Here is a 55,994-nt window from a genome sequence, read left to right on the forward strand (position 1 = left end):
ATGGTCATCAAATGTCATTACATCCTTGCTTCAACCAGAAACAAAAAACATTCTGGCATCACAAAAACAAACAAACACGCTATTGAGTTCTCAAAGAACAGACGCCCTCCGCAGCTGTCAAAGCCGTTTTCGCTTTGTTCACCGCGGCGCGATCGGTTATTCACTTTAGACTTACACCTCCGTGCTTTGCAAATCGCTTCTCCGTGATCTGCGCCACACGCTTCTTCTCTCTGGACCTGCCGTGAACGACGGTCATCGTGAAGATTCAGTGTCAGCTGTCCTCGACTGCCGTTCCAGTGGTAGCGAGGCATCCAGCGGTTCGTATGCGACCGGGATAACCTGCTCTCTTCGGTGTTTCCGTCGAGCAACAGGTACTAACCTACACAGGGTCTCCAGAGCTTTGCAACTCGAGGGCGCTGTGTTCTGGCTCACCGCTGATTTCAAGCCGCAGAACCGGCCTCGGCGCCCCCGTGGCGGCTCCGTCGGCGGGTGCCGAGGAACAGCACCACGGCACCCGCTCCGATGACAATCCACCCGGAGACCCCCAGCGGGTTCGCGATGATCGGTTTCGACCACGTCCCGCCGGCAGCAACAAGGATGCTGATCCCGGCCGCGGCGTTGAAGCCGCCATGACCGATCGCAGTCGGCCAGGTCGAACCGGATGTCTCCCGCAGCCACACGAATACTGCGCCCACGCAGATGCAGCCGATCATCATGACCGGGATCGAGATCGGCGAACGCGTCTCGAAATTGTGCCCGAGCAGCAGCACGGGTGCATGCCAGGCGCCCCAGATCGCTCCAGAGACGACGGTCATCGCAACGGTCCCCAGACCTCGGCGGCGAAGAGCTGCCGTAAGGTATCCGCGCCATCCCAGCTCCTCACCCAGACCGAGCACCCCGTTGGGGACGACGGCAGCGACAACAACCTGCACGATCTGCAGCAGGACGAAGAGCACCAACGGCATCGCCAGGCCCGTCGCCTCGAGCTGCTCGCGAACCGCTGTCATCTGCCAGTCCGGCTCGAAACCGCCGAGCAGCATCGCCACAAGGCCGGCGAGAATCGTGAGGACGAAGACGATGCCGATCGCCAGCATGCTGAACAGCAGCACCCGGAGGGCGGGGTGGAGACGGCCGATGCGTCCGGCAGGGCTGCCATCGGGCGCGCGCAGGGGCCCGGCGCCCAGCGCCGCGAACGCCTGCCGGAAGGGCACCTTCTCGACCACACGCATGACGACAAGCGCGCTGATCGCAGGCGTGAACATCATGAGCGACATGAGCAGGGCCGGCACGATGGCAGCGATGACCGCCTCACCGGTGGGCGGGTTGTCGGCATCGGCGTTCACGAGCTGACTGGCAGGGCTGTCGGTGCCGAAGAACAGCTCATAGTTGAGCCACAGCGGGAGCACGGCAAACCAGGCGAGACCATATGCCAGAAGGCAGAAGATGATGATGGCGCGCCAGGAGCCGAAAGCCGGGTCTGCCGACGAGGCCCGGGGCGGGGATGCAGGCTGGGGAGCCGTCACTGAATCTCCTGTTCTCAATTGCTTTGTCCCTCAGCACACTATCGCTGTCTCACCGGGTTCGGGATCCAGCGCATCAAGGTCCCGGACATGGTCTTCCCGCAGATACTCGTCCTGATTGAGGTTCTTTCACTCCGGACGGGCGATCACCACCGTCGCCGTCTTCGCATCCATCGTCGCCTCGCTCAACCAGGTCAGGGAGGACGACTCCCCCGGGATCACGAAGACGATCGACGCACGCGCCGAGAGCATCTCGCTGGCGCAGAAGGGGTTCATCAAACTCGAGGATGCGCTCTTCTGCCGCGGAGACGTGCCGTTGCACCCCGGTGCCAAGCGCTGCTACGAAGAACCGTTGCATCCGGGTGCCAAGCGCTGCTACGAAGAGCAGGGCGTCGACACCGGCGAGTGAGCCGATGTGAATGCCGAACAGGGCCGGAGTGCAGATTCGCATCCCAGCCCTGTTCGTCGGGTGGGGACTGTCAGTGGGTGACGGACAGTGCGCCGAGTGTCTTCTTGCCACGGCGCAGCAGCACGACACCGCGGTCGCCAGCATCAAGGACGTCATCGGTAGTGATCGTCTGTTCGCCGTCGGTGACCTTGACGTTGTTGACGTAGGCGCCGCCGTCCTTGATGGCCCGGCGTGCCTCGCCCTTGGACTTGACGATGCCCGAGGCGGCGAAGGCGTCAGCGACCGGCATCCCGGCCGAGACCTCAGCGGCTGGGACCTGCGTGCCGGGCAGCTCGGCAGTCGCCGAGCCCAGGGTTCCCGGGTCGAGAGCTGCCAGTTCGCCGGAACCGAAGAGCGCCTCGGCGGCGGCGAAGACCTGCCGGGTCGTCTGCTCGCCATGGACGAGAGTCGTGACGTCCTCGGCCAGGGCCCGCTGGGCGACCCGCTTGTGCGGGGCGGCTGCGAAGTCCTCACCGATCTGGTCGATCTCCTCAAGCGAGCGGAACGAGAATACCTTGAGGAACTTCATGACATCGCGGTCATCGGCGTTGAGCCAGAACTGGCTGAACGCGTACGGGCTGGTCAGCTCTGGGTCGAGCCACACGGTGCCCGATTCGGTCTTGCCGAACTTCGTGCCATCGGCCTTCGTCATGAGCGGGGTGGCCATCGCGTGGACGCTGACCCGCTCGACGCGGCGGATGAGGTCAGCACCAGCGGTGAGGTTGCCCCACTGGTCGGAGCCGCCGTGCTGGAGCGTGATGCCGTAGCGGCGGTAGAGCTCGAGGAAGTCGTTGCCCTGCAGGATCTGGTAGGCGAACTCGGTGAACGAGATGCCGTGCTCGCTCTGCAGGCGGGCGGCGACCGTCTCCTTGGCCAGCATCCGGTTGACCGAGAAGTGCTTGCCGATGTCGCGCAGGAAGTCGATGGTCGAGATCTCACCGGTCCAGTCGAGGTTGTTGACCAGCTGGGCGGCATGCGGGCCCTCGACGTCGAGGAAGCGCTCGATCTGTGCGCGGATCTTCTCCACCCAGCCTTCGACGACATCGCGTTCGTTCAGCGTCCGCTCCCCCGACATCCGAGGGTCGCCGATGAGGCCGGTGGCGCCGCCGACGAGTGCGTACGGGTTGTGGCCGGCCAGCTGCAGCCGGCGGGCGAAGAGCAGCTGAACGAGGTTGCCCATGTGCAGGCTGGGTGCGGTCGGGTCGAAACCGATATAGAAGCTGATCGGACCTGCGCCGAGCGCCTGCTGCAGCGCCTCTTCATCGGTGGACAGCGCCACCAGTTCGCGGGTCTTCAGCTCACGGAAGATATCAGTCACGATTCACCTTTTCTCATCGGGCCTGCGCGGCGCCGAAATCCGTTGCAGTCACCGCGCTGGTGCCGGGCCGATTCTTCCCGGCAGCACCACAGTGCATATCTTACTCAGACACGCAGGTGCGCCGGGGCGGGGTCCGTATCCCGTCAGGGGAACTGGGCTCAGCAGCTCTGCCTTGACCGCGGTCTCCTCGAACTCCGCTGCCGGGTCGGAAAGCGCGGTGATCGCACCGCCGACTCCGCAGCTGAAGCTCTCGATGGTGATGACGAGGGTGCGGATGACCATCGACAGGTCGAGTGCACCAGACAGTGAGAAGTAGTCGAACGCACCGGAGTGGATGCCGCGCGGGCCGGCCTCGAGATCGTCGATGATCTCCATCGCCCTCGCCTTCGGCGCCCCGGTCATCGCTCCCCGGGAAGCAGGCACACAGGAAGTCCACCGCGCTGGCATCGTCGGCCGGCTGGTATGAGTGCCTCGTAGACGGCCCGGTCGTGGCGCACCCTCAGCTCCCGGGTGACGGGCGGGCTGTTCGACAGCAGCGCCGCGTCCGAGGCGGTGAGGTGTGGGCGGTGCTGGCGCCGCATTCGGCTTTGCGCTCGTGGCCGCGGCTGCCGGTCCAGCCGAGGGCGAACCCGCGCCCGCCGTCCCGCCCAGGGCGGGCGGGGCGGCGGGCGATCGGCGAACCCGGCCTCAGTTCAGCGGGTTGAGGAATCCGCGAAGTCGCGCAGACGGCTGAGTTCCGCCTCGGCGTTGGCCAGCTGCTGGGCGACAGCACTGCGGGCGGTGCCGCCCTTGGCTGACCGCGCGTCGATCGAGCCGAGCGTGGTGAGCACCTCGCGCATCTCGGGTGTGAAGTGCGCGGAGATCTCCGCATAGTCCTCATCGGAGAGATCCCACAGCTCGACACCGCGCGACTCGGCCTTCGCGACGGCTGCGCCGGAGAGCTCGTGGGCGACTCGGAAGGGCACGCCCTGGCGGACGAGCCATTCGGCGACATCGGTGGCCAGCGCGAAGCCGCGCGGGGCCAGATGCGCCATCCGCTCGGTGTCGAACGTCAGCGTCTGCACCATCCCCGCGAAAGCCGGCAGCACGAGGGCCAAGGTGTCGACGGCGTCGAAGACCGGCTCCTTGTCCTCCTGCAGATCGCGGTTGTAGGCCAGCGGCATCGCCTTGAGGGTGGCGAGCAGACCGGTGAGGTCGCCGATGAGGCGGCCGGCCTTGCCGCGGGCGAGCTCGGCGACATCGGGGTTCTTCTTCTGCGGCATGATCGACGAACCGGTCGAGAACGCATCATCGAGGGTGATGAAGGAGAACTCGGCAGTCGCCCAGGCGATGATCTCCTCACTCAGCCGCGACAGGTCGATGCCGGTCATCGCCGAGACGAACGTGAACTCTGCGAACACGTCGCGGCTGGCGGTGCCGTCGATGGAGTTCTCCGCCGAATCGGAGAACCCCAGTTCAGCCGCGACTGCCTGCGGGTCGAGGCCGAGGGAGGACCCGGCGAGCGCACCGGAGCCGTAGGCCGAGGCGTCGGCCCGGGAATCGAGATCGACCAGCCGATCGACATCGCGCATGAGCGGCCAGGCGTGGGCGAGCAGATGGTGGGCCAGCAGCACCGGCTGGGCATGCTGCAGATGCGTTCGGCCCGGCATCGGCGCCTCCGGGTGGGCCTTCGCCTGGGTGATGAGCGCCTCAACGACATCGAGGACGAGACCGGCGATGATGCGGGCGGAGTCGCGGATGTACATCCGGCCCATCGTCGCGATCTGATCGTTGCGCGACCGCCCGGCACGCAGCTTGCCGCCGAGTTCCGGCCCAGCGATCTCCAGCAGGCCGCGTTCGAGTGCCGAATGGACGTCCTCATCGGAGTCGGCTGCGGTGAACTCACCGGAGGTCACGCGGCGCTCGAGCTCATCGAGGGCTTCGATCATGCCCTCGAGCTCGCTCTCATCGAGCAGTCCGGCGCGGTTGAGCACCCTCGCGTGGGCCCGGGAACCGGCCAGATCGTAGGCGGCCAGCCGCCAGTCGAAGTGCGTCGACTTCGACAGCAGCACCACGGCGTCTGAGGGCCCTGAGGCGAACCGGCCGCCCCACAGAGCCAGCCGCCTCGGCGCCTCGGACCCGGGGGCGGCATCCGACCCGGACGCCGACCCGACACCGGTTGCGTGCTCTGGTGAGGTTCCTGGTGCCGGGCTCACAGCCGGCTTCCCTTGTCGAACTTGTGGTCGCGGGCTGCGGCCTGCTTCGAGGACAGTCCGTAGATGTCGATGAAGCCGCGGGCCGAGGACTGGTCGAAGGTGTCGCCTTCGTCGTAGGTGGCCAGGCCGAAGTCGTACAGCGAGGACTCCGAGCGGCGTCCGGTGACGGTGGCGCGGCCGCCGTGGAGCTCCATCCGGATCTCACCGCTGACGTACTCCTGGGTGTCGTCGATGAACGCATCGAGCGAGCCTTTGAGCTCGGAGAACCACTGGCCATCGTAGACGACCTCGGTCCAGCGCTGGTCGACCATCCGCTTGAACCGGGCCTGCTCGCGCTCGAGCGTGATGTTCTCCAGTTCCTTATGTGCGGCGATGAGCGTCATCGCACCGGGGGCTTCGTAGATCTCGCGGCTCTTGATGCCCACCAGGCGGTCTTCGACGATGTCGATGCGGCCGATACCCTGGGCACCGGCCCGCTGATTGAGCTCCTCGATGGCCTGCAGCGGGGTGACGTCGCGGCCGTCGATTGCGACCGGGATGCCCTTGTCGAAGGTGATGGTGACCTCGTCGGCCGGCGGCGGGAAGGTCGGGTCGTCGGTGTAGTCGTAGACGTCCTTGGTGGGGCCATTCCAGATGTCTTCGAGGAACCCGGTCTCCACCGCCCGGCCCCACACGTTCTGGTCGATGGAGAACGGATTGGACTTCGTCGTCACGATCGGCAGCTCGTTGCGTTCGGCGTATTCGATGGCCTTCTCACGAGTGAGTGCGAGATCGCGGACCGGGGCGATGCACTTCATGTCCGGGGCCAGCGAGGTGATCCCGACTTCGAAGCGGACTTGGTCGTTGCCCTTGCCGGTGCAGCCGTGGGCGACGGTGGAGGCGCCGAACTTGCGGGCTGCGGTCACGAGGTGCTTGACGATGACCGGACGTGAGAGTGCTGAGACGTTCGGGTAGGCGTCCATGTACAGCGTGTTGGCTTTGAGCCCGGGCATGCAGTATTCGTTGGCGAACTCGTCGCGGGCGTCGGCGACATAGGCTTCGACCGCACCGCAGTCGAGCGCGCGCTGGCGGATCGTCTCGAGGTCTTCGCCGCCCTGGCCGACGTCGACGGCCATCGCCACCACCTCGGCGCCGGTGGCCTCGTGGATCCAGCCGATCGCCACGGAGGTGTCGAGGCCTCCCGAGTAGGCGAGCACAATGCGTTCAGTCATATGAAGCTCCTTTTCAGCAATGTCATATCTGATTCAAGACTATGGGGTGGGGCGGGCCGACGCCCGCGGTGGTGCACTGGCGGCAGTCGGCTCAAGTGTCGCCGGCCAGTTCGTGCAGCTTCTCCGCTAGCGCCTCGCCGGTAGTCGCTTCAGCGGCGATGACGAGCACGGTGTCGTCCCCGGCGATCGTGCCGAGCACCTCGGGGATGACGGATCGGTCGAGCGCCGAGGCCAGGTACTGGGCGGCCCCAGGCGGGGTGCGCAGCACGACGAGCTGCCCGGAGCTGGTGGCGGTCACGAGCAGCTCTTCGAGCAGTCGCTGCAGCTTCGCGTCGAGCAGGTCAGCGGCCTGCGCGGACTGCAGGCTGCGGTCCCCGCCCTCACCGGGCACGGCGTAGACGGAGCCCTTCCCGGTGCGCACTTTGACCGCGCCGAGGTCGACGAGGTCGCGTGACAGGGTCGCCTGGGTCACAGAGAACCCGCGGCCGGTCAGCAGCCCTGCGAGCTCGGTCTGCGAGTGGATCGTGTGGGTGCGGATGAGTTCGATGATGAGCTGCTGTCGGGCGGCCTTAGTCGTCGGCGTCAGCTGTTCGCTCATGCCTGCGCCTCCAGCCAGGCCATGAGACCCATCTGGGCGTGCAGCCGGTTCTCGGCCTCATCGAAGACGACCGACTGGGGGCCGTCGATGACCTCGGCGGTGATCTCCTGTCCCCGGTAGGCCGGCAGGCAGTGCATGACCAGCGCGCCGTCGGCGGCGCCGTCGAGCAGGGCGGCGTTGACCTGGTAGGGCAGGAACGGCGAGTCGGCGCCGTCGCGGCCTTCGGCGTCGTGGCCCATCGACACCCACGTGTCGGTCACCAGCACATCGGCGCCGGCTGCGGCCGCCGCGGCGTCGGCGGTGATCTCGATCGACCCGCCGGTCTCGGCGGCCAGGGCCTGCGCGCGCTGAACGATCGCGGTGGCCGGCTGGTGGCTGGCAGGGGCTGCGATGCGCACGTGCATGCCGGCATTCGCGCCGGCGAGCAGGTAGGAGTTGGCCATATTGTTCGCCCCGTCACCGAAGTACGACAGCGTCGTGCCGGCCAGCCCCCCGGGTGCCGCGGTCGGTCGGTGCTCGCGGATGGTGAGCAGGTCGGCCAGCAGCTGGCACGGGTGGTAGTCATCGGACAGGGCGTTGATGACCGGCACGGACGCATGGGCGGCCATCTCCTCCAGACCGGCCTGTGCGTAGGTGCGCCAGACGATCATCGAGACCATCCGCGACATAACCTGTGCGGTGTCGGCGATCGACTCCTTGTGCCCGAGCTGCGCCTCGCCGGGGTTGATGATGAGCGGGCTGCCGCCCAGCGCGGCGATGCCTGCGGCGAAGGACACGCGGGTGCGGGTGGAGGTCTTGTCGAAGATGACGGCCACGGTCTGCCGGGCCGTGCCCGAGGCGGCGGTTCCCGGGCCTGCGAAGGGCACCCGGGTGCCGGGATCGGTCTTGAGTTCGGCTGCCAGGTCGAGGACTTCGAGCAGTTCGCCGGGGCTGAGGTCGGTGTCGGTGAGGAAGTGTCGGGTCATGACTGTGCCTTCACGGTGTCGGCGATGAGTGCTGGCAGCGCTTCGATGAAACTGTGCAGCTGTGTGGGGGTGATGATGAGCGGGGGCGCCAGGCGGATTCGGTCGGGGGTGACCGGGTTGATGATGAAGCCGGCCTCCTGTGCGGCGGCCGCCAGTGCAGAGGCGACCGGCAGTACGCCGGCGTCTGTGTGCTGCGGGTCGGTGATGGCGAACGAGCGCAGCAGCCCTGCCCCGCGCACGGCGGTCACGCCGGGGACGGCTGAGAGCTGCTCGGCCAGCTGGTCGCCGGTCGCGCGGACATGGGCGAGCAGTCCGTCTGTCTCGATGGTGTCGAGTACGGCGACTGCGGCCGCGGCGCTGACGGGATTGCCGCCGAAGGTGGTGCCGTGCTGGCCTGCCGACAGCAGCGCGCTGACGTTCTGGCCGATGGTGATGAGTGCGCCGATCGGGATGCCGCCGGCCAGTCCTTTGGCCACGGTGATGGCATCGGGCATGATGTCCTCGCCGATCTCCGGGTGCTGGAAGGCGAACCAGTGGCCGGTGCGGCCGATGCCGGTCTGGACTTCGTCGAGGATCATGAGCGCACCGGCTGCCCTCGTCGCCTCGCGCACGGCTCTCAGGTAGCCGGGCGGGTGCAGCCGCACGCCGCGCTCTCCCTGGATCGGTTCGATGATGACGGCGGCGACCGTGTCGTCCACAGCGCTTCTCAGCGCGTCGACGTCGCCGAAGGGCACATGGGTGGCCTCGGGCATGAGCGGGGCGAACGGCGCACGGTAGGCTTCCTTGGCCGTCAGCGACAGGGCGCCGATGGTACGGCCGTGGAAGGCGCCGTCGACGGCGATGATGCGTGAACGCCCCGGGGTGCCGGGATCAGGGGCATCCACCCGGCGGGCGAGTTTGATGGCGGCCTCATTGGCTTCGGTGCCGGAGTTGGCGAAGAACACCTGGGAGCCTGCTGGCGCGCCGGCGATCTCCAGCAGCTTCAACGCCAGGTTCAGCTGCGGGTCGGTGGTGAAGAAGTTCGAGACGTGGTCGATCGTCGACAGCTGACCGGCCACCGCCTCGGTGATGGCCCGGTGGCCGTGGCCAAGCGTGTTGACGGCGATGCCGCCGAGCAGGTCGAGGTAGTCCCTGCCAGCGTCGTCGGTGACGGTGCAGCCGTCGGCGGCCACGAGCTTCGCCTTCGGGGCGCCGAAGACCGGCAGCATCGTCTGGGCGTAGTCATCCTGCCAGCTCATGCCTGTCCTCCCTTCGTGTGGTCGTCCTGGACCATCGTGCCGATGCCTTCGGTGGTGAAGACCTCCAGAAGCAGCGAGTGGGCCATCCGGCCGTCGATGATGTGGGCCTGGCGCACGCCAGCTTCGACTGCCTCGAGAGCGGCGGTCATCTTCGGGATCATCCCGGAGTCCAGGCGCGGCAGCAGCTCGCGCAGCTGCGCCGGTGTGATCGCTGAGAGCAGTGAGTCCTTATCCGGCCAGTCGGCGTAGAGGCCGGGCACGTCAGTGAGCATGACGAGCTTGTCGGCCCCGATCTGCCGGGCGATTGCGGCTGCTGCGAGGTCGGCGTTGATGTTCAGCGGCTTGTTGACAGCTCCGCCTGCCTCGGCGGCGATCGAGCAGATGACCGGGATGCGGCCGGCGGCCAGCAGCTCGTTGATGAGCTCGGTGTTGACCGAGACGATCTCGCCGACCCGGCCGAGGTCGATCTCCTCACCGTCGACGGTGGCGGTTATGCGCTTGGCCAGCAGCAGGTCCCCATCCTCTCCGGAGAGACCGACGGCGGCGTCGCCGTTCTGGTTGATGCGGGCGACGACTTCGCGGTTGACCTGCCCGGAGAGCACCATCCGCACGACCTCTGCGGCCTCTTCGCTGGTGACCCGCTGGCCGGCGCGGAACTCGCTGTCGATGCCGAGGCGATCGAGCATCCGGGAGATGTGCGGTCCGCCGCCGTGGACGACGATCGGGCGGAGACCTGCGAAGCGCAGGAAGGCGATGTCGTCGGCGAAGGACTGCTGCAGCTCCGGGGAGACCATTGCGTTGCCGCCGTACTTGATGACGATGGTCGCGCCTTTGAAGGTCTTGATCCAGGGCAGCGCCTCGGTCAGGGTCTCGGCTTTGGCCTGGGCTTGGACGAGCCGGTGGGCAGGCGATGTCTCAGTCATGATGAGTAGGCGCTGTTCTCTTCGACGTAGTCATGGGTCAGATCCGAGGTCCACACGCTGGCTTCGAAGTTCCCGGCGTGCAGGTCGACCTTGACGACGACGCGGCGGTCGAAGAGCACCTCGGTGGGGTCGGCGGCCGGGGCGGAGCCGATGCAGACAGGCACGCCGTTGAAGGTGACGTCGATGGCTTGCGGGTCGAACTCGGCGTCGGTGGTCCCGACCTGGGCGACGACGCGGCCCCAGTTGGGGTCTTCGCCGAAGACGGCGGCTTTGAACAGGTTCGAGCGGGCAACCGCGCGGGATACCTCGACGGCCTGCTGCTCGGAGACGGCGCCGCGGGTGGTGATGGTGATGTCGTGGCCGGCGCCCTCGGCGTCGGTGTGCAGCTGGGCGGTGAGCTCGGCGCACACCTCGGTGAGCAGGCGGGTGAATTCGACGAGGTCGGCCTGGTGCTCGGAGGCCCCGGAGCTCATAACGATGACGGTGTCGTTGGTCGACATGCAGCCGTCGGTGTCGAGCCGGTCGAAGGTCTTCTGCGTCGCTGCCCGCAGGGCGATGTCGAGGTCGGCCGATTCGACGACGGCATCGGTGGTGATGACGACGAGCATCGTCGCCAGACCCGGTGCGAGCATGCCCGCACCTTTGGCCATGCCGCCGATGCGGTAAGCGGTGCCCTCGCGGGTGGCGGTCTTGGCCACGGTGTCGGTCGTCATGATCGCCTCGGCGGCAGCGGCACCTGCCTCCGGGGTCTCATTCGCAGCGTCGAGTGCAGCGGCGAGGCTGTCGAGGATCGGCTCGCGGAACTCCGGTCCCCCGACGCCGATGAGGCCGGTCGAGCAGACGAGGACGTCACTCGGGTCAGCGTCGAGGAGTTCGGCGGTGCGGGTGGCGGTGAGTTCGGTGGTCTCGTAGCCGTAGTCGCCGGTGTAGCAGTTCGCACCACCGGAATTCAGCACAACCGCCCGGGCGGTGCCGTCTGCTGAGGCCTGCTGGCTCCACAGCACTGGGTTGGCCTTGCAGCGGTTGGCGGTGTAGACGGCAGCAACCGCATCGGCTGGCCCGTCATTGACCACGACAGCGAGGTCGGCTTTTCCGCTGGGCTTGAGTCCGGCGGTGGTGCCTGCGGCGCGGAAGCCGCGCGGGTAGGTGACGCTCATGATGCGACTCCATTCGGCTGGCGAGTCGGTGGTGGCGGCCGCCGCCGCCATAATATGCATAACAATACATTACCTGCGAACTTTATTCATATCAGGCGGTGTCATTGTGAGGGAGATCACGGCCGACGGGTCGCCTGACCGCGTCTCAGGGGGCCAGTCCCCCGGTCGGCAGACCGGTTTCCTCCGGCAGGCCAAGGGCGAGGTGGGCTGACTGCAGCGCCTGGCCGGCGGTGCCGCGCACGAGGTTGTCAAGGGCGACGGCGACGACGATCCGGCCGGCGCGCTCGTCGATGCCGAACTGCAGGTGGGCGGTGTTCGACCCGGTGGTGGCCGACAGCTGCGGCCAGAACCCATCGACGAGCACCTGCACAAAGGGCTCATCGGCATATGCGGCGGCATACACCTCGGCGACAGCCTCGCGCGTCAGCTGGGCGCCACCGGCCGGGACGGCTGAGAGGGTGGCGAGGATGCCGCGACTGACGGGGATGAGCGTCGGGGTGAATGAGATGCGCACCGGACCACCGGCAGCATCGGCGCCGATGGCGAGGTTGAGGTTCTGTTCGATCTCAGGCACGTGCCGGTGGGCGCCGGCCACCCCGTAAGGCGAGGCGTTGCCGAGGATCTCAGCTGCCGTCAGGTGGGGTTTGAGTGCCTTGCCGGCCCCGGAGACGCCGTTGGCCAGCACCGCGCTCAGCCCGGTCGGCTCGATGATTCCGGCCTGCAGCAGCGGGCTAAGGCCGAGCGTCACGGCGGTGACATTGCAGCCGGGGACTGCGATGCGGCGGGCGCTGCGCAGCTGTTCGCGCTGCTTGGTGCCGTCAGCCAGCAGCATCTCCGGCAGGCCGTAGGTCCAGGTGCCCGGATGCGGGCTGCCGTAGAAATCCTCCCAGGCAGCCGGGCTGATGAGGCGGTGGTCGGCAGCCAGGTCGATGATGAGGGTCTCAGGTGAGGTCTCGGCGAGTTCGGCGGCGATCTCGCCGGAGGCGCCGTGCGGCAAGGCGAGGACGACGACATCGTGACCGGCGAGCACCTCAGCAGTCGAGGGCTTGACGATCATGTCGCCGTAGGCGAGCAGATGGGGCTGGTGGACCACCAGCCGGTCACCGGCACTCGAGTGGCCGCAAACCGTTGTAACGTGAAGTTCCGGGTGACTGCTCAGCAGCCTGAGGACCTCACCGCCAGCATAGCCGGTGGCGCCTGAGACTGCGACTGACATTCGCGACATATGCATAATCATACCGCATCATCGAACTTTATTCAGGAGGGGTTGTGGCCTACGTTGTTCAGGCGATCGAAGCCGGCGGACCGGAGGTGCTGCGCTACACCGAAATCGACGACCCGCAGGCGGGACCCGGCGAGCTCCTCGTCGAGGTCGCCGCTGCCGGCATCAACTTCATCGACACCTACCGGCGCAGCGGCCTGTATCCGATGGAGTTCCCGCACGTCGTCGGCAGCGAAGGCGCCGGTCGCGTCATCGCGGTTGCCGATGATGTCACCGGTTTCTCAGTCGGCGACCGAGTAGCCTGGCACAACGCGCCAGGCTCCTACGCCTCCCGCGTGGCCGTCCCGGCTGACGGAGTGCTGCGCGTGCCCGAGGGGGTGTCCGATGAGATCGCTGCCGCGATTCCGCTCCAGGGTCTGACCGCCCAGTATCTGGCAACCGGTTCCCACCGCCTCGAACCGGGCCAGACCGCACTCATCCACGCTGGTGCCGGCGGGGTCGGCCTGCTGCTCACCCAGCTGGCCAAGCACCTCGGCGCCCGCGTCATCACGACGGTCTCGACTGAGGAGAAGGCCGAGCTGTCCCGCAGTGCTGGTGCCGATGAGGTGTTCCTCTACGGACCCGGGGTCGACATCGCCGCCACGGTCCGCGAACTCACCGACGGCGCGGGCGTCGATGTCGCCTACGACGGCGTCGGCAGGGACACCTTCGATGCCTCCCTGGCCTCGCTCAAGGTACGCGGTTCCCTCGTGCTCTTCGGCGCAGCCTCCGGGCCGGTCGAACCCTTTGATATCCAACGGCTCAACTCCTCCGGCGGGCAGTTCCTCTCCCGCCCTTCACTGCAGTGGTTCGTCCGCAGCCCCGAGGAGCTGGCCGAGCGTTCGGGCATGCTCTTCGACGGGCTCTCAACCGGCTGGCTCGATTTCCGCGTCGGCCACGAGTTCCCGCTCGCGGAGGCTGCCGAGGCGCATCGAGCTCTCGAGGGACGCAAGACAACCGGCAAGGTCATCCTCAAGCCCTGATCCGGGCACTGCTCTTCCCCGCGGCGGGATCTTATGAGGTGCCCTCGGGAAGGGCGTCGATCATCGTCTCGGCGTCGCCGGCTCATGTCGCGATATCGTGCGCTGTCCCGATACGTTCAACCCGTCAATCGGCTGGTGAACCTGGCCTCGAACCGGGGTCGCGCTACTTGAATCGCCGGGTCGCCAGCGCAGGTGCCAGCACCACGGCTGCCAGGACGAACCCACCGAGCAGCACCCAGGCACCGAAGTAGGTGAACAGCTTGAGATCCGGAGCCAGCGGAGGTCCGAAGTCAGCTGACATCATGACGACTCCCCCGAGGATGAGTGCGGTGGCGATGATGACCTGGACCAGCTGATCGACCGTCGTGCGCACGAGGTTCTTGAGGAGGTCGATGTTGAGGCCGCTGGTGCCGATGTCGAGGGTGCCGTCCTCCAAGTGCTGGGCGATTCGGCTGATCTGGGCCGGCAGCGAGGCGAGCATCGGAGCGTTGGCGGTGACGTAGAGGTCAGCGTGGCCGAGGCTGTCCCGGAAGCTCACTGCCCCGCGCATGAGCGTGTCGCTGTGAGCGCGCACGAGGTCGAGCAGGTCGACCGTCGGGTCGAGCTTCTTGAGGCTGCCCTCCAGTGTGGAGATCGCCCGGAATGCATCGGCGACAGCAGTGGGCAGTTCGAAGCCGTTGTCGACGACGAAGGACAGGAGCTCGGAGAACATCGCCGATGAGCTTCCGGAACCGCCGTCGAACTGCAGCATGATCTGGCCGATCTCGCGCTGCAGCAGGCGGATGTCAACACCGACAGGTGCCCCGAACAGGTCGAGGATCGCGGTGGTGGCGGCCTGGGAGTTCTGCCGTTCGAAGGCCATGAGCAGCAGGGCGATGTCGCGGCGGTCGCGCATGTCGAGGCGGCCGACATTGCCGAAGTCGATGAGCCCGAGGCGCCCGGCCGGGTCGATGAGGATGTTGCCGGCATGCAGGTCGGCGTGGAAGACCCCTTTGTGCAGCACCTGGCGGGCGACGGTCATGAAGAGCTGGTCGGCTGCCTCGCGGCGGGCGATCATCGACAGCTTCTCCACCAGATCCCCTGCCTTCGACAGCGGGATCCCATTGACGCGTTCGAGGACGATGACGCGTTCGCTGCTGAGTTCGGGGTGCACGCGGGGGACGTCGACGAGCGGCTGCCCGTCGGGCCCGTGGGGCCAGCCGTTGCCGTGGTGCTGGGCGGCCTCGCGCAGCAGCTGGGTGTTGCGCACCTCGGTGCCGTAGTCGAGCTCTTCATTGAGCGATTCGATGAAGCCGTGCGCGATCGAGCGCACGCCGATCTTCTTCGCCCACCCTGTCCGGTTGTGCGCCTGGTCGGCCAGCGCGCGGATGATGTCGGAATCGGCGCGGACTTGTTTGCGCAGGTGCGGACGCTGGACTTTGACGACGACTGGGGTCCCGTCCGGCAGCTTCGCGGCGTGGACCTGAGCTACCGAAGCGGCAGCCAGCGGAGTCTCGTCGAAGGTGGAGAACACCTCATCGACGGGTCTGCCGAAGGAGCGCTCGAGCACCGGACGGATCTGGTCAAAGTCGACCGGCGGCACATCGGACTGCAGCTTGGAGAACTCCTCGACGAACTCGACGGGCACAACGTCGGAGCGGGTGGCGACGAACTGGCCGAGCTTGACGAAGGTGACCCCTGCCGCGGCGAACGCCTCAGCGGTGGTGCGTGCGATCTCGCGCATCGAGACCTTCAGGGTCGGGATCCGCGGGCGCAGGTAGCGGACGAGTCCGTAACGCAGCAGGATGCGCTGGATCTGGGAGACGCGGCTGACCCGCCGGTAGAGCACGGGCAGGCGCACGATCTGACGCATGACCGAGGAGAAGGTGCCGGTCGGCAGCACGAGTTCGATCGCCAGCAGCAGGAACATCTGGATGACGATGAGCCAGGCGAAGATGAGCAGGAAGACCATGACGGCCGGGAAGCTCATCTCGATCCACGGGATCTGCCCGCCCTGGGAGATGCCGAGCAGCTCGTAGCCCTGCAGGGTGATAGGCCACAGCGACATGCCCATGACGAGCGAGACGATCGTGTTGCGCAGCGTCCCGGTGCCGACGGTGATCGTCCGGCGCACGAGCACGCCGACGATGACCGCATTGAGCAGACCGAGGAGGATCGAGTAGAGCACGTTCATGTTCGTCTGCCTTCCTCGCGTCTGCCCAGCCTCAGCTGATGTCCATCTCCGTGATCAGCTTACGGGCTTGTGAGCAGGCTGCGGGAATCTGCTGGCTGAGCGTTTCTGCAGTGTCGTGACCAGCCCGGATGTAGCGGCCGGTCCACCCGTCGAGCTCACCGGAGGCTGCCGCAAGAGCGAGCGCGGCGAGCTCAGCAGGCGAGGTCCAGTCCTCGTCCGTGCGCCAGTCGTGCATCGGCATCGAGGCGGTCATGTCCGAGCGGATGACGCCGGGGGCCAGTTCGAAGATCTTCAGCCCGCGCTCGTCGCCGAAGTGGACGACGGAGTCGGCGATCCGGAACAGCGCGGCCTTCGATGCTGAGTACGCGCCGTAGGCCGGGGTGCCCTGCGCGCCGGATCCGGAGTTGAGGTCGATGATGCGGCCCGGCTGCCCGGTCGCCTCGGCCGTGGCGATGAGGACCGGGGCGAAGGCGTTGATCATGAGCAGCGGGCCGATGACATTGGTGCCGATCACCCCGACAAGGGAGGCCGGGTCGGCTTCCCACAGCGGGCCCTCGCTCGATTCGACCCGTCCGGCGTTGTTGATGAGCACCCCGAGACGCGCTCCGGTGGCCTGGACATGTGCCTCGATGTCACCGCGCAACGCGGCAACGGATCCCGGCTGGGAGACATCGACGCCGAATCCGGTGACCGTGCCCGAGGTCTCGGCGGCGATCTCAGCGGCAGCCGCCTGGGCGCGGTCGGCGTCGGTGGCGGTGATCGCCACCGGGTAGCCGGCTTCAGCGAACCCGGTCGCCAGGATCCGGCCGATGCCGCGTGATCCCCCGGTGATGAGGGTCAGCGGGCGGGTGGTCTCAACATCAGTCATCTCAGCTCCTCACCTCGGCGCCGAAGCGCTCGGCGGCCACAGCGGTGGCGGCCTCGCGCAGCGCGGAGGCCTCGTCGGCGGTCATCGTGCGGTCCGGAGCGCGGAAGGTCAGCCGGAAGGCCAGCGACTTCTTGCCCTCGGGCACCTGGTCGCCTGCGTAGAGGTCGAAGATCTCGACGTTCTCCAGTTCGGATCCCGCTTCTTCGCGCAGAGCGTCGGCCACCGCCGAGGCGGGGGTCGACTCGTCGACGAGGAGGGCGACGTCCTGCCGAGAGACCGGGTAGGTCGAGAGCACCCCGGCCCAGGCGCGGGTGTCGGACTGGGTCAGCAGCGCATCGAGGCTGACCTCGAAGGCGACCGTGCGGGCGGGCAGGTCGAGGGTCTCGCAGACCTTCGGGTGCAGCTCGCCGGCGTGGCCGAAGTGGGTGCCATCGGCGAAGTCGAAGCGTGCGCAGCGTCCCGGATGGTACGGGGCGATCTGGTCAGCCGTCACGGTGAGCTCGAGTCCGCACGAGGCGGCGATCCGGTGCACCGTGTCGATGACATCGGCAGCATCGGCCTTCCGGCCGGCGCCGAGCACACCCGGTGCCTCGGCATAGCCAGCCATGATCCCGGCGAAGTGGTACGGCTGGGCCGGCACCGAGGCGAAGATCGCCTCAAGCTCGTCCTCGCTCGGGTGGTAACCCGGGGCATAAGACTCAACTGCTGAGAGCTCGGTCGTCTCCGGCTGGGTCACGAGCCCGGCTTCGAAGATCGCGAGGTCCTTGAAACCGCGGCCGAGGTTGCGGGCAGCGGCATCGACAAGGGTGGCGAGCAAGTGGGTGCGCATGAGCGGCTGGTCCTCGGCCATCGGGTTGGCCAGCCGGATGTTGGCACGGCGCGCATCGCCTTCCGGGATCCGCAGGGCGTCACTGCGGGCATCCGAGGTGAACGGGTAGGTCAGCACCTCGGAGTAGCCCAGTGCGGTCAGCAGGTTGGAGATCCGCCGGCGTGCCGCCTGGGCGGCGTTGAGGCCCTTGCCGCCGGGGGCCACCGGCAGCACCGACGGGATCCGGTCGTAACCGCCGGCCCGGGCGATCTCCTCGACGAGGTCGACATCGTCGGTCAGGTCGGCCCGCCAGGTCGGGACGGTGACCTCCAGGACCTCGGCCTCAGGGTCGGTGACCTGGCAGCCGACGGCGCCGAGCAACCGCACGATGTCCGCGCGGCTGTCCTCGGTGCCCAGCCGCCGGTTGGGCAGATCGGCTGCAAGCCGGACGGTGCGGGCCTGCGGGGCGTCCCCGGCGATGGTGACGGCCGGTTCGAGGATGCCGCCGCCGAGTTCGACAAGCAGGTCTGCGCAGCGTTTGGCTGCGACCGGCCCGAGGGCGGGGTCGACGCCGCGTTCGAAGCGGCGGGCGGCCTCGCTCGGCAGCCGGTGCCGACGGGCGGTGCGAGCGATCGAGATCGGGTCGAAGTGGGCGGCCTCGATGAGGATATTGCGGGTCTCGGGGCCGACTTCGAGCTCGGCCCCGCCCATGACGCCGGCCAGGCCGATGATCCGGCTCTCGCCTGCCACGCCGCCCTCATCGGTGATGAGGAGATCCTCGGCATCGAGGGTACGGGTGACATCGTCGAGGGTGGTGAGCTTCTCCCCTGCCTTCGCGCGGCGGACGATGATCTTCTCACCGAGAGCGTCGCGGTCGTAGGCGTGCAGCGGCTGGCCGAGTTCGAGCATGACGTAGTTGGTGACGTCGACACTCAGGCTGATCGGGCGCATGCCGGCTTCGGTGAGCCGGCGCTGCATCCAGTACGGGGTCTGGGCGCTCGGGTCGATACCGGTGACCTGCAGGGCGGTGAACCGGTCGCAGCCGGGCACGCCGTGGATCGGTGCGTCATCAGCCAGTTCGACCGGGTATCCGTCATCGGTGGGCTCCGGTGCCGGCTGGTCGGCTGGATCGTTGAAGTCCTGGCCTTTGAGCATCGCGAATTCGCGGGCGATGCCGCGCATCGACAGTTGGTAGCCGCGGTCGGGGGTGACGTTGACGTCGAGGGTGACTCGGTCGAGGCCGAGCAGTTCCAGTGCGTCGTCACCGGGTTCGCCGGTCAGCCCGAGCCGGGTGAGGACGATGATGCCCTCGTGGTCCTCGCCGAGGCCGAGCTCCTTCGATGAGCAGATCATGCCGTCGGAGATGTGTCCGTAGGTCTTGCGGGCGCTGATGGCGAAACCGCCGGGCAGCACCGCGCCGGGCAGGGCTGCGGCGATGAGGTCGCCGGCTTCGAAGTTGTGGGCACCGCAGATGATGCCGCGCGGTTCGTCCTCGCCGACGTCGACCTGGCACCAGTTGACGGTCTTGCCGTTGGAGTGGGTCTCCTTCTCCAGTTCGAGCACCCGGCCGACGACGAGCGGGCCGGTGACCTCGGGGGCGATGAAGTCCTCTTCCTCCAGGCCGATACCGGCCAGTTCGGCCGCGAGCACCCGCGGGTTGTCGACGACGGAGAAGTCGACGTAGTCGGCTAGCCATTCGAGTGGGACGAGCATCAGGCATTCACTCCAAACCGTGCTGAGAACCGCAGGTCGCCTTCGACCATGTCGTGCATATCGTTGATGCCCTCCTGGAGCATGAGCGTGCGCTCGATGCCCATGCCGAAGGCAAAGCCCTGGTAGACGTCGGGATCGATGCCGGCTGAGCGCAGCACATTCGGGTGGACCATGCCGCAGCCGCCCCATTCGATCCAGCCGGGCCCGCCGACCTTATTGGGGAACCAGAAGTCCATCTCCGCGCTCGGCTCGGTGAACGGGAAGAAGCTCGGCCGCAGGCGGGTGCGCGATTCGGGTCCGAACATCGCGCGGGCGAATTCGTCGAGGGTGCCCTTGAGGTGGGCCATCGTGAGGTTCTTGTCGATCGCGATGCCCTCGACCTGGTGGAACACCGGGGTGTGGGTGGCGTCGAGCTCATCAGTGCGGAAGGTCTTGCCCGGGCACACGACGTACAGCGGGGCGCCGCGTTCGAGCAGCGAGCGCGACTGCACCGGAGAAGTGTGGGTGCGCAGCACGAGGCCGGCCTCGGCGGGCTCGACGAAGAAGGTATCCTGCATCTGGCGGGCCGGGTGGTCGGGGCCGAAGTTCAGGGAGTCGAAGTTCAGCCACTCGGACTCGACCTCGGGGCCTTCGGCGACCTCCCAACCGTGGCCGATGAAGTGGTCGGCGATGCGCTCCTGGATGAGCTGCAGCGGGTGGCGGGCACCCCCTCGGCGGCGGGCCGAGGGCAGGGTGACGTCGATCGCCTCGGCGACGAGCACCTCGGCGTCGCGCTGCTCCTCGAGCGCGGCCAAGCGTGCGTCGTGAGCCTTCTTCACCTGTCCGCGGGACTGGCCGACGAGCTTGCCGGCAGCTGCCTTCTCGGACTTGTCGAGCGTGCCGATCTTCCGGTTCGCCAGCGCCAGCGGCGCTTTGTCGCCCATGTGGGCCAGGCGGGCGGTCTTGAGCTCATCGAGGTTCGAGGCGGCATCGAACGCCGTCAGCGCGGCCTCAACGGCGGCGGCGACGGCGGACTCATCGCGCGGATCGACTGGCGCAGACATCTGCCTTCTTTCTGTTAGCGGACTCTCCATCGCATCCCGCGCATCCTGGCGCAGGAGCAGACCACGAGCCAGTCTAACGAACCGGGCACCAGTGCGTGACCGCATCCCGCAGCTGTTGGCGGCCGTGTGCGCCGGCCTAGTGTCGAGGCATGGACTCCGCCGATCCGCAGCCAGCGGCCGCCTCACCTGAGTGGTTCGACGACAACCGCCGCAACTGGGATGACCGGGCCGCCGTGCACGTGGCATCCGGCTACGGCATCCAGGACCTCATCGACGCCCCTCAGGCCATCCCCGACACGCTGGCACCGGGCCTGCCGCACCTCGGCGACCTCACCGGCGCCTCGCTCATCCACCTGCAGTGCCACCTCGGCACCGACACTATCGGGCTCAAACGGCAGGGCGCCGGCCGGGTCGTCGGCGTCGACCTCTCCGGTGAGTCGCTGCACCGGGCCAGGCAGTTGGTCACCGAGTGCAGGGCCGACATCGAGTACGTCGAGCCGAATGTCTACGCTGCCCGGGCTGCCTTCGACGGCGAGTTCGATGTCGTCTTCTCCACCCTCGGGGTGCTGTGCGGCTGCCCGATGTCACCGCCTGGGCACAGGTCGTGACCTCGCTGCTGGCTTCCGGCGGCCGGTTCCTCATCCGCGATGACCACCCGTTCTTCATGATGATCGGCGAGGACGTCAGCGACGGGCTGCGCGTCGAGCAGCTGTACTTCCAGCAGGTGCAGCCGATGACGTGAGAGGACGATTCCAGCTGTGTCGACGCACCGGACGCCGAGCCGATCCGGAACACCCGCAATCATCAGTGGAACCATTCGCTCGGTGAGATCCTCACCGCGCCGCTGCAGGCCGGTCTCGTCATCGATACCGTCGAGAAGAGGCGGCACTCGGCGTGGGCGCGGTGGCCGGAGCTCATGATCGAGGGCGAGCACGGCTACCGGCTGCGGGAGAACCCCGGGCGGCTGCCGCTGCAGTTCCGCATCACCGCCCACAAGCCCTGAGGCGGTCTGCGCCGGTTCTCACCTGGTGACAGGCGCATGACGGCTGCCGTCTGCGGTCTTAGAGTGAGCCCATGTCGTCATCGCTGCCGAATCATCGCGCCCTCATGACGGGGCTGACGATGGGAACGTGGCTCAATCCGATGAACTCGACGATGATCACCGTCGCGCTTATCGCGATCGCCCGGGACTTCGGGGTCGGGTTCGCTCAGGTCAGCTGGGTGGTGACGGTCTTCTACCTCGTCTCCTGCACCGCCCAGCCGGTGCTCGGCCGGTGTGCCGACAGGTTCGGGCCCAAGAAGATCTTCGTTGCCGGGATGATCATCGTGCTCATCGCCACTGTGTGGTCGATGCTCGCGAGCGGGATCGTCTCCCTGTCGATCGCCCGCGGTCTGCTGGCCGTCGGCACTGCGTGCGCCTACCCCTCGGCAGTGACGCTGCTCGGTGCCTGGATCCCACCGGGTCCGGAGTCCGTGCGGGCACTCGGCCGGATCCAGGTTGTCAACATCCTCGGCATGGCGCTCGGCCCGGTCGCCGGTGGTCTGCTGCTGGCGGCCTTCGGGTGGCATGCCCAGTTCTGGCTCAATGTGCCCCCGGCGCTGCTGGCCCTCATCCTCGTCGCCCGCGCAGCCCCGGCTGATGTGCTCACCGCCGGGCAGCTCGATGACAGCCGGCCCGGCACCGCCCCGCCTGCCGGTCAGAAGGCGGCGACCGCCTCGGGAGCAGATCGCAAGCGAGCGGACCTGGCGCTGTTCATCGACGTGCCCGGCATCATCGGGCTCACGGTGGCGATGAGTGCGCTCATCCTGGCACTGCTCGATTCGCTGCCTGGGCTCAGGCTGCTGCTCATCGCGGTCTCGGTCGTCACCGGGGCGGCATTCGCGTGGTGGGAGCTGCGGGCCCCGCATCCGGTGCTCGACCTGCGCGAGCTCAAGGCGAACACCTCGCTGCTGCTCGTGCTCGCGCAGTTCGCGACGTTCAACGTCATCTTCTATCTGTGGCTGTTCGGGTTCCCGCAGTTCTACGAGATCGCCCGCGGCTACCCGGTCGCTCAGGTCGGGATGCTCATGGCGGTGCTGGCGATCGTGTCCGCGCTCTCGGTCATGCCGGCCACCCGGCTCATCACCCGGCTGGGACTGCGACCGTTCGTGTTCGGCGGCTGCGCGCTGATGTTCTCGGCACTGGCGCTCATGTGGCTGGTGGGCACCGATGGGCACCCGATGTTCGATGTGCTTATCCTCGCTGCGGCCGGGATGCCCTATGGGCTCATTCCGCTCGGCCTCAATCAGGGCATGTTCGCTTCAGCGCGGCGCGGCTCGGCCGGAGTGGCTGCCGGGCTGTTCCAGCTCACCCGCTACCTCGGTGCGGTCATCGCGATGGTCATCATGGCGCTCATCGTCGGTGAGCAGTTCGAGCCGGCCCGCTGGCAGCCGCTCATCGCCGCGATGGCCGTCACCGGGGTCATCGCGCTCGGTCTTGTCGCGCTGTGGCGGCCACCGAACCTGCGCCGGTAGGCGGTCACCCGGGCGGTGCGGGGAGCGGTCGCCGGAAATGCCCCGGATTCGACGTCGGAGGCGTAGGCGCGGGCGGCCTCGAGCAGAGCGGAGCGCAGGTCGGCGCACTGTCTCACGAGGCGCGGCATCTGCCCGCCGCGCAGTCCGGCCATGTCCTGCCACACGAGCACCTGCGTATCGCAGTCGGCTCCGGCGCCGATCCCGATCGTGGGGATCGACAACGCCTCGGTGATCGCGGCAGCGGCCTCGCCGGCGACCATTTCGAGGACGACGGCGAAGGCGTCGGCGGCCCCGATCGCATGTGCGGTGTCAGGGAGTTCCTGGGCGGCATCGCCGCGGCCCTGCACGCGGTAGCCGCCGAGCTGATGCTCAGCCTGCGGGGTGAAGCCGATGTGGGCCATAACGGGGATGCCGTCGGCAGCGAGCTTCTCGATCTGGGGCGCCATCTCAGTGCTGCCTTCGAGCTTGACGGCATGCGCACCGGCTTTCGTTCATGAAGCGGGCAGACGTGGCTTAGCACTGCTCGGGTGATTCCTGGTAGGAGCCGAAACGCAGGTCGGCGACGAGCGCGCGCAGCGCGCTGCCGGCCACGGCCCGCACGAGGGGGATGAGCTCATCGACGGTGACCGGCAGCGTGGTCTCGTAGCCGTAGACGCTGTTGGCCGCCGAGGTCGCAGCCGGCGAGCAGGACGGGGATGCCGGCTTCATCGAAGATCCCGGCGCTCAGCTGATCATAGGAGGCCAGCATCGCCCACTTGGAGCCCTGCTGCTTGTACTCCTGCAGGTGGCGGATGCGCACGCTTCCGGCCGGCTGGGGGCTGGATGGGGTCTGCGACTGAGCGGAGCCGTCACGTGTGCGGACGCACGCCCGCACCGGCAGGCGGCTTCCTCCATCTGAGCTCGTAGCGCCACAGCGGCAGCCGGCGGAACTCTGCACCCGGCAGCAGCCGGGCTGCTGTGTGGCGCACCTGGGCGTATGAGTGCAGCGGCGGCCAACAGGTGGGTGCACGGTCCGTCTGCCAGCCGTGGCGGATCACCTGGAAGCGGTGCACGACGGCACCGGCGGCGTGGACGAGGTGATCGCTCGGCCGGGTCGGCCGGGCCAGGCCGATGACGATGAGCGTCCCGCCGTCAGCGGTGAGACGGGCGAGCCGTCTGAGCGCAGCGGTGAGGTCGGGCAGATGGTGCAGGACGGCCACGCTGATGACGGCGTCGAAAGCGGTGCCGAAGTCGTAGGTGAGCACATCACCGGTGATCCATGTCAATCCCGGCACGCGCGGGGTCTCAGCGAGGTCGGCGGCACAGTCGATGGCGGTGACGTCATATCCGGCGACGGCCAGTGTCCGTGCGAGCTGTCCGGTTCCCGCGCCGGCGTCGAGCACCGTCTGCGCCTCTGACGGCAGGGAGGCGAGGATCCGCCGGTGGTAGTGGACGTTGTGGTTCCAGCTGCCTGCTCCCATGCCGGCTCACATCAGCTGGCTGCGAGCGGATTCGTAGATGCAGATGCTTGCGGCTGTGGCGAGGTTGAGGCTCTCAGCCCGGCCGTAGAGCGGAATCGCGACTGCGGCATCGCACAGCGCGCGGTCGGATTCGGGCAGGCCGTGGGCTTCGCTGCCGAACACCCACAGGGTCGGGCGGCTGAGGTCGAGGCCGGTGTCCCACGGCACGTGGAGGTCATGGGCCGGCGGATGGGCATCGGCGGCGAGCACCTGCTGACCGCGGGCGCGGGCGAGCTCGGTGACCTCGGACAGGCCGACGCCGGTGACGATCGGCAGGTGGAAGATCGATCCGGCCGTCGACCGGACGACCTTCGGGTTGAAGGCATCGACGCTGTTGGAGGTGATGATGATCCCGTCAGCGCCGGCGGCATCGGCGACCCGGATGACGGTGCCGGCATTGCCGGGGTCACGGACCTGAGAGAGGACAACGAGCAGCTTCGACTCCCCGGTCACCACCGATGACAGCTCTGCGGTGCGCTGTTCGCATACGAGCACCACCCCCTGGCTGGCGACGGTGTCGGAGATGACCGGCGGCAGGTCATCGGCGATCTGGCGCAGCCGCACCCTCCGCTGGCCAGCCAGTTCGATGAGATCCGGGTTGCGGTCAGCGGACTCGGCGGTCATGAAAGCGTCGACGACCGGCGCATCCCCGGCCAGCGCCTCGCGGACGGCCTGGGGTCCTTCGACGAGGAAGCGGCCGGTCTTATTCCGCCACTGGCGTTTGAGGAGCTTGCCAGCCTCTTTGATCCGCTTGGACTGCGCGGAGGTGAGCACGGGGCCGGTGAGGCCGGGATGGACAGGCAGATCGGCAGGCTGCGAGGAGCCGGGGTGCGTGGGAGCCATGCTTCCACCCTACCTGCAGACAGCACTCAGCCCCGGGGGATTCCCGGGGCTGAGTGGGCGCGGTCTGTCACCGCTGCGGCCGTCGCCCGGCCGCTGAGTTCAGCTGCGTCAGGCTGCCGAGGTCTTGGCGGCGTTGACGTCGGAGGGCAGGGCCTCCGTGGCGACCTTGACGAGCGAGGCGAAGGTCGCTGCGTCGTTGACCGCGAGCTCGGCGAGCATGCGGCGGTCGACCTCGACTCCAGCAGCCTTGAGGCCCTGGATGAAGCGGTTGTAGGTCATGCCGTTGGCGCGGGCACCAGCGTTGATGCGCTGGATCCAGAGGCGACGGAAGTCGCCCTTGCGGGCCCGGCGGTCACGGTAGCTGTAGACCAGCGAGTGGATGACCTGTTCTTTGGCCTTGCGGTACAGGCGCGAGCGCTGACCGCGGTAGCCGGATGCACGGTCGAGAATGACCTTGCGCTTCTTCTTGGCGTTGATCGCCCTTTTCACACGTGCCACGTGTACTCCTTATGAAATCGGTGCGCGCACAGCGGTGCGCCCGAGCAGCGAGCCCGGTGTCGTCAGGCCTTGCCCAGAAGCTTGCGAGCCTTGGCTGCATCGCCGCCGGTCATGACCTGGTCGACGGACAGGCGGCGCTTGCGCCGCGAGGACTTGTGCTCGGCCAGGTGGCGATTGTTCACGCGCTCGCGCATGACCTTGCCGCTGCCGGTGATGCGCATGCGCTTCTTGGCACCGCTGTGGGTCTTCTGCTTCGGCATAGTGCCGTCTCCTTTATCGTTCTCCAGCGCAGCCGGGCCCGAGGTGGGGGCTGGCGCTGCACGGTGTGCTTCCCGGCCGTGGGGCTGAGAGGCACCAAACTTACGCGTCGGCCTCGGCGTCGCGCCTCTCTGCCTTGGCCTGTGCTTCGCGCTCGCGGCGGGACTTCACCTCGGCGCTGGCCCCCTTTGCTCCACGGGACGCCTTGCGGGATTCCGCCTTGGCATCTGCCTTGGAGCGCACGGGCGCGATGACCATCACCATGTTGCGGCCGTCCACCCGGGGGGCGGATTCGACTGTGCCGAGGTCGGAAACATCCTCAGCCAGCCGGTTGAGCAGTTTGATGCCCATCTCGGGGCGGGACTGCTCACGTCCGCGGAACATGATCATGACCTTGACCTTGTCGCCGCCGTTGAGGAAGCGGGAGACATGGCCCTTCTTGGTCTCATAGTCGTGCTCATCGATCTTCAGTCGGAACCGGATCTCCTTGAGAGCCGTGTTGGCCTGGTTCTTCCGGGCCTCGCGTGCCTTCTGCGCCGATTCGTACTTGAACTTGCCGTAGTCCATGAGCTTGACCACAGGCGGCTTGGCCTGGGGTGCAACCTCCACAAGGTCGAGATCGGCTTCGCGGGCGAGGTCGAGCGCCTTGCGGATGGCGACGATTCCGACCTGTTCCCCGTTGGGTCCGACGAGACGGACCTCGGGGACCCGAATCCGATCATTGATACGCGGCTCGCTGATGTGCTCGCTCCTTCTTCAGCAGATGATGATCACGACCGCTGAACGGGAAAAGGCCCCTTTCAGCGCATGCGAAAGGAGCCCAGACGAACGAACTGCGGATACAACGCCGCATCGGCCAGCACAGTGCCAGCCGTCATTCGAACCCGATCACCAATGATGATCCAGGTGGGAGCTGAGCTCCACTTTGCACGAAGTTCAGTGTACTACCCGTTGCGGCGAAGTGCACATCGGGCTGTGGATGCAGCGTGTCAGACGAGCGGCTTACGCGCGTGGGCGTGCTGTTCTGTGGGAGGGCTCATGTTGGTCGGCCGGTGCCCGTGTGGGAAGCTGGTGGGCATGACCGACGCATCTTCGCATTTCAAGTTCCAGCCCGAGTCTGCCCATGAGCAGGCTGCCCGCGACATCGCCGAGGTGCCAGCACTGGAGATCATCTCCTCTGCCGCACTGCACCTCATGAGTGCTGCGGCGATCAAGTGCGGGCTGAGCGAGGACACCGAGACCCAGAAAGCCGCCGACCTCATCGACCTCGATGAGGCCCGCAAGCTCATCACCTCGCTGGCCGGCCTCGTCACCGCCGCCGCCCCGGAGATCGGCAACCACCACGCCCGCCCGCTGCGCGACGGGCTGCGCAGCCTGCAGCTGGCCTTCCGTGAGGCCTCGGCGATCCCCGACGCTCCCGGCCAGGGACCCGGCGAGAAGTTCACTGGCCCGGTCTCCTGAAACCGCGGGGCCCTGGGGCCTCCAGAGGTCTCAGCCGAACATCTCTGAGACCCGCAGCACTCCCCCGGAGTCCTCGAATTCCTGCCTGACTGCTTCGGCGAGCGCATCGTCGAACAGGAAGTCGAGCGCGACTCCCGCGAGCCCATAGGCGCCGTCGACCACCCCGGTCTCGGCCGCCTCGGATGCGGCAGCCTCGGCGAACCCGCGGGTGTGCAGGGCGGTCTTTGCATCGGCGATCCGCAGCATCGGGTGGATGCCGGGGACGAGATAGCTGACGTTGCCGAAATCCGTTGACGCCGCCAGGCTGTCGCTGACGACCCCGCGCGGCAGGGGGGCCCGGCCGCGCTCCTGCTGGCGGATCGACCAGCGGCCGGTGAGCGCCTGATTGGCCCGCACCGGCATGCTCGGCGGGTGCTTGTCCCACCGCACCTCGACCCCGCAGCCGGTCATGAGCGCCGCCCCGCGGGCGATGTCCTCGACCCGCTGGGAGAGATCCATCAGGGTCTCAGGCTCCGCAGAGCGGACATAGATGCTCACACGCGCCGATTCGGTGATGATCGACGGCCGGTCCCCTCCCTCGGGGATCGCGGCGTGCACCCGGTCGATGGGCAGCATCTGCTGACGCAGGAGCCCGATCCCCTGGTACAGCAGCGAGGCGGCGTCAAGGGCGTTGCGGCCCATGAAGGGCTGGGCGGAGGCGTGGGCGGCGACACCGGTGAACTCGACATCGAGGAGGCGCCGGCCGATCCACAGCACGTCAGCGGCGTCGTACCCGGCCGGATGCAGCATGATCGCGGCGTCGAGATCCTCGAAGGCCCCTGCCTGGGCCATGTACTCCTTGCCGGTGTGGCCCTCCTCGGCCGGGGTGCCGAGCAGCACGACCTGGCCGGGAAGCTCGTCCTCACGCCCGGCATAGGCACGCGCGATGGCGAGGAACGCTCCGGCACCGGTGGCGGCGATGACGTTGTGCCCGCAGGCGTGGCCGATATCGGGCAGGGCATCGTATTCGGCGCAGATGCCGATCGTGCGCCGGCCGCTCGGCCCGAAGCGGGCGCACAGGGCGGTGTCGAGGCCGTAGGCACCGCGCTCGACCTTGATGCCGGCGGCCTCGACCTGGTCGGCGATGCGGCCAGCGGAGCGGTGCTCCTCGAAGGCGAGCTCCGCATAGCTGTAGATGTCACCGGCCAGGCTCAGCAGCTGCGGGGCGAGCGCGTCGACGGCCGCACGCACGTCAGCACTCGCCTCGGCCGGGGCGCCGGTGAAGGCGCTGCCCGGCGGGTCGGCGGCAGCGGCGCGGGCGGCCATATCGGCTTTGAGCACGTTGAGGTAGGTGGGGTCGGGGACCGTTGGCTGGTTGCCGGGTGCGGGGTGTGGGTCGGACATGGGCGGTGCTTCTCCTCTTCGTGTCGCCGGGGTTGCCAGCGGCAGCGGGTCGCGCAGGCTGTCTTCCCAGGCTCCCGAGCTGGTGGTGCGGCGGGGACGTCCCCGGCACCACCGCCTCGGAAGCGAGGATCAGAGCTGGATCGGGTTGCCCGGTCCCAGCGGCAGGTCGAGGAAGAACCACAGGGCCAGCATGCCGAGCCAGGCGAGCCAGAACGGGATGACGAAGGGCAGCATGCGCGACATCAGGGTGCCGATGCCGGCGTCGGGCTGGTAGCGGCGCATGAGTCCCAGCAGCACGATCATGTACGGGTTGAGCGGGGTGATGATCTGGGTGGCGGAGTCGCCGACGCGGAAGGCCGCCTGGGTGAAGGCCGGCTCGTAGCCGATGAGGGCGAACATCGGGACGAAGACGGCGGCCATGAGCGTCCACAGCGAGGACCCGGAGATGATGAGCAGGTTGAGGCAGGAGGCGAGCGCGACGAAGCCGATGATCGCCACGAAGCCGGTCAGCTCCATCGCTTCGAGTGCCGCAGCTCCCTTGACGGCGGTCCAGGAGCCGATGCCGGTCCAGTTGAACAGGGCGATGAACTGCCCGAGGATGAACGCCAGCACGAGGAAGGACATCATGTCCCCCAGCGCCTGGCCCATCATCGTGACGATGTCGTTCATCTTCGTGATCGTCTTCGAAACGATGCCGTAGACGACGCCGTTGGTGAAGAAGACGATGAACACGATGAACACGATCGAGTCGAGCAGCGGTGAGGTCGGCAGGAAGCCGCCCTCTTCGTTGCGCCACGGCGAGGCCGGGGTGAGGAAGGCGAAGAGCAGCAGGGCTGCCAGCAGCACGGTGGCGATGCCTGAGGCGATGAGCGCCTTCTTCTCGGTGGCGTCGAGGTAAGGCGAGAGCTCGTCGTCGCGGGAGTGGACGCTGCCGTCCTCGTCGATCTCGGTCTCCTCGCGCGGGGTCTTGGTGCGCTCGAGCTGGGGTTCGAGGATCTTGTCGATGATGAAGCCGGCGATGAGCGAGAGCACGATGGCTGAGCAGACGTTGAAGAAGTAGTTCGAGACCGGGTTGACCGCCGCGTAGTCCTGGCCGGGCAGGGACTCCATCACCGCGGTGGTGATGCCGGCGAACAGCGCGTCGAGTGAGGTCGGGAAGATGGAGGTCGAGTAGCCGGCGCCGGTGGCGGCGAAGCCTCCGAGCAGGCCGGCGACGGGGTGACGGCCGGCGGCTTTGAAGACGAGGGCGGCCAGCGGGGGGATGATGATGAAGGCCGAGTCGCCCATGACGGAGAAGCTCACGCCGACGAAGGCGACAGCGTAGGGCAGCATCCAGCGCGGGGCGGAGCCGAAGGTGATGCGCACGAGCGCGGCGAGCATGCCGGTCTTCTCGGCCACGCCGACGGCCAGCAGCAGGGGCAGCACGGTGGCCAGCGGCGGGAAGCCGACGTAGTTGGCGCCGAGGTTGGCGGTGAACCACGCCATGCCCTCACCGGTGAACAGACCCTTGATCACGACTTCCTCGTCGCTGCCGGGCAGGGAGACCTTGACGCCGGAGAGTGCCATGAAGGTCGAAATGATGCCGGTGATGACGAAGAGGCCGAGGAACAGGGTGAAGGGTTCGGGCAGTTTGTTGCCGATGCGCTCGACGGTGTCGAGGAAGCGCTGGCCGATGCCCGGCTTCTCTGGCGCCTGGGCGGATGTCGACATGGGGACTCCTGGGGTGAGCACGTGCGTGGCGAGATGCGTTCTCAGACACACTAAACGAGTTCATCTGCGAAGATATGCCCGAGGCTGCATATTCCGGGCCTGCCGGCCGAAACCACCCGGTGTGTCTCACACCGTGAGAGGAACCCGGGAAGCCGGGGGATGTCTTGATCGCACATGCGGAGATCGGAGAACCATTTCTTGAGTCATTCCAAAAAACTGCTAGACTGAGGGCATGTCTTCACTGACACCTGCTGAGACGATCCGGGCGGCTGGCCTGCGGGTGACCGCGCCGCGCCAGGCGGTCTTCGAAGTGCTCGCCGAACGGACTGATCATCCTGACGTCGAACAGATCACGACGAACACCCGGGCGCGCATCGGAAAGGTCTCCCACCAGACCGTCTACGATGTGCTCTCAGCTTTCGAGCGCGCCGATCTGGTGCGCTGCATCGATCCTGCTGGGTCGGTCGCTGCCCGCTATGAGCTGCAGCGTCACGACAACCACCATCACCTCGTGTGCCGGTCGTGCCATCACATCCAGGATGTGCCGTGCCGTACCGAAGGTGTGCCGTGCATGCACCCTGCTGAGGACTTCGGCTTCTCTGTGGAGCTGGCCGAGGTCGTCTACTGGGGGCTGTGCGATCGGTGCCAGGCAGCTGCTGCGGGAGCTGATCAGCCTGCAGCGAAGGCCTCCGTCGAGCAGTCGGCTGGCTAGAACAAGCAACCACTCCACCGCAACCCCATGTGCGTCGGCGTGCACACGCGCCAGGCGCTTCACTTCAGGAGGACGTGTGACTGAGAAATTCACGACCAATGACTTCGGCATCCCAGTCGGCAGCGATGAGCACTCGCTGACCGTCGGCCCGAACGGCCCGATCCTGCTGCAGGATCACTACCTCATCGAGAAGCTCGCCCACTTCAATCGCGAGCGCGTCCCGGAACGCGTTGTGCACGCTAAGGGCGGCGGTGCCTTCGGTACATTCACCGTGACCAATGACGTGTCGAAGTACACCCGCGCCGCTGTGTTCCAGCCGGGCACTGAGACCGAGGTGCTCACCCGCTTCTCGACCGTCGCCGGTGAGCAGGGCTCGCCTGACACCTGGCGCGATCCCCGCGGTTTCGCCGTGAAGTTCTACACCACCGAGGGCAACCTCGACATCGTGGGAAACAACACCCCGATCTTCTTCATCCGCGATGCCATCCAGTTCCCGGACTTCATCCACTCGCAGAAGCGGATGAGCGATTCGGGTCTGCGCGATCACAACATGCAGTGGGACTTCTGGACCCAGGTTCCGGCCTCGGCCCACCAGGTCACCTACCTCATGGGCGATCGCGGAATCCCGCGGTCGTGGCGCGAGCAGAACGGCTACGGCTCCCACACCTTCCAGTGGATCAACGCCGAAGGCGAGCGCTACTGGGTGAAGTACCACTTCAAGTCCAACCAGAAGGACGAGTTCATCGAGAAGTACGGCCACGAGGGCTTCTCGGCCGAAGAGGCCGATGAGATGGCCGGCATCGATGCCGACTTCCACCGTCGCGACCTGTTCGAGGCCATCAAGGCCGCCAACTTCCCGTCGTGGCGCCTGATGGTCCAGATCATGCCGTACGAGGATGCCAAGACCTACCGCATCAACCCGTTCGACGTCACCAAGATCTGGCCGCACTCGGACTACCCGCTGACCGAGGTCGGCGTGATGGAGCTCAACCGCAACCCGGAGGACTTCTTCTCCGAGATCGAGCAGGCTGCCTTCGCACCGTCGAACCTGGTCCCCGGCACCGGCCTGAGCCCGGACAAGATGCTCATGGGACGCATCTTCGCTTACGCCGATATCCACCGCTACCGCATCGGTGCGAACTACGCACAGCTGCCGGTCAACCGTCCGAAGGCTGCTGTCAAGCACAGCTACTCGAAGGACGGCAGCATGTCCTACGAGAACTACCCGAAGGACCAGCCGGTCTACGCACCGAACTCCTACGGCGGCCCGCACGCCGACGCCTCCCGCACGACTGAGAACAACCTTCTCGATGTCGACGGCGACGTCATGCGCTCGGCCCCGACGCTGCGCGAGGATGATGACGACTTCTCGCAGGCAGGCGCCCTCGTGCGCGAGGTGATGGACGATGCCGCTCGCGACCGTATGGTCGGCAGCATCTCCGGTCACCTGCTCAACGGAGTGAGCGAAGAGGTTCTCGTGCGTGCCTTCCAGTACTGGAAGAACGTCGACGCTGATCTCGGTGCCCGTGTCGAGAACGTCGTGCGCGCCGCCCAGAAGAAGAACGGCGGCACCGACGGCACCATCAACAAGCCGAGCTGATCGGCTCACCGTGCAGGCGGCTGACTGTCTGCGGTGAATGACGGCGGGGCCGGTGTCCAGGAGAGATCCTGGCGCCGGCCCCGCTCCGTGCCTCCCGGCAACCGCCTCAGCCGGCTGGGGTTGACGATCCGATGCTGCTGTCGATGTGCCGGATGAGCATGTCGAGGGCCACGAGGTTGTGCCCGCCTTCGGGCACGATGAGGTCGGCACGGCGCTTGGCTGGCTCGACATAGAGTTCGTGCATCGGCTTGACCGTCTTGAGGTACTGCTGTTCGACCGATTCGAGGGTGCGGCCGCGTTCGATGACATCGCGTTTGATCCGGCGCAGGATCCGCACATCGGCATCGGTGTCGACGAACAGCTTGATGTCGAGCAGGTCAGCCAGCTCCGGTTCGGAGAAGATGAGGATGCCTTCGACGATGAGGACCGGTGCCGGTTCGATGCGGATGGTCTCTGAGGAGCGGTTGTGGTCGGCGAAGTTGTAGACAGGGCAGTCGATGGCCTGCCCGCTGATGAGAGTGCGCAGCTGCTCGATCATGAGAGCGGTGTCGAACGCGTCGGGAGAGTCGAAGTTCAGCGCGGCCCGCTCGTCATAGCTGAGCCCGTCATGCTGCTTGTAGTAGTTGTCGTGATAGACGACGGAGGTCTGTCCGGCGAAGCGCTCAATGAGCGCGCGTGTCAGCGTCGTCTTTCCGCTGCCGGTTCCGCCGGCAATACCGATGGTGAATGATCGGCTCACGATTCTTCTCCCCTGGCCCGTCTGATGATCCGTCCCAGCCTATAGGCTGCTGGGTGTGAGCGCTTGTGTGCCGGCCAGCTCAGTTCCGGCTGGGTTCGGCTTCGGCAAGTGTGATCGCCAGCGAGTCGACGAGGCTGACGAACTCCTCGTGTGCGCTCAGCTTCTGCTGGAAGGCCGCCAGCTCCGCCTGCTCGGGCCGACGGCTGACTTTGAGAACGAGACGGATCTCCGGGCCGGAGACATGGACGCTGCCGCTGCCGGGCTGCACGCCGATAGCCGAGATGAAGTCGCTGCCGACGGCTGCCGCTCCTGCGGCTTTGGCCACTCGCTGATCGGCCCACGCCGGGTGCCAGTCGTGTCGTTGGACGAAGGACCACAGGGCGGTTCGGCGCAGCAGGAAGGCGTGCGGGCTGCCGGGGTCGATGACCACGAGCTGGGAGCCCTCTTCGATCGCGGCGACACACAGCCGTTCGCTTTCGATCGGCACTGGGCGGGCTTCATCGGCCCACCGGGTCAGGGTGGGGATGTCGGTGAATGCCGGGGTGCACTCCCGGCCGTCTTCGGCAGCCAGGCGCACCATCGCCATCTCCGACTTGTTGTCGTGGACGAGCCCGCGCTCGTCGACGGTGTGCTCGACAGCTGCCGGCACGACGGGTGCGTAGATGCGCACCTGCGCGAGGGCCGCAAGGATATCGCGGTGGCGCTGCGGATCCAATGGCGCGGCTGCCACCGCCTGGAGCGCGCTCAGCAGGCCTTCATCGGCTTCCCCGGTGTCACCCGAGAAGGGATTGGGCTTGAGGTCGCGTCCCTCCCATGGGATGCCAGCTGAGTCGGCGCCGCCGGCTGCGATGTGCGGTGGGAGCGGACGGCTGCCCGGCTGCGGATCGGTCATCAGCGTCCTGCGGCTTCGAGAGCTTCCTGGAGGGTGAATTTGCCGGCGTAGAGGGCCTTGCCGACGATGGCGGAATCCACGCCGAGGGGTACGAGTTCGCGGATAGCGCGTAGGTCATCGAGGCTGGAGACGCCTCCGGAGGCGACGATCGGCTTGTCGGTGCGCGAGGCAATGTCGCGCAGCAGTTCGGTGTTCGGTCCCTGCAGCGTTCCGTCCTTATTGACGTCGGTGACGACGTAGCGGCTGCATCCGGCTTCCTCGAGCTGGGCGAGAATCTCGTAGAGGTCGCCGCCCTCCTTGGTCCAGCCGCGGGCGGCCAGGGTCGTGCCGCGCACGTCAAGGCCGATGGCGATCCGGTCGCCGTAGGCCGCGATGACCTCGGCCGTCCAGCTGGGGTTCTCCAGTGCTGCGGTCCCGATGTTGACGCGTTCGGCGCCGGTGTCGAGGGCACGCTCGAGCGTTTCGGTGTCGCGGATGCCGCCGGAGAGCTCGACCTTGATCGAGACGGCCTTGGTCACCTGCTTGAGCAGCGGGTAGTTGGTGCCGCGGCCGAACGCGGCATCGAGGTCGACGAGGTGGATCCATTCGGCTCCGCCGTCCTCGAACTGCTGGGCGACTTCGACGGGGTTGCCGTAGCCGGTTTCGGTGCCGGCTTCTCCCTTGACCAGGCGCACGGCGGTGCCGTTGGAGACGTCGACTGCCGGCAGCAGTGTCAGTGCGGGTTCGCTTGCGAGCTGTGACATGACCTCTTCTTTCATTTCTGCGCTGCGCTCAGCGCCTGAATCCAGTTGGCCAGCAGGGTCGCGCCTGCGTGACCGGATTTCTCCGGGTGGAACTGTGTGGCCCAGGTGGTGCCGTCTTCGACGGCGGCGATGAACGGGCGGTCCAGCGTGCACGTGGCGACGGCGGCGTCGGCCGGGGCTTCGGTGGCTGCGTAGGTGTGGACGAAGTAGAACCGCTCGCCGGCGGTGCCGGCGAACATCCGGCTGCCTGGGGCCGCAGAGACTGTGTTCCAGCCCATGTGCGGAAGCACGGGGGCGTCGAGGCGGGTGACGTTGCCCTCCCACAGCCCGATGCCTGCGGTGGTGAGCCCGTGTTCGGTACCCGAGGTGTAGAGCACCTGCATGCCGACGCAGATCCCGAGCATCGGGCGCTGTTCGCGGTGCCGGGTGCGGATGACCTCGACGGCACCGGCGGATTCGAGTGCGTCCATGACAGCGGCGAAGGCACCGACACCGGGGACGAGCAGCCCGTCGGCGGTCGCGGCACGGTCGAGGTCGGCGGTGAGCTGCGCGGTGGCTCCAGCGCGTTCGACGGCGCGCAGGGCGGAATGGACGTTGCCTGCGCCGTAGTCGAGGACGACGATGTCGGCGCTCATGTCCGTGCGGCTCCGAGCACTCGGCTGATGCGCTGGATTGAGATGCCGAGGGTGATGACGGCGATGACGACGCCGGCCCAGGCGACCATGCTGCCAGTGAAGACGCCGATGAAGCTGGCGACGATGCCGACGAGGGCGAGGAAGGCGACCACCATCCACAGCAGCGCTGTGCGGGCGAGCGCCTCACGGGCCGGGGTCATCGTGGCTTTGCTGGCTTCGAGCTTGGACATCTTCGAGGTGTCGAGATGGCCGTCGATGTCGCGCGGTGCGATGGTCTCCAACAGCAGCTTCTCGACCTCGGCTGGAAGGTTCGTCAGCGCAAGTCCTGCTGGCACGTCGGCTTCGCGGATTCCGCTGCGGAAGTGCCCGGCGTCGATCTGCTCGTCGTTGCGGGCGAGCATGAGGACTTCGTGCTTGCCGGAGAGCTTCGAGATCGTCGCAGCCACGTCATTGCCCTCAGCGATGCTCGTATCGTCGAGCACGATGGCTGAGAAGCTGCCGACCGGCACGACATCACAGCGGATGTCGGACAGGGTGCATGCGGCGGCAAGCTGTTCGGCACGACCGAACGGGGTGACGATGACGGTGCGGCTCACAGGGCTCCCTTCGTGCTCGGCACGGCGGTGGTGCGGGGGTCGTCTTCGAGGGCGGTTCGCAGCGCGCGCGCGAAGGCCTTGAACTGGGCCTCGGCGATGTGGTGCGGGTCCCGGCCGGCCAGCAGCCGCAGGTGGGCGGTGATACCGGCGTGGACTGACAGCGATTCGAGGGCATGTCCGACCAACGAGCCGGTGAAGTGCCCGCCGATGAGGTGATACTGCTGACCTTCCGGCTCGCCGGTGTGGACGAAGTAGGGGCGGCCGGAGATGTCGACGATGCAGTGCGCCAGAGCTTCGTCCAGCGGCACGGCGGCATCGCCGTAGCGGCGGATGCCGGCTTTGACCCCCAGTGCCTCGCGCATGGCGTCGCCGATGACGATGGCGGTGTCCTCGACGGTGTGGTGGACGTCGATGTGGGTGTCGCCGGAGGCGTTGACGGTCAGGTCGCACAGCGAGTGCTTGGCCAGCGCGGTGAGCATGTGGTCGAAGAACGGCACGGTCGTCGAGATGTCAGCCTGGCCGGAGCCGTCGAGGTTGATGGTGACCTCGACATTCGATTCGCTTGTGCGGCGGGTGGAGGTGGCGGTGCGGCCTGTCATAGGTTCTCCAGAGTCTCAGGGTGGGCGGCGACGATGGCGCTGATGGCTTCGATGAAGGCGGTGGTCTCCTCGGTGGTGCCGGCGTTGACGCGCAGGTGTCCGGGAATGCCGATATCGCGGATGAGCACGCCGGCGTCGAGCAGGCGCTGCCACAGCAGTCTAGTGTCCGACACGCCGCCGAAGAGCACGAAGTTCGCATCGGTCTCTGCGACGTCGAAGCCGAGTTGCGTCAGGGCGGTGACCATGCGGTCGCGCTCGGTGATGAGCGCTTCGACGTTGTCGAGCAGCACCGGGGTGTGCTCCAGTGCGGCGCAGGCTGCGGCCTGGGTCAGCGCCGAGAGGTGGTACGGCAGACGCACGAGGCGCAGCGCGTCGGTCACGGCCGGGTGCGCGATGGCGTAACCGAGGCGCACACCGGCGAAGGCGAAAGCCTTGCTCATCGTGCGTGAGACGACCAGGCGCGGGTGGTCGCGCAGCAGGTGCACGGCGGTGGTGTATCCGGGCCGGGCGAATTCTGCGTAGGCTTCGTCGACGATGACGATGCCGGTGCTGGCGTGCAAGACCGCTTCGATGACCTCGGCGGGCAGTCCCGCGCCGGTGGGATTGTTCGGCGTGCACAGGAACACGACATCGGGCTGGCGTTCGCGCACGGCAGCAGCCGCAGTCTCGGCGCTGAGGCTGAAGTCCTCGCCCCGGTCGACGGCGATCCAGCGGGCCCCGGTCGACTGGGTGATGAGCGGGTGCATCGAGTAGCTGGGCACGAAGCCGAGTGCGGTGCGTCCGGGACCGCCGAACGCCTGCAGGATGTGGGACAGGACCTCGTTCGAGCCGTTGGCTGCCCACAGCCAGTCGGCAGTGAGGAAGTCAGCTGGTGTCGATCCGTCAGCCGACTGGCGGGAGGAGAATTCCTGCACGTAGGTCAGGAGCAGCTCACGCAGGCGAGTGAATTCCCGGTCGGGGTAACGGTTGAGGCCGCGCAGCTGCGCATCAACGGCACGGCGCACTGCATCGACGACCATCGGCGGCACCGGATGGGAGTTCTCGTTGACGTTGAGAGCGACGTCGACGGCCAGTTGCGGCGCCCCGTAGGGCTGTTTGCCGCGCAGGTCGTCTCTGAGCGGAAGATCACTGAGCGTTAGCACCGCACCAGTCTATCGAGCGGGGACTTCGAGTTCCTGCCCGGGGTGGACGACTGAGGTCTCCAGACCATTCATCTCGATGATCGCCTGCATCGTATCGCGCGGGTCGCCGCTGCCGGTTGCCTCAGTGGCGATGGTCCACAGTGACTGCCCCTGTTCGACGACGACGGTTTCGGCCGGGACGACCGGCTCGGCGCTTCCGATGGCCTGCTGAGGACGCACCATGAGCACCAGCAGTGCTGCGGCACCGGTGATGACGGCTGCCATCGCGATGGTGCGCAGCAGACGCAGACCCTGCTTGCCCCGCGGGGTCAGCCGCCACGTGCGGTGCGGTGCACCGGCGCGGCTCCATGCGTTCATCGCTGCTGTACTCATGGTGTCCTCCTCAGATCCTGTCTTCCCTAGCAGGCTGTTGCGCTGAGTCTCCGGCCTGCCGGCTTCCCTCCGTCGGACCGGGGACTCGAACACATGTACTATTTAAGGACATATTCGAAGAAATGTCCAGTCCCTGCGAACATCTGTGCGAAAATGGATTCGAACGGAGGTTCGCGAGTCTTAGGGAAAGACTGTCACCAGGCACTGACATCGCTCGCTGACCAGGAACGACGCTCGACTGCACACGGGGGAAGCAATGGCCGAACAGAAGAAGAGAGGGCGGGGACGTCCCCGCAACGAGGACGTCATCTCCGAGATCGAGGAGTTCCGGGCCCGTCGGGGAATCGACGCCGAGGACTCGCTCAACATGGTCGGTGCCGACGACCGGCGTCTGACTCCCCGTCAGAAGATCGTCCTACAGACCATCGAGCAGGCGGTCATGGACAACGGCTACCCGCCGAGCATGCGCGAGATCGGCAAGGCCGCCGGGCTGGCCTCACTCTCCAGCGTGGCGCACCAGCTCGCCCAGCTCGAGCGCCTCGGCTATCTGCGCCGGGATCCGCGCCGGCCGCGCGCCATCGAGATCGTCAATCCCGCCGATGAGGCTGCCAAGGCAGTCGAGGAGGCGTTCATCGAATCGTCGAATCTGGCCCAGGTGCCGGTGCTCGGCCGGATCGCAGCCGGTGGGCCGGTGCTGGCCGAGGAGTCGGTCGAGGACGTCTTCTCGCTGCCGCGTCAGGTGGTCGGCAGCGGTGAGCTGTTCCTGCTCAATGTCGTCGGCGACTCGATGATCGAAGCGGCGATCTGCGACGGCGACTGGGTTGTGGTGCGCAAGCAGCCGACGGCCGAGAACGGTGAGATCGTCGCGGCCCTCCTTGACGATGAGGCGACCGTCAAGCGGCTGCAGCGCCGTGACGGTGTGCAGTGGTTGCTGCCGGAGAACAAGGACTACGACCCCATCGACGGCACCTATGCCACGATCATGGGCATCGTCGTCGCGGTCATCCGCCGCGTCTGAGCACGCCTGGAACACAGCTCTGCGGCGCCTGGTCTTGGGACCAGGCGCTGCAGCTGTCTGCGCAGCGTCCGTTCGCTGTGCGGATCAGTCTTCGTCTGTGTGCAGCGTCAGTTCGCCGTCCGCGTCAGTCTTCGCCGCTGGACGCCAGCCGGGTGAGCGCATCGCGCACAAGAGCCGGATTGTCAGTCCGCCACATCGGCGGCAGCGAGGCGAGGAGGAACCCGGCGTAGCCGGCAGTGCGCAGCCGGGAGTCGAGCACGGCGACGACGCCCTGGTCCTGCACAGAGCGGATGAGCCGCCCGGCCCCTTGGGCCAGGCGCAGTGCGGCATGGGTGGCGCTGACGGTCATGAACCCGTTCGCGCCGCGCTGGGCTGCGGCCTGGGTGCGGGCGAGCGCGAGAGGATCGTCGGGGCGTGGGAAGGGAATCCGGTCGATGACCACGAGCCGGCAGGTCCGCCCAGGCACGTCGACGCCCTGCCACAGCGACATGGTGCCGAACAGGCAGGTGTCGGGTTCGGCGGCGAACCGGCTGACGAGTGCTGAAAGGGTGTCCTCGCCCTGCAGCAGAATCGGCATCGGCAGGTGCTCGCGCAGCACCGTGGCCGCCTGTTCGGCAGCGCTCTTCGACGAGAACAGCCCGAGGGTGCCCCCACCGGAGGCTGTTACGAGTTCGCGCAGCTCCTCCAGGGTCTCCTCGCTCAGCCCTCCCCTGCCCGGCTTGGGCAGGTGGCCTGCCACGTAGAGGATCCCCTGTTTGTCGTAGGCGAACGGGGAGCCGACGTCGATCGCATCGTAGGCCGGCGCCTCGGGCCCGGCGAGACCGAGCGAGGCGGCGACCGGTTCGAACTTCCCGCCCAGGGCCAGCGTCGCCGAGGTGGCGATGACGGTGGCTTCGGCGAAGAGCCCGTTGCGCATGGTGCCGGCGACGCTGAGCGGGGCGACGACGAGCGAGGTGGTGATGTTCTCGCGGAAGGTGCTGCGGCTGACCCAGGAGACGTCGTTGCTGTCCGGTTCGGCCATTCTTTCGGCGAGGTCGAAGACCTCCTGGACGCGGGCGCGGGCCATCTGCCGGCCGGCGTCAGCCTCCTTGGCTTCGTCTCCGTTGGTATCCGACAGCAGCCGGCTGGCGGCATCCCGGATCTGGCGCACCGCCGCGGCGAGGTCCTCGGGCCAGCGCACGATGAGCCCCTCGCTGGCGTGTTCGAGTGCGCGTTCGAGCGCGCTGGCGGCGGTCGTGAGGTTCTCGATGCTCGATTCCTGCGCCGAGGTGTGCTTGCGTGTCGAGGAGGCCGCCGCGTTGAGCATCGTGACGGTCAGCGATCCGGTCAGAGCGTTCGTCACCCGGTCGCGCAGCTCGTGGGCTTCGTCGACGATGACAGCGCCGTGTTCGGGCAGGACGTTGGCCTCGCCGAAGGAGTCGATGGCCAGCAGCGCATGGTTGGTCACCACGACATCGGCTTCGGCTGCCCGGATCTTTGCGCGTTCGGCAAAGCATTCCTCGAACATCGGGCATCTGCTGCCCAGGCAGTCGAAGGAATTGACCGATACCTGCGCCCAGGCGCGGTCGGAGACACCGGGGGTGAGGTCGTCGCGGTCGCCGGTGTCGGTGATGCGCTCCCAGGAGCGGATGCGCTGGATCTCCTCACCGAGGGCAGTGATGCTCGAGCCGCCGCGGTGGGCGGCACCGTCTGCGCCGAGGTCGAAGAGGGTGGTGTCGCCGTCGTCGGGGTAGCCGCCGTCGAGCTTGTGTTTGCACAGATAGTTGCGCCGCCCCTTGAGCACGGCTGCGCGCGGCCGTGCGTCGAGTTCGCCCTTGATCGCCTTGACCATGCGCGGCAGGTCGCGGTCGATGATCTGGGCCTGCAGCGCCAGGGTGGCGGTGGAGACGATGACGCGCTCACCGGTGCGCACGGCGTATTCGACGGCCGGGACGAGGTAGGCCAGGGACTTTCCGGTGCCGGTTCCGGCCTGGACGAGGAGGTGGGAGCCGTTGTCGAGCGCGGCCCCGACCGCCTCGGCCATGTCCTGCTGTCCCCGGCGCGGTGATCCGCCCAGTGCCGAGACCGCAGTCTCCAGCAGCGGCGGAATCCGGCTCATGCGCGGCGGCCGGAGGAAGCTCCCGCCCCGGCTTCGGACTCACCTGCGGTGTTCGTGTCCGCTGGGAGGTGCTCCTGGCCTGCGAACATGTCCGGTTTGCGGAACTCCTCCAGGGCTGCGAGCAGGTCGGCGTCGACCTTCGCCTGCACGGCGGTTCCTTCCGGCAGGTGCTTCTCGACGAGCACGGTGCCCTCGTCATGGATGCGGGAGACGAGGTCGCCGCGGTCATAGGGCAGCAGCACCGTCACCTCGTGGTCGGGTGTCGGCAGCAGCCCGGCCAGCCGCTCGCGCAGCTCATCGATGCCGTCACCGGTCGCTGCGGAGACGGCGACGGCCTCCGGGTAGCGGGCGAGCAGGCCGGTGAGCACATCCGGGTCGGCGAGATCGGACTTGTTGAACACGATGAGCTCGGCGATGTCATCGGTGTCGGCCTCGGCGAGCACCTCGCGCACGGCTGCCAGCTGCCCGTGCGGGTCGGGGTGAGCGGCGTCGACGACGTGCATGAGCACGTCAGCGAACGTCGCCTCCTCCAGTGTGGAGCGGAAGGCCTCGACGAGCTGATGCGGCAGGTTGCGCACGAACCCGACGGTGTCGGTGAACGTGAAGGCGCGGCCGTCTTCGGTCGTCGCCTGCCGCACAGTGGGATCCAGGGTCGCGAAGAGCTCGTTGCGGACCATGACATCGGCGTCGGTGAGCCGGTTGAGCAGAGAGGACTTCCCGGCATTGGTGTAGCCGACGATCGCCACAGCGGGCACCTGGTGGCGCTGCCGGTTGGCCCGCTTGGTTTCCCGTGCCGGGGTCATATCTGCGATCTGGCGGCGTAGCTTGGCCATCCGGGTGCGGATGCGGCGGCGGTCGAGTTCGATCTTCGTCTCACCAGGGCCGCGCGAGCCGATGCCCTCACCGCCGGCGACTCGGCCGCCGGCCTGCCGGGACATCGACTCACCCCAGCCGCGCAGCCGCGGCAGCAGGTATTCGAGCTGGGCGAGTTCGACCTGGGCTTTGCCCTCACGGCTCTTGGCGTGCTGGGCGAAGATGTCGAGGATGAGTGCGACCCGATCGATGACCTTGACCTTGATGACGTCCTCCAGGCCGCGGCGCTGGCTGGGTGCCAGCTCGGTGTCGACGATGACGGTGTCAGCGCCGACAGCGGCGACGATGTCAGCCAGCTCCTGCGCCTTGCCGCGGCCCAGGTACGTGCCGGGGTCCGGGTGGTCGCGGCGCTGCAGCACACCGTCGAGCACGGTCGAGCCGGCCGTCTCGGCAAGGGAGGCGAGCTCACGCAGCGATTCCTCTGCCTCGGCAGCGGTCCCGCGCGTCCAGATGCCGGCCAGCACGACCTTCTCCAGACGCAGCTGCCGGTATTCGACCTCGGTGACGTCTTCGAGTTCGGTTGAGAGTCCGGAGACCCGGCGCAGCGCCTCGCGCTCGAGCGCATCGAACTGGCTGTCGTCCTGGTGGACGCGGTCCTCGTCGGTGAGTGCGGAGCCGCCGCGGGAGAGGATCCGGTCGATCATCGCGTCGTCGCGGCTGCGTTCGGTCTCAGCTGGCTGGCCGGCTTCCGCTACCGGCTGGCCGGCTTCGGCGGTCGGGGCGGTCTCGTCCGCGGGGTGACGGCGATGGGTATCGCTTGGCATCGTCCTCATTTCTTCTCTGGCGGTCTTCTATTGTCCCACATGACACCGACATCTGCGCCCTGCGCGCACCGTAGGATGGTGGCGATGAACGAGCACTACTTCTCCGCCCAGCCGGCCAGCGACGCACAGCTGCGCACCATCGATGTGCGCCTGGCAGGCCGCGACCTCGGCGTCTCGACGGCAGCCGGGGTCTTCTCCCCCGGTCATCTCGACACCGGCACGCGTGTGCTGCTCGACGAGATCCCCGATCCGCCTGCCGGTGATGTGCTCGATCTGGGCTGCGGCTGGGGGCCGGTCGCCATCCACACCGCCCTCGCCGGCGCTGATGCCGGCACGCACCCGCGCGTCTGGGCGCTTGATGTCAACGAGCGCGCCCTCGATCTGGTCCGCCGCAATGCAGCCGACCTGGGGCTGGGCTCGATTCGTGCAGTCACCGCAGCGGACACCCCGCCTCAGGTGCGGTTCGCTGCAATCTATTCGAATCCGCCGATCCGGGTGGGCAAAGCGGTACTGCACGAACTGCTGCTCACGTGGCTGCCCCGCCTTGCGCTCGGCGGCGAGGCGTGGCTGGTGGTGGCCAAGAAGCTCGGTGCTGATTCGCTGCTCACCTGGCTGCGCGGCGAGCTCGGCGAGACATACGCCGTGGAGCGGACGGCGACATCGAAGGGCTTCCGGATCCTGCGGATCGAGCGGCTTGCCGACTGAGCGGCTGGCAGGTCGCCGTGCCGTTCCCGAGGTGATTCAGAGCAGCCGGCGCAGGCGCGCCTTGAGCTGTTCGGACAGTTCGATCGCGGCGGTGAGTTCGGCTGGACCGGTCAGGCTGACCTGGTGGCCGTTGATGTCGATGCGCACGGTGCCGCCGGGCTGGTCGACCAGCCATTGGATCGGGCCGTGGGCTCCGGCCCAGTGGTGGGCTGCCAGGGCGGCCGCGCAGGCTCCGGTGCCGCAGGCCTGGGTTTCGCCGACGCCGCGTTCGAACACGCGCATGCGCAGACTGCCGGTCGTCGGGTCGCCGTCGCCGTCGGGTTCGATAACGATGTATTCGATGTTGGCCCCGGCCGGCGGGTCGGGGTTGAGCTGCGGGGCTGAGGTGAGTTCAGCTGCGGCAAGCTCGTCGGCCGAGGCGAGCGCGACGACGGTGTGCGGGTTGCCCATATCGACGTCAAGGCCCGGCCGGGCGACGTCGATGCCGCGGGTGAGCACGAGCGTGTCCGCGCCGCCGTCGCCGGAGCCGGGCAGCTGCCACTGGCCCATGTCGACGCGGTACCAGACCTCGGATTCGCCTGTCGGATCCGGTTCGATCGTCACGGTCTTGACGCCGGCGCGGGTGCCGACCGGCAGTGTCTGCGGGTCGGCAGCGAGGTCGTAGCTGCGCAGGTAGTGAGCGAAGGCGCGCACGCCGTTGCCGCACATCTCGGCGATGGAGCCGTCGGCGTTGCGGTAGTCCATGAACCATTCGGCTCCGGCTTCAGCGGCCGTGACCGCTTCGGGGATGCCTGCGGCAGTGCAGCGGATGACGCGGATGAGGCCGTCGGCGCCGATGCCGGTGTGCCGGTTGCACAGGAGTGCGACCTGGTCGGCGTTGAGGTCCTGTTCGCCGGCGGGGTCGTAGAAGAACACGAAGTCGTTGGCGGTGCCGTGCCCGGTCGACAGCGCCGGCGGCGCGGCTGTCTGGTCTGTAGCGTGGGCGTCGGTCATCGGCGTGGCTCCCTTTCAGCCGGCGGCGTCTCGGCACCGTGAGCATAGCACTGCCGGTACAGCGCTTCGGCCTTCTCCACCAGCTCGGGATCGGTGGCGTCGAGCCACTGGATGCGCTCGTCGCGGCGGAACCAGGTCAGCTGCCGTTTGGCGAACTGCCGCGTGCGTATGATCGTCGACTCGATCGCCGCCTCGGCGATGGTCTTGCCGTCAAGATAGTCGATGATCTGGGCGTAGCCGATCGCCTGGGAGGCGGTGCGGCCCTCCCGCAGCCCCTCACCGAGCAGGCGGGTGACCTCGTCGACCCATCCGGCTTCCCACATCTGCTCCACGCGGGAGGCAATGCGCTCGTTGAGCACTGACCGATCGTCGGCCAAGCCGATCTGCACGGTCGGCATGGCGTATGCGTAGCGGGGCAGGTGGGCGGTGAAGGGCTGGCCGGTCAGTTCGATGACCTCCAGGGCGCGGACGATCCGCCGGGTGTCACCGGTGGTGATCTTCGCTGCGGCAGCCGGGTCGAATGCGGCGAGCCTGTCGTGCAGGCTGCCGGGGCCGTGTGCGGCGGCTTCGTCTTCGAGCCGGGTGCGAATGGATGGGTCGGTGCCGGGGAAGGTCATGACATCGGTGGCCGCACGCACGTACAGTCCGGAGCCGCCGACGAGGATCGGCACCAGGCTGCGGGTCTGCAGGTCGCTGATGATCGCCCGGGCACGCGTCTGGAAGTCTGCGACCGAGGCGTCCTCGGTGACGTCGAGGATGTCGATGAGGTGGTGTTCGATGCCGCCGCGCTGAGCGACGGGCAGCTTGGCTGTGCCGATGTCCATGCCGCGGTAGAACTGCATCGCGTCGGCGTTGATGACCTCGCCGTGCAGGCGCTGTGCCAGGGCGACGGCGAGGTCGGATTTGCCGGTGGCGGTGGCGCCGACGATGTTGATGACCGGCATGACGGGCTGGGTCGTGCGGTCGCCTGGATTCATCTCAGCTGCGGGTGCGGATCGTCGGCATGCCCAGCGATGTCGGTCCGGCCGGCCCTGCTGCCGGGCCCGAGGTGGCGCCGCAGCTGTCAGCCTGACTGCGGTCCCAGGCGTCTCCGGAGCGGGTGCGGCGGATCGTGTAGGCGGCATCGGCGATGAGGAAGTACGGCTTGGCCTCGGTCACGGTCGTGGAGACGACGTCGCCGGGCCGGACGTCCTGGGCTGCGGGATCGGTGCGCACGTGGACGAGCCGGTTGTCTTCGGCCCGGCCGGTCATGCGGCCGTGTTCCGCATCTCCGGTCTTGGTGACCAGCACGTTGACGTCGGTGTCGATGAGCTTGCGGTTCTCCTCCCAGGCGATTTCGTCCTGGAGGGCGACGAGGCGTTCGAAGCGCTCCTGCACGACTTGCTTGGGGACCTGGTCGTCCATCGTCGCGGCCGGTGTGCCCGGCCGGATCGAGTACTGGAAGGTGAAGGCCTGGCTGAAACGGGCCCGGCGCACGATGTCCATCGTGGCCTGGAAGTCCTCTTCGGTCTCTCCGGGGAAGCCGACGATGATGTCGGTGGTGATGGCCGCATGCGGAATCGCATCGCGGACCTTGTCGAGGATGTTGAGGAACCGGCTGGTGCGATACGATCGGCGCATCGCCTTGAGGATGCGGTCAGAGCCGGACTGCAGCGGCATGTGCAGCTGCGGCATGACGGCCGGGGTCTCGGCCATCGCGGCGATGACGTCATCGGAGAACGCTGCCGGATGGGGGCTGGTGAAGCGGACCCGTTCGATGCCTTCGACGGCGCCGACGGCGCGCAGCAGCTTGGCAAACGCTCCACGGTCGCGGAACTCGACGCCGTAGGAGTTGACGTTCTGGCCCAGCAGCGTCACCTCAGTGATGCCGTCTGCTGCGAGCGCTTCGACCTCGGCGAGGATGTCGCCGGGCCGGCGGTCCTTCTCCTTGCCGCGCAGGGCCGGGACGATGCAGAAGGTGCACGTGTTGTTGCAGCCGACCGAGATCGATACCCAGCCCGAATGCGTCGATTCGCGGGTTGTCGGCAGGGTCGAGGGGAAGACGTCGAGGCTTTCGAGGATCTCGACCTGTGCTTCCCTGTTATGGCGGGCCCGGTCCAGCAGTGCCGGCAGTGAGCCCATGTTGTGGGTGCCGAAGACGACGTCGACCCAGGGGGCGCGCTTGACGATCGTTTCGCGGTCCTTCTGGGCCATGCACCCGCCGACGGCGATCTGCAGATCCGGGCGCTGTTCCTTGACCTGGGCGAGCCGGCCGAGGTTTCCGTAGAGGCGGTTGTCGGCGTTCTCACGCACGGCGCAGGTATTGAACACGACGATGTCGGCCTGGTCGCCGGCGTCCGCGCGGACGTAGCCGGCGTCGTCGAGGAGCCCGGAGAGCCGTTCGGAATCGTGCACGTTCATCTGGCACCCATAGGTCTTCACCTCATAGGTGCGCGTGCGATTGCCGGCTTCCGGTTCAGTCAGTGCGATTGCCTCAGTCATCGGCAGACATTCTAGCGTGTGCTCCCCCGCCACGACCCCACACGCTGGCGGTGGCTGATAATCTGCCGATTCATCCCCGATCTTAAGGGAGTGACCTTCATGTCACGCCCCGCCGTTCTCGATTCCATCAGTGTCTCCGGCGCACCGGACCAGGAGCGGCGATGACTGATCTCATCGTCTCGCTGACAACGGCTGCGTCTCTGGGCATCGCAGGGGTGATCCTCGCAGCTGTGGCATACCGCGGGCAGCGGGAAACGCTGCCGCGCAATCTGTGGGTGGGGCTGCGGACAGCAGCGCTGATGGAATCGGACGACGCATGGGTCGCCGGTCATCGGGCTGCCGCACGCTATCTGTGCATTGCCGGTGCCGGGCTGATCGTCAGTGCTGTGGCGATCGTGTTCCTCACTGAGGCGGCTGTCGCGGTCGTCGCACTCGCCGGGTGCGCGTGGGTCTTGGCGTGGGTCTTCATCGCCTCGCGCGTTGCCGCCAGGGCAGCAGAACGCGGTTAGATTCAGCTGGGCCTGCAGCTGTCAGTCGGTTTCGAGCACCTGCCGGGTGACAGCGAACGACAGGCCGGAGGGGAAGCCGCGGCGGGCGAGCATGCTGAGGATGCGGCGCTGGCGTGTCTCATACGGAAGTGTGCGGGTCGAGGCTGCCTTCTTCTCGGCTACCGCGTAGGCGAGGTCCCATTCGTCGTCGATCTCGCGGAGTGCGTCATCGGCAATGGGCCCGTCGATGCCCTTCTTCTTCAGCTCGCGGCGCAGCGCTGATTGTGAGAGTTTGCGCTGTTCGCGCTTGGCTCGCACGAAGCTGTGGGCGAAGTTCGCATCATCGAGCAGCTTCGATCCCTGCAGCCGTTGGATAAGGGCGTCGACGATGTCCTCAGGGTGCTCGCGGCCAAGTAGCTTGTCCCGCAGCTCGGCTGAGGAGTGGTCGCGCGCGGCGAGCATATTCAGTGCCCGCTTCTTCACCCGCTTGTACTCAGGATCCTCAGCGATCGGATCCGGCTGTTCGTCCGCGGCGGTGTCATGCAGCCTGGCAGTCGCGTCTGCACCCTGGATCTGCCCGTCGGTACCGACGGAGTCGATGGCCTGCTGCAAAGCGGCCAGGACATCCGCATTGCTGCGCGCGTCCTGGCCGCCTGCCGGCTGATCAGCTCGGGACATTGTCCAGTGAGTCAGGTGCCTCAGCTGGAGCAGCTGTGCCGCCTTCGGCCTCTGCGGCGTCTCCCTCGACCTTGATGAGGCCCATCTTGTGCTTGATCTTCAATTCGATCTCCTCGGCCAGGCCGGGGTTGTCGCGCAGGAAGCTCCGCACATTCTCCTTGCCCTGGCCGAGCTGGTCGCCGTCGTAGGTGAACCAGGAGCCGGACTTGCGGATGATGCCGTTGTCGACACCCATGTCGATGAGGCTGCCCTCTCGCGAGATGCCCTGGCCGTAGATGATGTCGAACTCGGCCTGCTTGAACGGCGGGGCGACCTTGTTCTTCACGACCTTGACGCGGGTGCGGTTGCCCACGGCGTTGCCGGCTTCCTTCAGCGTTTCGATGCGGCGGACGTCCATCCGGACCGAGGAGTAGAACTTCAGCGCCTTACCGCCCGAGGTGGTCTCCGGGGAGCCGAAGAACACGCCGACCTTCTCACGCAGCTGGTTGATGAAGATCGCGGTCGTGCCGGAGTTGGCCAGTGCGCCGGTGAGCTTGCGCAGCGCCTGGGACATGAGGCGGGCCTGCAGGCCGACGTGCGAGTCACCCATCTCACCTTCGATCTCGGCCTTGGGCACCAGCGCGGCGACCGAGTCGACGACGATGACGTCGAGGGCGCCGGAGCGGATGAGCATGTCGGCGATCTCGAGAGCCTGCTCACCGGTGTCCGGCTGCGAGACGAGCAGCTGGTCGGTGTCGACGCCGAGGGCCTTGGCATATTCGGGGTCGAGCGCGTGCTCAGCGTCGATGAAGGCGGCGATGCCGCCGTTCTTCTGCGCATTGGCCACCGCGTGCAGGGCCACAGTCGTCTTACCCGAGGATTCCGGTCCGTAGACCTCGACGATGCGCCCGCGTGGAATGCCGCCGACGCCGAGGGCGATATCGAGGGCGATCGATCCGGTCGGGATCGCCGCTATGGGCTGCCGGGTCTCTTCGCCCAGGCGCATGACAGCGCCCTTGCCGAACTGACGGTCGATCTGCGAGACGGTCGCCTCGAGCGCCTTCTCCCGGTTGCCGGCGGCCGGTGCGGCGCCGCGCGTGCTCTTCGCTGCCATGGGTTCCTCCTTGAGGTGGTTCATCGATCTGCCAGCAACTCTAGACTCCGGCACTGACATCGACTCGACTCACGATGTGAAGCTGTGGACAACCCGCGCACTGCGCACCTGTGGTCACAGCTGGGCGGCGTATCTGAGCACCACTATAGCGGCTCATGCGAACATCAGTTCGAAATATGCGGCGTGTCGTCGATGTTGGCCTCTGCTCGAATGCTCGGTGTTGGCCTCTGGTCGAAGTTCGCCTCCGCACGCGTAACGCAGCGCCTTCGCTCGACGCCAGCGTCCCCGCACCTGCTCAGAACGGGTTGGCCCGCGGCTTCCTGTCCTGACCGAGCCAGCGCTCTTCGGGAACTCCTGCGGCAGCGCAGACAGCCAGCCAGATCTCACGCGCCTCGAATCCGGCTTCGAACGCCTCGGCCGGCGTGCGTGAGCCCAGTGTTGAGAGTGCCAGGTCGGTGTGCAGGGAGGCTGCGCGGATAGAGCCGAATTCGTCGTTCATCAGCTCCCAGTAGGCGGTATGGCGCATCAGGCCTGTCCGGCGAGCGCTTCGTCTGCGAGCACGCGCTCCGACAGCTCGGCGGGAACGGTGTCGGGAATGTCGACGCCTTCGCTGATCGCGAAGCGGTCGCTGACCTCGCGCAGCAGCAGGGAGACCGGCATATCGAGGGCTTCGCAGATCGCGGCGAGCAGCTCGGAGGAGGCCTCCTTCTGGCCGCGTTCGATCTCACTCAGGTAGCCCAGGGACACGCTGGCCCCGGTGGAGACGTCGCGCAGGGTTCGGTTCTGCCGGCGACGTGCGGTCCTCAGCGTGTCACCGATCTCGGCCCGCAGAAGAGTCATGTGCGTCCTTTCTCAGCGACAGGGTTCATGTGAAACCTTCAACACCGCGGTGCTGTGGTTTGTTCCATCCAATCTACCGTTTCCGTCAATCCGGCGCCGCCTCAGGGCCGCTGTTTAAGACAATGCCCAGCGATCTTGCACCCAGGCGGCCAGCTGGGACAGGCAGGCCTCGACGGTCGCCTGCCGGATCTGGGCGCGGTCGCCGGAGAAATCGTGGCCCACCACCTCGGGTTCGGCCATCTGCGGGGCGAGCAGGGCGGTGAAGACCCGGCCGACCGGCTGGCCGTCCTGCGGGTCCGGTCCGGCGACCCCGGTGCAGGACAATGCGATATCGGCCTGGCAGGCGCGGGCCGCGCCGGTGGCCATCTGGGCGGCGACCTGCGGGTGGACCGCTCCCGAGGCGGTGAGCAGGTCGGCGTCGACGCCGGCCAGTGCGGTTTTGAGGTCGGTGGCATAGGTGACCAGTCCCCCGCGCAGCACGGCCGAGGCGCCGGGCACGTCGGCGATCGTGGCCGCGAGCTTCCCGGCGGTCAGCGATTCGCAGGTGGCCACGGTCAGCCCGGCGGTGGTGAGGCGGCGGATGATCTCGGCGACGGTCACGGGGTGACCTTGAGCCGCTTGTAGATCTGGACGAGGTAGTCCACGCCGGTGACGATCGTGACGATGACCGCGGCGGTGAGCACGACCCAGGCGAAGATGACGAGCCAGAACGTCACGATGGCCGGCAGCACGGCGTGCAGCGGGGCGATCGCGATGAACAGCGCCAGCGCAACGGTCTGCAGCACGGTCTTGAGCTTGCCGCCCTTCGAGGCCGGCAGCACGATCCGCTTGACGATGAGGAGTCTGAGGAGGGTGATGCCGAATTCGCGGATGAGGATGATGACCGGGATCCAGATCGGCAGCACGTCGATCCACCACAGGCCCAGCAGGGCGGCGGACATGAGGGCCTTGTCGGCGATCGGGTCGGCGATCTTGCCGAAGTCGGTGATGAGGTTGTAGCGGCGGGCGATGTCGCCGTCGATCTTGTCGGTGATCATCGCGAGCAGGAAGATGATGAGGGCCCACAGCCGCCACACCGGGTCGAGGCCGTCGTGGGCGAGCAGCACAAAGAGGAAGACGGGGACGAGCAGGATCCGCACCGTCGTGAGCACGTTGGGGACGTTGAAGTTGCTCGGCTTCTGGGCAGCCGCATCGTGTGAAGTCATCACCGGCCAGTCTAGCCGCTCACTGCCCACCCTGTTCAGGCCAGTGGCTGGGCCTCAAGCAGGTATCGGCAGCCGAGGTCGGCGCACAGTGCTGCGAGCTGATCGGTCAATCGTGTGGCCAGCGGGATGCCGTGGGCTGAGCGGTCGGCACGGTGGGCGATCTGCGGGTCTCCTGCGACCTGGACGGGCACGGCCGGGTCCAGCGGTGCGGTTGCCCGCAGGCCCTCCCGCAGCCGCGCGGTGTAGCCGGCTGCCGGGTCGGCGGGGTTGACGAGACCGGGGTCGATGGCGATGAAGGTGCAGCCGACATCGTGGAAGCCGTCCTTATTGCCCGGCTGGTCGGCTCCGCCGAGTGCTGCAGACAGGATCTGCACCATGGTCGCCAGTCCGTAGCCTTTGTGCCCAGCGGCTTGCGGGCCGGGTCCGCCGAGCGGGCTGAGGCCGTAGCTGCCGGATTCGTCGGTCAGCCCGGCATAGGCGGCTGCGGCGTTCCGGACCGGTGCGCCGGTGGTGTCGGTGACCCAGTCGGGGCCGAGCTCCCGGCCGGTGAGCTCGTGGACCTTCACCTTGTTCAGCGGCACGGTCGTGGTGGCCATGTCGAGGACGACGGGTTCGTCGTCACCGGCCGGGGCTGCGAAGCCGATCGGGTTGGTGCCCATGAACGGGTGTTTGGCGCCCGTCGGGGTCTGCAGCGCGCCGCGGGTCGAGCACATCGACAGGCCGATGAGGCCCTCGCGGGCGGCCATGATCGCATAGTACCCGGCCGCTCCGTAGTGGTTGGCGCGGTGCACGGTGGCCAGCCCGATGCCGTATTGCCGGGCCTTCGCCATCGCCTGCTGCATCCCCGCGTGCCCGGCCAGGTGCCCGAATCCGGCGCGGGCGTCGATGAGGACGCTGGCCCCGTGGTCGTGTTCGACGACCGGTGCGGCGGCCGGGTCGATGGAGCCCTCGGCGATCTCCTGGTGGTAGATCGGCAGCATCGAGATGCCGTGAGAGTCGATGCCCGAGAGGTCGGTGTGGAACATCACCTCGGTGCAGATCTCAGCAGCCTGCTCATCGGCCCCGAATGCGTGCATGATCTCCAGGATCTGCTCCCGGGTCGAGGCGGCGGTGAAGCGCGGTTCGCTCACCGGTTCGTCAGCTGCCACGCGTCTTCACCAGAGGCCTCGACGATCTCCAGGCCGGTGTCCGGGTCGATGTCGCCGGGCTGGAAGCCGGCGGCGTCGTCGTCGGTGGCGCCGTCGGTGGCCAGCGGCGAGTCGTAGGCCTGGTCGGTCTCCGGCATGCCGGCTGCGTCATCCGCGCCCGAGCCGGCCGGCGCCTCGGGTGCGGCTGGCGGGTCTTCGCCGCGCAGGCGGGCGATGACCTCGGGCAGCTGTTCGGGGGTGATGAGCACGTCGCGGGCCTTCGGGCCCTCCGAGGGGCCGACGATGCCGCGGGATTCGAGCAGGTCCATGAGCCGGCCGCCCTTGGCGAAGCCGACCCGCAGCTTGCGCTGCAGCATCGACGTCGACCCGAACTGGGTGGTGACGACCTGTTCGGCTGCCTGGATGAGCAGCTCGAGGTCGTCGCCGATCTCCTCGTCGATGACCTTCTTGGGCTCGTCGACGGCGACGTCCTGGCGGTAGACCGGGGTGAGCTCGCCCTTGACGTGCTCGACGACGGTGTGGATCTCCGATTCGTTGACCCACGCGCCCTGCACGCGCATCGGCTTGGCTGCGCCCATCGGCAGGAACAGCGCATCGCCCTGGCCGATGAGCTTCTCGGCGCCCGGCTGGTCGAGCACGACGCGTGAGTCGGCCAGCGAGGAGGTCGCGAACGCCAGACGGGAGGGCACATTGGCCTTGATGAGGCCGGTGACGACGTCGACCGAGGGCCGCTGGGTGGCGAGCACGAGGTGGATGCCGGCGGCGCGGGCGAGCTGAGTGATCCGCTGGACGGAGGCCTCGACATCGCGGGGGGCGACCATCATGAGGTCGGCGAGCTCGTCGATGACGACGAGCAGGTACGGGTACGGGTGGAGTTCGCGCTCCGAGCCGGGAGGCGCGGTGACGGTGCCCTCGCGGACGGCCTTGTTGAACTCCTTGACGTGCTTGAATCCGAAATGGGCCAGGTCGTCGTACCGGGTGTCCATCTCCCGCACCACCCACTCGAGTGCCTCGGCGGCCTTCTTCGGATCGGTGATGATCGGGGTGATGAGGTGCGGGATGCCGGCGTAGATCGTGAGCTCGACGCGTTTCGGGTCGACGAGGATCATGCGCACCTCGTCGGGGGTTGCGCGCATCATGATCGAGGTGATCATCGAGTTGACGAAGCTCGACTTGCCCGAGCCGGTCGCACCGGCGACGAGCAGGTGCGGCATCTTCGCCAGATCGGCGACGACGAAGCCGCCTTCGACGTCCTTGCCGAGGCCGACGACCATCGGGTTCTCCGTCTGCCGGGCGGCCTGCGAGCGCAGCACATCGCCGAGGGCGACGGTTTCGCGGTCGGTGTTGGGGATCTCGATGCCGATCGCCCGCTTGCCCGGAATCGGGGAGATGATCCGCACATCGGGGCTGGCAACGGCGTAGGCGATGTTCTTCGACAGCGCGGTGACCTTCTCGACCTTGACGCCGGTGCCGAGCTCGACGATGTAGCGGGTGACGGTCGGGCCGCGGGAGAATCCGGTGACGTGGGCGTCGATGCCGAACTGGTCGAACACCTCGCGCAGAGATTCGACGACCCGGTCGTTGGCCTCCGAGCGCTCCTTGGCCGGCGGGCCAGCGACGAGCGCGTCGGAGGAGGGCAGCGTGTAGGTGACATCGCCGGCCAGGGTGAGCTGTTCGGTGCGTTCGGGCAGCTCGCCGGTGGCCTGCGGGGCCGGGGTCGAGACGTTGGGCACCGTGCCTGCGGCCGCGCCGGCGGCCGTGCTGCCCGCTCCCGAGGCGCCGAGCACGCGGGTGGCGGCGTCCTCCCGGATCTTCGCGGCGTCCTGTTCGGCCTTGGTCGGGCGGCGCTCGCCGGGCTTGGGCCCGGGTGCGTCGACATCGTAGAGCTCATCGTGCACCGGCGTGTCACCGGTGACGTCGTTCTCGTGGATGTAGGCCTTGTCGTAGGCCGGGTCGACGTCCGGGTCGGCGGCGGCCTTGGCCAGCTCGGCTTCGACGTCGAGCTTCTTCTTCCGCGACCGGCGCTTGGAGCCCATCGGCTTGAGCGTGTTCGTCTGCCGGCCTTCGCTCACGAGGTCATCGGCGGCCGGGGCCGCGTCCTCGTCGGCGTGGGCCGGCTGGGTGTGTCCGGTCAGTGCGCAGTAGGCGTCGTAGATGCGCTGCGGGATCCGGTTGACCGGGGTGGCGGTGATGACGAGGACGGAGAACAGGCCGAGCAGCACGAGCAGCGGCACGGCGACATACGAGGTGGTGGCTGCGACCAGCGGCGAGGAGATGATGAAGCCGAGTGCGCCGCCGCCGTTGATGAGCGCGGCATGCGAGTTGGCGAACGTCGGGGTGCCCACGGCGATGTGCGCCAGGCCTGCGGCGGCGAAGACGAAGCCGATGAGGCCGATGAGGATGCGGTTGTTGCCGCGGGTTTCGCGGCCGCGCAGGAACAGCCGCAGCGCGTAGCCGAGCAGCAGCACCGGCAGGGCGAGGGCGACCCGGCCGAAGGTGCCTTCGACGACGGCGCGCACGCCGTCACCGAACGGGCCGGGGATGTGCCACCATTCGAAGGCGGCGAAGACGATGGCGAGGCCGACGAGGAAGAAGGCCGTGCCGTCGCGGCGGTTGGGATTGTCGTCGTCGGGTGTCTCGGTGAACACGTTGCGGGCGCGGTTGCCTGCCATATGTGCCACTCCCATCCATGCCCCAGTGAACACGCTGGGTCCCTGGGTGTCCTGAGTCCCCTTGGGGCCGCGCGCAGCGGGAGCGGCCTGCGTGCCGCGCCTCTTGCGTCCGGTACCAGCGGGGGAAGTCGTACTGGTCGCCATGATGCCTATCGTAGGAGCGCGGCGGCAGGCCGGGCCGAATTTGGCTCGGCGTGTAGGGAAATGGCGCGGCGGCTGCCGCCTGTGCGGACACTGCCGCGTGTGCGGCGGCTGCCGGGCGTGCGGCGGCTGCCGGGCGTGCGGCGGCTGCCGCCTGTGCGGGCACTGCCGGGCGTGCG

54 protein-coding genes and 1 pseudogene are annotated in these 55,994 nt (G+C 67.6%); 11 read left to right on the plus strand and 44 right to left on the minus strand.

The window, feature by feature from the left end; genetic code table 11:
- Positions 1-440: 440 nt before the first annotated feature.
- The gene (locus M3B11_RS06485; protein ID WP_259875928.1) at positions 441-1,523 is read right to left on the minus strand and encodes a CPBP family intramembrane glutamic endopeptidase; all 1,083 of its coding nucleotides are present in this window, start codon (positions 1,521-1,523) and stop codon (positions 441-443) included.
- 115 nt (positions 1,524-1,638) lie between these two features.
- Between M3B11_RS06485 and M3B11_RS06490 the strand changes: the two genes are divergently transcribed.
- Positions 1,639-1,929: a hypothetical protein gene (locus M3B11_RS06490; protein ID WP_259875929.1), complete on the plus strand. Its 291-nt coding sequence runs from the start codon at positions 1,639-1,641 to the stop codon at positions 1,927-1,929.
- A gap of 70 nt (positions 1,930-1,999) precedes the next feature.
- On the opposite strand, the gene tyrS is transcribed toward M3B11_RS06490, so the two are convergent.
- The 10 genes from tyrS to argC all read right to left on the minus strand — a co-directional run bounded on the left by tyrS (position 2,000) and on the right by argC (position 12,810).
- Positions 2,000-3,286 carry a tyrosine--tRNA ligase gene (tyrS, locus tag M3B11_RS06495; protein ID WP_259875931.1) on the minus strand — a complete coding sequence of 429 codons (1,287 nt, stop codon included), beginning with the start codon at positions 3,284-3,286 and terminating at the stop codon, positions 2,000-2,002.
- 48 nt (positions 3,287-3,334) lie between these two features.
- Positions 3,335-3,661 (minus strand): chorismate-binding protein, encoded by a 327-nt coding sequence (locus M3B11_RS06500; RefSeq protein ID WP_259875932.1) that lies wholly within the window; start codon positions 3,659-3,661, stop codon positions 3,335-3,337.
- Between the two features lie 317 nt (positions 3,662-3,978).
- Positions 3,979-5,481: an argininosuccinate lyase gene (argH, locus tag M3B11_RS06505; RefSeq protein WP_396121543.1), complete on the minus strand. Its 1,503-nt coding sequence runs from the start codon at positions 5,479-5,481 to the stop codon at positions 3,979-3,981.
- The gene (locus M3B11_RS06510) at positions 5,478-6,692 is read right to left on the minus strand and encodes an argininosuccinate synthase (protein ID WP_259875933.1); all 1,215 of its coding nucleotides are present in this window, start codon (positions 6,690-6,692) and stop codon (positions 5,478-5,480) included. The genes argH and M3B11_RS06510 overlap by 4 nt, the downstream gene beginning before the upstream one ends.
- A gap of 91 nt (positions 6,693-6,783) precedes the next feature.
- Positions 6,784-7,290, minus strand: a complete 507-nt coding sequence (locus tag M3B11_RS06515; protein ID WP_259875934.1) for an arginine repressor — start codon at positions 7,288-7,290, stop codon at positions 6,784-6,786.
- Positions 7,287-8,255 (minus strand): ornithine carbamoyltransferase, encoded by a 969-nt coding sequence (argF, locus tag M3B11_RS06520; RefSeq protein ID WP_259875935.1) that lies wholly within the window; start codon positions 8,253-8,255, stop codon positions 7,287-7,289. The genes M3B11_RS06515 and argF overlap by 4 nt, the downstream gene beginning before the upstream one ends.
- On the minus strand, positions 8,252-9,493 hold the full coding sequence (locus M3B11_RS06525) for an acetylornithine transaminase (protein ID WP_259875936.1): 1,242 nt from the start codon (positions 9,491-9,493) through the stop codon (positions 8,252-8,254). The genes argF and M3B11_RS06525 overlap by 4 nt, the downstream gene beginning before the upstream one ends.
- The gene (argB, locus tag M3B11_RS06530) at positions 9,490-10,416 is read right to left on the minus strand and encodes an acetylglutamate kinase (RefSeq protein ID WP_259875937.1); all 927 of its coding nucleotides are present in this window, start codon (positions 10,414-10,416) and stop codon (positions 9,490-9,492) included. Before argB ends, M3B11_RS06525 begins: the two co-directional genes overlap by 4 nt.
- Positions 10,413-11,573 (minus strand): bifunctional glutamate N-acetyltransferase/amino-acid acetyltransferase ArgJ, encoded by a 1,161-nt coding sequence (gene argJ / locus M3B11_RS06535; RefSeq protein WP_259875938.1) that lies wholly within the window; start codon positions 11,571-11,573, stop codon positions 10,413-10,415. The genes argB and argJ overlap by 4 nt, the downstream gene beginning before the upstream one ends.
- A 145-nt stretch (positions 11,574-11,718) precedes the next feature.
- Positions 11,719-12,810 (minus strand): N-acetyl-gamma-glutamyl-phosphate reductase, encoded by a 1,092-nt coding sequence (gene argC / locus M3B11_RS06540; RefSeq protein WP_259875939.1) that lies wholly within the window; start codon positions 12,808-12,810, stop codon positions 11,719-11,721.
- A gap of 32 nt (positions 12,811-12,842) precedes the next feature.
- Between argC and M3B11_RS06545 the strand changes: the two genes are divergently transcribed.
- The gene (locus M3B11_RS06545; RefSeq protein WP_259875940.1) at positions 12,843-13,817 is read left to right on the plus strand and encodes a quinone oxidoreductase; all 975 of its coding nucleotides are present in this window, start codon (positions 12,843-12,845) and stop codon (positions 13,815-13,817) included.
- A gap of 163 nt (positions 13,818-13,980) precedes the next feature.
- Here M3B11_RS06545 and M3B11_RS06550 read toward each other — a convergent pair whose 3' ends face one another.
- The 4 genes from M3B11_RS06550 to pheS are packed head-to-tail and all read right to left on the minus strand — an operon-like array spanning position 13,981 to position 20,422.
- A complete protein-coding gene (locus tag M3B11_RS06550) occupies positions 13,981-15,990 on the minus strand; it encodes an AarF/ABC1/UbiB kinase family protein (protein ID WP_259875941.1) in 2,010 nt (669 codons plus the stop codon).
- Between the two features lie 31 nt (positions 15,991-16,021).
- A complete protein-coding gene (locus M3B11_RS06555) occupies positions 16,022-16,858 on the minus strand; it encodes an SDR family oxidoreductase (protein WP_259875942.1) in 837 nt (278 codons plus the stop codon).
- 1 nt (position 16,859) lies between these two features.
- Positions 16,860-19,379 carry a phenylalanine--tRNA ligase subunit beta gene (gene pheT / locus M3B11_RS06560; RefSeq protein WP_259875943.1) on the minus strand — a complete coding sequence of 840 codons (2,520 nt, stop codon included), beginning with the start codon at positions 19,377-19,379 and terminating at the stop codon, positions 16,860-16,862.
- Positions 19,379-20,422 carry a phenylalanine--tRNA ligase subunit alpha gene (pheS, locus tag M3B11_RS06565; protein ID WP_259875944.1) on the minus strand — a complete coding sequence of 348 codons (1,044 nt, stop codon included), beginning with the start codon at positions 20,420-20,422 and terminating at the stop codon, positions 19,379-19,381. Before pheS ends, pheT begins: the two co-directional genes overlap by 1 nt.
- Before the next feature lie 149 nt (positions 20,423-20,571).
- Here pheS and M3B11_RS06570 point away from each other — a divergent pair, with 149 nt between their 5' ends.
- The 3 genes from M3B11_RS06570 (at position 20,572) to M3B11_RS06580 (ending at position 22,936) form a co-directional block, all read left to right on the plus strand.
- The gene (locus M3B11_RS06570; RefSeq protein ID WP_259875945.1) at positions 20,572-21,030 is read left to right on the plus strand and encodes a bifunctional 2-polyprenyl-6-hydroxyphenol methylase/3-demethylubiquinol 3-O-methyltransferase UbiG; all 459 of its coding nucleotides are present in this window, start codon (positions 20,572-20,574) and stop codon (positions 21,028-21,030) included.
- Positions 21,027-21,164 carry a hypothetical protein gene (locus M3B11_RS06575; protein ID WP_259875946.1) on the plus strand — a complete coding sequence of 46 codons (138 nt, stop codon included), beginning with the start codon at positions 21,027-21,029 and terminating at the stop codon, positions 21,162-21,164. The genes M3B11_RS06570 and M3B11_RS06575 overlap by 4 nt, the downstream gene beginning before the upstream one ends.
- Positions 21,165-21,496: 332 nt before the next feature.
- Positions 21,497-22,936 carry an MFS transporter gene (locus M3B11_RS06580; RefSeq protein WP_259875947.1) on the plus strand — a complete coding sequence of 480 codons (1,440 nt, stop codon included), beginning with the start codon at positions 21,497-21,499 and terminating at the stop codon, positions 22,934-22,936.
- Between the two features lie 29 nt (positions 22,937-22,965).
- Here the strand turns inward: M3B11_RS06580 and panB are convergent.
- From panB to infC, 6 genes and pseudogenes are all read right to left on the minus strand, one after another.
- A pseudogene (gene panB, locus M3B11_RS06585) lies at positions 22,966-23,810 on the minus strand (3-methyl-2-oxobutanoate hydroxymethyltransferase); the annotation flags it as partial.
- The gene (locus M3B11_RS06590; protein WP_259875948.1) at positions 23,785-24,396 is read right to left on the minus strand and encodes a bifunctional 2-polyprenyl-6-hydroxyphenol methylase/3-demethylubiquinol 3-O-methyltransferase UbiG; all 612 of its coding nucleotides are present in this window, start codon (positions 24,394-24,396) and stop codon (positions 23,785-23,787) included. The gene M3B11_RS06590 and the pseudogene panB, both read right to left, overlap by 26 nt.
- Before the next feature lie 6 nt (positions 24,397-24,402).
- Entirely contained in the window at positions 24,403-25,278 is an 876-nt protein-coding gene (locus M3B11_RS06595) for an RNA methyltransferase (RefSeq protein ID WP_259875949.1), read from the minus strand.
- A gap of 108 nt (positions 25,279-25,386) precedes the next feature.
- Positions 25,387-25,776: a 50S ribosomal protein L20 gene (gene rplT, locus M3B11_RS06600; RefSeq protein ID WP_259875951.1), complete on the minus strand. Its 390-nt coding sequence runs from the start codon at positions 25,774-25,776 to the stop codon at positions 25,387-25,389.
- 62 nt (positions 25,777-25,838) lie between these two features.
- Positions 25,839-26,036 (minus strand): 50S ribosomal protein L35, encoded by a 198-nt coding sequence (gene rpmI / locus M3B11_RS06605; protein WP_259845810.1) that lies wholly within the window; start codon positions 26,034-26,036, stop codon positions 25,839-25,841.
- A 100-nt stretch (positions 26,037-26,136) separates the two neighbouring features.
- Positions 26,137-26,775: a translation initiation factor IF-3 gene (gene infC, locus M3B11_RS06610; RefSeq protein WP_259875979.1), complete on the minus strand. Its 639-nt coding sequence runs from the start codon at positions 26,773-26,775 to the stop codon at positions 26,137-26,139.
- Between the two features lie 336 nt (positions 26,776-27,111).
- On the opposite strand from infC, the gene M3B11_RS06615 reads away from it, so the two are divergent.
- Complete coding sequence (locus M3B11_RS06615) at positions 27,112-27,495, plus strand: DUF1844 domain-containing protein (RefSeq protein ID WP_259875952.1); 384 nt, start codon at positions 27,112-27,114, stop codon at positions 27,493-27,495.
- Positions 27,496-27,525: 30 nt separating this feature from the next.
- Here the strand turns inward: M3B11_RS06615 and M3B11_RS06620 are convergent, their stop codons facing one another.
- Positions 27,526-28,878, minus strand: a complete 1,353-nt coding sequence (locus tag M3B11_RS06620) for a M20 family metallopeptidase (protein WP_259875953.1) — start codon at positions 28,876-28,878, stop codon at positions 27,526-27,528.
- A 129-nt stretch (positions 28,879-29,007) separates the two neighbouring features.
- Entirely contained in the window at positions 29,008-30,588 is a 1,581-nt protein-coding gene (locus tag M3B11_RS06625) for an AbgT family transporter (RefSeq protein WP_259875954.1), read from the minus strand.
- Positions 30,589-30,820: 232 nt separating this feature from the next.
- Between M3B11_RS06625 and M3B11_RS06630 the strand changes: the two genes are divergently transcribed.
- On the plus strand, positions 30,821-31,300 hold the full coding sequence (locus M3B11_RS06630; RefSeq protein ID WP_259875955.1) for a Fur family transcriptional regulator: 480 nt from the start codon (positions 30,821-30,823) through the stop codon (positions 31,298-31,300).
- Positions 31,301-31,376: 76 nt separating this feature from the next.
- Complete coding sequence (locus M3B11_RS06635; protein ID WP_259875956.1) at positions 31,377-32,900, plus strand: catalase; 1,524 nt, start codon at positions 31,377-31,379, stop codon at positions 32,898-32,900.
- Between the two features lie 106 nt (positions 32,901-33,006).
- On the opposite strand, the gene udk is transcribed toward M3B11_RS06635, so the two are convergent.
- The 8 genes from udk to M3B11_RS06675 all read right to left on the minus strand — a co-directional run bounded on the left by udk (position 33,007) and on the right by M3B11_RS06675 (position 38,618).
- Complete coding sequence (gene udk / locus M3B11_RS06640; RefSeq protein WP_259875957.1) at positions 33,007-33,639, minus strand: uridine kinase; 633 nt, start codon at positions 33,637-33,639, stop codon at positions 33,007-33,009.
- A gap of 79 nt (positions 33,640-33,718) precedes the next feature.
- Entirely contained in the window at positions 33,719-34,531 is an 813-nt protein-coding gene (locus M3B11_RS06645) for an SseB family protein (protein WP_259875958.1), read from the minus strand.
- Entirely contained in the window at positions 34,531-35,274 is a 744-nt protein-coding gene (gene priA, locus M3B11_RS06650; protein ID WP_259875959.1) for a bifunctional 1-(5-phosphoribosyl)-5-((5-phosphoribosylamino)methylideneamino)imidazole-4-carboxamide isomerase/phosphoribosylanthranilate isomerase PriA, read from the minus strand. The genes M3B11_RS06645 and priA overlap by 1 nt, the downstream gene beginning before the upstream one ends.
- Before the next feature lie 11 nt (positions 35,275-35,285).
- The gene (gene hisH, locus M3B11_RS06655; RefSeq protein ID WP_259875960.1) at positions 35,286-35,909 is read right to left on the minus strand and encodes an imidazole glycerol phosphate synthase subunit HisH; all 624 of its coding nucleotides are present in this window, start codon (positions 35,907-35,909) and stop codon (positions 35,286-35,288) included.
- The gene (locus M3B11_RS06660) at positions 35,906-36,505 is read right to left on the minus strand and encodes a hypothetical protein (protein WP_259875961.1); all 600 of its coding nucleotides are present in this window, start codon (positions 36,503-36,505) and stop codon (positions 35,906-35,908) included. The genes hisH and M3B11_RS06660 overlap by 4 nt, the downstream gene beginning before the upstream one ends.
- Positions 36,502-37,104, minus strand: a complete 603-nt coding sequence (gene hisB, locus M3B11_RS06665; RefSeq protein WP_259875962.1) for an imidazoleglycerol-phosphate dehydratase HisB — start codon at positions 37,102-37,104, stop codon at positions 36,502-36,504. The genes M3B11_RS06660 and hisB overlap by 4 nt, the downstream gene beginning before the upstream one ends.
- Positions 37,101-38,246, minus strand: a complete 1,146-nt coding sequence (locus M3B11_RS06670; RefSeq protein WP_259875963.1) for a histidinol-phosphate transaminase — start codon at positions 38,244-38,246, stop codon at positions 37,101-37,103. Before M3B11_RS06670 ends, hisB begins: the two co-directional genes overlap by 4 nt.
- A gap of 9 nt (positions 38,247-38,255) precedes the next feature.
- On the minus strand, positions 38,256-38,618 hold the full coding sequence (locus M3B11_RS06675; protein ID WP_259875964.1) for a LysM peptidoglycan-binding domain-containing protein: 363 nt from the start codon (positions 38,616-38,618) through the stop codon (positions 38,256-38,258).
- A gap of 367 nt (positions 38,619-38,985) precedes the next feature.
- On the opposite strand from M3B11_RS06675, the gene lexA reads away from it, so the two are divergent.
- Positions 38,986-39,636 (plus strand): transcriptional repressor LexA, encoded by a 651-nt coding sequence (gene lexA, locus M3B11_RS06680; RefSeq protein WP_259875980.1) that lies wholly within the window; start codon positions 38,986-38,988, stop codon positions 39,634-39,636.
- A 124-nt stretch (positions 39,637-39,760) separates the two neighbouring features.
- Here the strand turns inward: lexA and M3B11_RS06685 are convergent, their stop codons facing one another.
- A complete protein-coding gene (locus tag M3B11_RS06685) occupies positions 39,761-41,734 on the minus strand; it encodes an ATP-dependent DNA helicase (RefSeq protein ID WP_259875965.1) in 1,974 nt (657 codons plus the stop codon).
- On the minus strand, positions 41,731-43,371 hold the full coding sequence (hflX, locus tag M3B11_RS06690) for a GTPase HflX (protein WP_396121544.1): 1,641 nt from the start codon (positions 43,369-43,371) through the stop codon (positions 41,731-41,733). Before hflX ends, M3B11_RS06685 begins: the two co-directional genes overlap by 4 nt.
- Positions 43,372-43,455: 84 nt before the next feature.
- Between hflX and M3B11_RS06695 the strand changes: the two genes are divergently transcribed.
- Positions 43,456-44,076, plus strand: coding sequence for a class I SAM-dependent methyltransferase (locus M3B11_RS06695; RefSeq protein ID WP_259875966.1), 621 nt, complete (start codon positions 43,456-43,458; stop codon positions 44,074-44,076).
- A 36-nt stretch (positions 44,077-44,112) separates the two neighbouring features.
- Here M3B11_RS06695 and dapF read toward each other — a convergent pair whose 3' ends face one another.
- Genes dapF through miaB form a run of 3 tightly spaced genes read right to left on the minus strand, consistent with a single transcriptional unit; the run spans position 44,113 to position 47,550 of the window.
- Complete coding sequence (gene dapF, locus M3B11_RS06700) at positions 44,113-45,069, minus strand: diaminopimelate epimerase (RefSeq protein ID WP_259875968.1); 957 nt, start codon at positions 45,067-45,069, stop codon at positions 44,113-44,115.
- Positions 45,066-46,046: a tRNA (adenosine(37)-N6)-dimethylallyltransferase MiaA gene (miaA, locus tag M3B11_RS06705; RefSeq protein ID WP_259875969.1), complete on the minus strand. Its 981-nt coding sequence runs from the start codon at positions 46,044-46,046 to the stop codon at positions 45,066-45,068. Before miaA ends, dapF begins: the two co-directional genes overlap by 4 nt.
- A gap of 1 nt (position 46,047) precedes the next feature.
- Positions 46,048-47,550 (minus strand): tRNA (N6-isopentenyl adenosine(37)-C2)-methylthiotransferase MiaB, encoded by a 1,503-nt coding sequence (gene miaB / locus M3B11_RS06710; RefSeq protein ID WP_259875970.1) that lies wholly within the window; start codon positions 47,548-47,550, stop codon positions 46,048-46,050.
- A 161-nt stretch (positions 47,551-47,711) separates the two neighbouring features.
- On the opposite strand from miaB, the gene M3B11_RS06715 reads away from it, so the two are divergent.
- Positions 47,712-48,059, plus strand: coding sequence for an SdpI family protein (locus M3B11_RS06715; protein ID WP_259875971.1), 348 nt, complete (start codon positions 47,712-47,714; stop codon positions 48,057-48,059).
- A 21-nt stretch (positions 48,060-48,080) separates the two neighbouring features.
- On the opposite strand, the gene M3B11_RS06720 is transcribed toward M3B11_RS06715, so the two are convergent.
- From M3B11_RS06720 to M3B11_RS06755, 8 genes are all read right to left on the minus strand, one after another.
- Positions 48,081-48,716 carry a regulatory protein RecX gene (locus tag M3B11_RS06720; protein ID WP_259875972.1) on the minus strand — a complete coding sequence of 212 codons (636 nt, stop codon included), beginning with the start codon at positions 48,714-48,716 and terminating at the stop codon, positions 48,081-48,083.
- Positions 48,703-49,809, minus strand: a complete 1,107-nt coding sequence (gene recA, locus M3B11_RS06725; RefSeq protein ID WP_259875973.1) for a recombinase RecA — start codon at positions 49,807-49,809, stop codon at positions 48,703-48,705. Before recA ends, M3B11_RS06720 begins: the two co-directional genes overlap by 14 nt.
- Before the next feature lie 295 nt (positions 49,810-50,104).
- The gene (locus M3B11_RS06730) at positions 50,105-50,335 is read right to left on the minus strand and encodes a DUF3046 domain-containing protein (RefSeq protein WP_259797842.1); all 231 of its coding nucleotides are present in this window, start codon (positions 50,333-50,335) and stop codon (positions 50,105-50,107) included.
- Complete coding sequence (locus M3B11_RS06735) at positions 50,335-50,649, minus strand: helix-turn-helix domain-containing protein (protein WP_175292819.1); 315 nt, start codon at positions 50,647-50,649, stop codon at positions 50,335-50,337. The genes M3B11_RS06730 and M3B11_RS06735 overlap by 1 nt, the downstream gene beginning before the upstream one ends.
- A 114-nt stretch (positions 50,650-50,763) precedes the next feature.
- Entirely contained in the window at positions 50,764-51,249 is a 486-nt protein-coding gene (locus M3B11_RS06740) for a CinA family protein (protein WP_259875974.1), read from the minus strand.
- A complete protein-coding gene (gene pgsA / locus M3B11_RS06745; protein WP_259875975.1) occupies positions 51,246-51,854 on the minus strand; it encodes a CDP-diacylglycerol--glycerol-3-phosphate 3-phosphatidyltransferase in 609 nt (202 codons plus the stop codon). The genes M3B11_RS06740 and pgsA overlap by 4 nt, the downstream gene beginning before the upstream one ends.
- 35 nt (positions 51,855-51,889) lie before the next feature.
- The gene (locus M3B11_RS06750; RefSeq protein WP_259875976.1) at positions 51,890-53,002 is read right to left on the minus strand and encodes an Ldh family oxidoreductase; all 1,113 of its coding nucleotides are present in this window, start codon (positions 53,000-53,002) and stop codon (positions 51,890-51,892) included.
- Positions 52,981-55,674, minus strand: coding sequence for a DNA translocase FtsK (locus M3B11_RS06755; RefSeq protein ID WP_259875977.1), 2,694 nt, complete (start codon positions 55,672-55,674; stop codon positions 52,981-52,983). Before M3B11_RS06755 ends, M3B11_RS06750 begins: the two co-directional genes overlap by 22 nt.
- Positions 55,675-55,994: the final 320 nt, after the last annotated feature.

It is taken from the genome of Brevibacterium sp. p3-SID960 (genome assembly GCF_025144725.1).
Classification (GTDB): Bacteria; Actinomycetota; Actinomycetes; order Actinomycetales; family Brevibacteriaceae; genus Brevibacterium.

Coding starts and splice junctions, on each gene's coding strand:
- miaA (WP_259875969.1), bottom strand. CDS start 46,046: ATGAATCCAGGCGACCGCACGACCCAGCCCGTCATGCCGGTCATCAAC.
- M3B11_RS06695 (WP_259875966.1), top strand. CDS start 43,456: ATGAACGAGCACTACTTCTCCGCCCAGCCGGCCAGCGACGCACAGCTG.
- M3B11_RS06615 (WP_259875952.1), top strand. CDS start 27,112: ATGACCGACGCATCTTCGCATTTCAAGTTCCAGCCCGAGTCTGCCCAT.
- M3B11_RS06580 (WP_259875947.1), top strand. CDS start 21,497: ATGTCGTCATCGCTGCCGAATCATCGCGCCCTCATGACGGGGCTGACG.
- pheT (WP_259875943.1), bottom strand. CDS start 19,379: ATGCTCGTCCCACTCGAATGGCTAGCCGACTACGTCGACTTCTCCGTC.
- dapF (WP_259875968.1), bottom strand. CDS start 45,069: ATGACCGACGCCCACGCTACAGACCAGACAGCCGCGCCGCCGGCGCTG.
- hisH (WP_259875960.1), bottom strand. CDS start 35,909: ATGAGCGCCGACATCGTCGTCCTCGACTACGGCGCAGGCAACGTCCAT.
- M3B11_RS06730 (WP_259797842.1), bottom strand. CDS start 50,335: ATGCGCCATACCGCCTACTGGGAGCTGATGAACGACGAATTCGGCTCT.
- argJ (WP_259875938.1), bottom strand. CDS start 11,573: ATGAGCGTCACCTACCCGCGCGGCTTCCGCGCCGCAGGCACCACCGCC.
- pheS (WP_259875944.1), bottom strand. CDS start 20,422: ATGTCTGCGCCAGTCGATCCGCGCGATGAGTCCGCCGTCGCCGCCGCC.
- rpmI (WP_259845810.1), bottom strand. CDS start 26,036: ATGCCGAAGCAGAAGACCCACAGCGGTGCCAAGAAGCGCATGCGCATC.
- argB (WP_259875937.1), bottom strand. CDS start 10,416: ATGACTGAGACATCGCCTGCCCACCGGCTCGTCCAAGCCCAGGCCAAA.
- hflX (WP_396121544.1), bottom strand. CDS start 43,371: ATGCCAAGCGATACCCATCGCCGTCACCCCGCGGACGAGACCGCCCCG.
- M3B11_RS06550 (WP_259875941.1), bottom strand. CDS start 15,990: ATGAACGTGCTCTACTCGATCCTCCTCGGTCTGCTCAATGCGGTCATC.
- M3B11_RS06525 (WP_259875936.1), bottom strand. CDS start 9,493: ATGAGCTGGCAGGATGACTACGCCCAGACGATGCTGCCGGTCTTCGGC.
- miaB (WP_259875970.1), bottom strand. CDS start 47,550: ATGACTGAGGCAATCGCACTGACTGAACCGGAAGCCGGCAATCGCACG.
- M3B11_RS06715 (WP_259875971.1), top strand. CDS start 47,712: ATGACTGATCTCATCGTCTCGCTGACAACGGCTGCGTCTCTGGGCATC.
- M3B11_RS06515 (WP_259875934.1), bottom strand. CDS start 7,290: ATGAGCGAACAGCTGACGCCGACGACTAAGGCCGCCCGACAGCAGCTC.
- M3B11_RS06595 (WP_259875949.1), bottom strand. CDS start 25,278: ATGGCTCCCACGCACCCCGGCTCCTCGCAGCCTGCCGATCTGCCTGTC.
- M3B11_RS06645 (WP_259875958.1), bottom strand. CDS start 34,531: ATGACCGATCCGCAGCCGGGCAGCCGTCCGCTCCCACCGCACATCGCA.
- M3B11_RS06685 (WP_259875965.1), bottom strand. CDS start 41,734: ATGAGCCGGATTCCGCCGCTGCTGGAGACTGCGGTCTCGGCACTGGGC.
- recA (WP_259875973.1), bottom strand. CDS start 49,809: ATGGCAGCGAAGAGCACGCGCGGCGCCGCACCGGCCGCCGGCAACCGG.
- M3B11_RS06510 (WP_259875933.1), bottom strand. CDS start 6,692: ATGACTGAACGCATTGTGCTCGCCTACTCGGGAGGCCTCGACACCTCC.
- lexA (WP_259875980.1), top strand. CDS start 38,986: ATGGTCGGTGCCGACGACCGGCGTCTGACTCCCCGTCAGAAGATCGTC.
- M3B11_RS06625 (WP_259875954.1), bottom strand. CDS start 30,588: ATGTCGACATCCGCCCAGGCGCCAGAGAAGCCGGGCATCGGCCAGCGC.
- M3B11_RS06620 (WP_259875953.1), bottom strand. CDS start 28,878: ATGTCCGACCCACACCCCGCACCCGGCAACCAGCCAACGGTCCCCGAC.
- M3B11_RS06720 (WP_259875972.1), bottom strand. CDS start 48,716: ATGTCCCGAGCTGATCAGCCGGCAGGCGGCCAGGACGCGCGCAGCAAT.
- M3B11_RS06630 (WP_259875955.1), top strand. CDS start 30,821: ATGTCTTCACTGACACCTGCTGAGACGATCCGGGCGGCTGGCCTGCGG.
- M3B11_RS06555 (WP_259875942.1), bottom strand. CDS start 16,858: ATGACTGATGTTGAGACCACCCGCCCGCTGACCCTCATCACCGGGGGA.
- priA (WP_259875959.1), bottom strand. CDS start 35,274: ATGTCACAGCTCGCAAGCGAACCCGCACTGACACTGCTGCCGGCAGTC.
- M3B11_RS06735 (WP_175292819.1), bottom strand. CDS start 50,649: ATGACTCTTCTGCGGGCCGAGATCGGTGACACGCTGAGGACCGCACGT.
- argC (WP_259875939.1), bottom strand. CDS start 12,810: ATGATTATGCATATGTCGCGAATGTCAGTCGCAGTCTCAGGCGCCACC.
- pgsA (WP_259875975.1), bottom strand. CDS start 51,854: ATGACTTCACACGATGCGGCTGCCCAGAAGCCGAGCAACTTCAACGTC.
- M3B11_RS06755 (WP_259875977.1), bottom strand. CDS start 55,674: ATGGCAGGCAACCGCGCCCGCAACGTGTTCACCGAGACACCCGACGAC.
- M3B11_RS06500 (WP_259875932.1), bottom strand. CDS start 3,661: ATGGAGATCATCGACGATCTCGAGGCCGGCCCGCGCGGCATCCACTCC.
- hisB (WP_259875962.1), bottom strand. CDS start 37,104: ATGACAGGCCGCACCGCCACCTCCACCCGCCGCACAAGCGAATCGAAT.
- argF (WP_259875935.1), bottom strand. CDS start 8,255: ATGACCCGACACTTCCTCACCGACACCGACCTCAGCCCCGGCGAACTG.
- M3B11_RS06675 (WP_259875964.1), bottom strand. CDS start 38,618: ATGAGTACAGCAGCGATGAACGCATGGAGCCGCGCCGGTGCACCGCAC.
- M3B11_RS06570 (WP_259875945.1), top strand. CDS start 20,572: ATGGACTCCGCCGATCCGCAGCCAGCGGCCGCCTCACCTGAGTGGTTC.
- M3B11_RS06590 (WP_259875948.1), bottom strand. CDS start 24,396: ATGGGAGCAGGCAGCTGGAACCACAACGTCCACTACCACCGGCGGATC.